This window comes from Nocardia cerradoensis NBRC 101014, from assembly GCF_000308535.1.
Classification (GTDB): Bacteria; Actinomycetota; Actinomycetes; order Mycobacteriales; family Mycobacteriaceae; genus Nocardia; species Nocardia cerradoensis.
This window is the reverse complement of the sequence record NZ_BAFW01000173.1, coordinates 1-56,291: the sequence shown is the minus strand read 5'-3', so window position 1 is coordinate 56,291 and position 56,291 is coordinate 1. Positions and strand designations below refer to the sequence as shown.

Here is a 56,291-nt window from a genome sequence, read left to right as displayed (position 1 = left end):
AGGTCGGCGACCGGGCGATCGACGAATGCGTCGGCAGCGGAGACGGAGACGGCCAGATACTGCGCGCCGGCGGGAAGCGGGCCCGCTGCTCCCGCCGCGCCGGGGCCGTCGGTCGCAGCCGCGCCGCGGGGGCCTGCCTCGGTGCGCAACCCGGAGGCATCGGTCCGGTCGAACACCCACTGCACGACCGTGCCGACACCGGCTCGCAGCGGTTCGTCCATCACCGGCCGGTCGTAGACCACATGAATGTTGACGATCGGCGAACTACCCAGGGCCGCAGCCCAATTCGCGGGCAGGCCCACCGCGTCGGGAGGCAGGAGTGCCTGTGCCGCCGGCGGGGGCACCGCCGAGACGACCACGTCGGCGGCGAATTCGCTGTCGCCGGTGTGCACCGACCAGCCGGCCTCGGAACGCCGGACGGCCGTGACCTTCTCGTGGCTCACCGTCGCGCCCGCCGCGGTGAGTGCCGCCTGCCCGGCATCGCCGTGCAACTGCCGCAACGGAATACGCGACCAGCCGATATCCGCCGCGTCCGAGTCGGTGAGCAGGCCGATCTGGAATACGGTGGCGGCCAGTGCCAGCGATACGTCGTCGGCGCGGGCGTTGAGGGTGGCGATGCCGACCAGATCCCACAGACTGTCGACGGCGTCGCGATCCTGGCCGTGCGCACGCAACCAGTCGCCGAAACTGGTTGCGTCCGTGCGGGGATCGGTGGTGTCGACGGCTCGCAGCGCCAGCGCGGTCCGGACGAACCGCACCCGCGCGCCCGGCGACAACCAGGGATAGCGCAGCAGTGCCCAGCTCAGATGCAGCGGCGCCGGCAGCGGCAACCGCCGCAACCTGCCCACCCGGCCGGCGCCGGATACCGGGATGTCGAGTCGTGGTTGCAGCCGCACCGACTCGCGCATGCCGAGCCGATCCAGCAGCGCGAGATAGCGGTCGCAGCAGCGCAGGAAGACGTGCTGGCCGTTGTCGATCCACAGCGCACCACGGGGAAACGAATGCGTCAGCCCGCCCAGCCAGGGCCGGGATTCGAACAGCCGCACCGCATATCCGGCGTCCGCGCACCGCAGGGCCGCGGTGATCCCCGCGAGCCCGCCGCCCACCACGGCCACCCGCGCCGTCATCGCGGGCCCCATCCGAATGCCGTCATCGAATACTGCAGCAGCGCGCCGGAGGCGACGCGCGTCTTCTCCCGTGCGCTCAACGACAGCCGCCGGTCGTAGACGGCCACCGGATTGGCGCGGATGCGCTCGTTGAGCCGCCGGTAGATACCCGCCATCGCCGCGCAGCAGGCGGCACTGCGGCCGTCCAGATGCGGAATCAGGCGCAGCCCCAGGCAGTACCAGTTCTCGGCGCGTTCGGCGCCGCTGCGGATCAGCGCGGCCAGTCCGCCGTTGGGATCGTCGAGCGCCCCACCGGCGTCGAGTTCCAGCCGGACGCCGAAACGCAGCAGTTCGTCCCGGGGCAGATAGACGCGGCCGTTGCCGAGATCCTCGCGGATATCGCGCAGAATGTTGGTCTGCTGCAACGCGATCCCGAGCTGATCGGCGTACATCGGGGCGCACGGATCGCCGCCGGAGCCGAAGATCGACAGGCACAAGCGGCCCACCGCCCCGGCCACGCAGCGACAGTAATGGGTCAGCTCGTCGAAATCGGTGTAGGTGACGCCGTCGACATCGGCTCGCACCCCGTCGATCAGTTCGCCGAACGCGCCCAGTGGCACCGGATAGCGCCGAGCGGTGTCGGCGACGGCGTACAGCACCGGATCGTCGGTTCCGGCGCCGCCGGTGACCTTGTCCAATTCCTTGCGCAACAGGGTCAGCGCCTCGGTTTTGGCGGCCGGTTCGCCCTGCTCGTCACCGATATCGTCGATGCGCCGCGCCAGCGCGTAGAGCGCGCACAGTGCCGAGCGCTTCTCCGGGGGCAGCAGCCGAATGCCGTAGTAGAAGTTCTTGGCCTCGGTGCGGGTGATCCGCTCACAGGTGTCGTAGGCCGCCGCCGTGGTCGGCCCGGTCGCGATACTGCTCACTGCGGCACCACCGTGGCCTTGCCGAGCAGCGTGACCATCGAGGCCACGGTGTCGACGTGCCGGGGCCGCACCGGCTGGCTCCAGACGTCGCCCTCGGCCACGCGCAGCGCCCGCGCGGTGGCGCAGCCGCCCGCGAGATATCCCGCGACCGCGAGCCGGGCCCATCCGGTGAGCCGGGCGACCAGCGGAGCGCCTTCGCCGAGCATCGATTCGCAGCGTTCGACCTGGGTGAGCACCACCGCCCGGCACGCCGGATCACCCGGTCCGCCGGTGGCCAGCGCCGCGTCCGCCACCCCGGCCGCGGCCAGATCGTCCTGCGGCAGATAGATGCGCCCGGCCGCGTAGTCCTCGGCCACGTCCTGGCAGTGCTCGAGCACCTGCAGGGCCGAACACACCCGATCCGACAGCGCCACCGTGTCCGGTGTGGACTGGTCGAAGACCGCCAGCACCAAGCGGCCCACCGGATTCGCCGACAGCCGGCAGTAGCCGAGCAGATCCTCGAAGCTGGCGTAGCGGCCGACGCGCTGATCGAGCAGATTCGCCTCGATCAGTTCCTGGAACGCCTCCTGCGGCAGATCGCACGCCGCCACGGTGGGAGCCAGCATCTGCAGCACCGGATCGTCGGGTGTGCGACCCTGGTACAGACCGGCGAGGTCGGCGCGCAGCGCCAGCAGGTGCGACACACGATCGCCGGGGGCTGCGTCGCCGACCTGGTCGATTAACCTGGTGGCTGCGTAGACCGCGTGCAGGTGCCGGCGTGGTTCGCGCGGCAACCACCGCAGCGCGACGGGAAAGTTCTCTTCCTTTTCACGGGCCCGCAGCCAGCGGGCCGGGGCTGTCGCTGCGTCCATGATTCGATGGTGAACGCAACACAGGGCTCAAATCTTCAACCGTTGAAGTGATTCCGGTTGGTGTTTTTGTATCCGGAAGATAATCGAGTCGGAGAGGACTCGAATGAGCGATTCCCATAATGAAATTCCGATAACACCGGAGGCATTGGAGCAGCTTTCGGAGGAACTCGACGCTAGGATGCCCGATCTCCTGGACGAGGTCCGTGATCTGCTCGCCGCCGAGTGGCCCGACTACGCGCGCTATCTCGACGACCATCGCCCCGAGGTGGCCGAGGTCGGAGTGCTGTTCGTCCATCGGTTGCTGGACCTGGCCGAACACGGCCCGCGCACAGGAGATTCCGCCGGTGAGGGCGTTCCGCCGCCGACACAGCTGGTCTTCGAACAGGTCGGCCGCCAGCAACTGCAGGACGGCGCGGACCTGTCCGATCTGCTCGGCGCGTACCAGGTCGGCGCCCGCGCGGCCTGGCATCACGTCGCGGAAACGGCGCTGAAACTCGACCTGGGACCGGAGGTGCTCGCGGTGCTGGCGGAGGCCGTTTTCGCCTTCGTCGACGAATTCTCCGCGGCCTCCGCGCACGGTTATGTGCTCGAACAATCCGCCTCCAGCGCGGCTCGGGAACGCCATCGCGAGGAATTGGCGGAAATGTTGCTTTCCGGGCGTTCCGACACCATCGGAATCCGGCTGGCCGCCGAGCGCGCGGGCTGGCAGCTGCCCCCCGAGGTCGCGGTGGTACTCGCCGATCCGGCCGATGCGCGCTCCTGCGGGGTGGTGGAACATCTCGGCGGTCACTGCCTGCCGATCCGGCGTGACGACGCGGTCGGGGCGATCGTGCCCAGTCCGATGCTGGGCGGGCGGATCACCCGGCTCATCGCCGCGCTGCGGGGCTGCGACGCGGTGATCGGTCATCCGCTCACGCTGGACCTGCTGCCGACCGGTATGCGGATCGCTCGCACCGCGCTGCGGTTGCGCAAGGCCGGGGTGCTGTCCGGATCGCCGGTGGTGGTCGCCGACGAACTCGACACCATCATCGCCAATCGCGACGAATGGCTGCTGGAAACGCTGCGAGCCCAAGTGCTGCAACCACTTCGGGAGCTGCCCGACGGTAAGCGCGACCGGCTGGTCGAAACGCTGCGCAGCTGGCTGTGGAACATGGGCGACCGGCACGCGGTCGCCGACGATCTGCACATCCACCCGCAGACCGTGCGCTACCGCATGGACCGGCTGCACGATCTGCTCGGAGAGCGCCTGGATTCGCCGCGCGAGCGGGCCCGCATGTATCTGGCGCTGGTCTGGGACCAGCCGCACGGACGAGCCGGGTGACCGGAGTCCGCGGGACTCAGCCGACCACCGCGTGTGTGACGGCGTAGCCGAGCAGCGCGGCGCCCAGTCCGGCGATCACGCTGATCACCACGTTCATCGCGGCGTAGAACACGGAGCGCTGTTCGAGCAGCCGGACCGTCTCGTAGCCGAAGGTGCTGTAGGTGGTGAGTGCCCCGCAGAATCCGGTGCCGGCGAACGCCAGCACCGGACTGCCGGCCGCACCACCGGTGAGCGCGCCCAGAATGAGGCAGCCGACGATGTTGACCGTGAGCGTGCCCCACGGAAACAGGCTGTCGTGGCGTGCCTGAACGAACCGATCGGTGAGATAGCGGGCCGGGGCGCCGAGCACCGCGCCGGCGAAGACCAGGACGACGGTCACCGTGGCTCCCCTCGAATCACCTTGCGAAGCACCGTCATTCGCGTCACCGTCACCCCGGCGAGCACCGCGAGCAGCGCGCTCAGCAGTGTCGCGGCCAGATAGACGAACGCCGTCACGGCCGAACCGGGTTGCAGCAGATTGCGGATCTCGACGGCGTAGGTGGAGAAGGTGGTGAACCCGCCCAGAAATCCGACCCCGAGGAACGGCCGCACCAGTCGATGCGCCGACCACACCTCGGTGATCAGCACCATGAGCACGCCGATGGCCAGGCAGCCGAGCACGTTCTCGGTGAAGGTGCCCCACGGGAACTGCCCGGGGCGGGTCGGCAGCAGCTGGGTCAGGCCGTAGCGGGCCAGACCGCCCAATCCACCACCCAGCCCGATCACCGCCAGCACGGCGCCGTGTTCGCGCAGCAACTCGCGGCGCTGGGACGGGACGTGCAGATCGATATCGGGATCGACCGGCCGGTCGGCGGATGCGCCCGGCCGGGGCTCCTCGCGGCGTAGTTCGGTCAACGACGGACTCCTACTCGAACACGAACATGGCGGTACCTCGAGTAGGGACTGTTGGCGATCATCGGATCACGGTTGCTCCGGCCGCTGTGCCGAAGTGGCGAGCCCCACCGCCACGTCCGACAGAATAGCGAATCCGGCCGGCCTCGCTCACACCCGCGATACCGGCGTACTTCCGGCATCGGCGACCAGCGGCGCCAGCGCGGAGGACCGCATCCGCGTCACCACCGCGGTGGCCGGGCGGGCCAGCAGCAGACTGACGGCCGCGGCGACCGGAATGGCCAGGATCGCCGAGGCCACGACGTCGTGCGGATAATGACCGCCGACGTAGACCCGGCTGAAGGCCAGGACGATCGCGAAGACCGCCGTGATCCAGCCCAGCCGCCGATTCAGCAGATACAGCGCCGCGACGCTCGCCGCGGCGGTGGTGGTGTGGCCGCTGGGGAACGAGTAGTCGCTCGGCACCGGACACGCCTCGATGATGTAGGCGGTCGGCATGCCCCGGCACGGGCGCGGTTCGGCGACGATCACCTTCACCACCTCGGCGACCAGATAGGCGATCACCACGCTCACCGGAGCCAGCAGCGCCAGCGCCATCGACCGGTCGTCGCGGCGGCGGGCCTGCCACCAGCCGATCACCATCAGCACCGCGAACACCGCCAGACCGGCATCGGTCAACCACAGCATCGTGTCGTTGAGCCACCGGGTGTGGTCGGCGAAATCGGTGATGGTGGTGAACAACGGCCGATCGAATCCGGGGCCGCCGGATGCCATCGGGGCCGGGGAGGGGGTCGTCAACGCATATCCGATCTGGTCTGCCCGGAACGCCGGGGGAGGATGGGAAACGTACTGCGATCATTTCTACCGTGTTCGCCCCGTGGGCACGGTTTCGACCACTGCCGTCGACCTCCGCGTCACCTCGATCGCGTATCGGGCCGCTGTGGTTCGCGGCGGATGCCGGACCGTCCCGCCCGGTGCCATACGCTGGCCGCATGACCGAGTCTGCTCCCACCGCGCTGCGCATCGGCTACGTCCCGGGCGTCACCGTCGCCAAGTGGGCGCGGGTGTGGGCCGAACGCTTCCCCGACGTCCCACTCGACGTGATCGCGGTGCCGCAGGCTCAGCAGCACGAGGCCCTGGCGCAAGGACGGGTCGACATGTGCTTCGTCCGGTTGCCGATCGAACGCGAAGGGCTGCACGCGATTCCGCTCTACCACGAGGTCGCCGTGGCGGTGGTGCCCAAGGATCATCCGATCGGATTGTTCGACGAGGTGAGCCTGGCCGATCTGGACGGCGAGCGGATGCAGGACGCGAGCGATCTCGACGCCGTGGGCGGCACCGTCGAGTTGGTGGCCGCGGTCGGCGGGGCGGCGGTGATGCCGCAGTCGCTGGCGCGGCTGCATCATCGCCGCGACCTGATCTATCGTCCGCTCACCGATGTCGATCCCACGCAGATCGCCCTGTCCTGGCCGATCGAGGACGCGGTCGAACTCGCCGAGGAATTCATCGGCGTCGTGCGGGGCCGTACGGCGCGCAGTTCCCGGACCACCGGCGAACGGGATCGGCGCGGCCGGCAGGATTCCGGCACGCGCGCCGAAGGCGGTGCGGCACAGCGCGGCAGGGGCCGGGGTGAGAGTGGTGCGAAACCGGCCGCGCGACGGGGTGGAGCGGCGAAACCGGGGCGGGCGGGCAAGGCCGGCGGCCCCCGGAAACGCCGCGGCCGCTGAGGCGGAACCTCAGCGGCCGGTCGAACCAGTCTGTGCGCGAAGCGGATTCAGCGCGGCTTGCGCTGGATGATCGAATCGCGGATCAGGATGGCCGCCAGCGCGACGGCGAAGCCGATCAGGAAGATGTATCCGGTGTAACCGGTGCCGGAGGTGTGGCCCTGCTGGTTCTCGAACAGCATGGCCAGCAGGATCACGACGACGACCCATCCGGCGATACGGAAGGTGCGCCGCGATTCACCACTCCAGCCCCAGGCGGCGGAGGGAACCTCGGCGGGATCGACCTTGGTGACGACGCCGGCGCTCTTGGCGGGTTCCAGTTCCGTGGCGGCCACGTTCGCTCCCATCATTTCCGTGTGCGCTGCGGCTCGCGTGCGCGGAGTGCGCCGTGAGGTCCGCAGGTCGTGAAGGTGTCTGTCGAGAATATGTTTGCATACGACCGGCCGTCGTAGCCAGCGGGGTGACGTCCGCGGCGATTCACCGTGGACAATGAGTGCGTGTCCGACATCGTGAAAGTTCTGCTGCTGGGCAGCACCGGCTCCATCGGCACCCAGGCATTGGAGGTCGTCGCCGCCAATCCGGACCGATTCCAGGTGGTCGGACTGGCCGCGCGCGGCGGCAATACCGACCTGCTGGCCGAGCAGATCCGCGCCACCGGCACCGACAACGTGGCCGTCGCCGATCCGGCCGCGGCCGCGAAACTCGGTGTGGCCCTGGCCGGTCCGGACGCGGTGACCGAACTCGTACGCCGCACCGACGCCGACGTGGTGCTCAACGCCCTGGTCGGCGCGCTGGGACTGCGGCCGACGCTCGCGACCCTGGAATCGGGACGGCGCCTGGCACTGGCCAACAAGGAATCGCTGGTCGCCGGCGGCAGCCTGGTGACGCGGGCCGCTACTCCCGGGCAGATCGTCCCGGTCGACTCCGAACACTCCGCGATGGCGCAGTGCCTGCGCGGCGGCCGCGCCGACGAGGTCGCGCGGCTGGTGCTCACCGCCTCCGGCGGCCCGTTCCGGGGCTGGACCACCGAGATGCTGGAATCGGTGCGCCCCGAGGAGGCCAAGGCCCATCCCACCTGGTCGATGGGTCTGATGAACACCCTCAATTCGGCCACCCTCGTGAACAAGGGCCTCGAACTGATCGAGGCGCACATGCTGTTCGGCATCGACTACGACAAGATCGACGTCACGGTGCATCCGCAGTCGATCGTGCACTCGATGGCGACCTTCACCGACGGCTCCACCCTCGCCCAGGCCAGCCCGCCGGATATGAAACTGCCGATCGCGCTGGCGCTGGGCTGGCCGGACCGGGTCCCCGGCACCCTCGCCCCGATCGACTTCGGCACGGCGTTCACCTGGGAATTCGAACCGGTCGACACCGAGGTCTTCCCCGCCGTCGAACTGGCTCGTGCGGCGGGTAAGGCCGGCGGCAGCGTCACCGCGGTCTACAACGCCGCCAACGAGATCGCGGTGCAGGCGTTCCTCGACGGTGCGCTCCGATTCCCGGATATCGTGCGCACGGTCGCGCGGGTGGTCGAGTCGGCCGACCGCTGGGCCGCGGAACCCAGTACCTTGGACGAGGTGCTCGCGGCGGATGCGTGGGCGCGACAGCGTGCGCGCACGCTCGTGAGCAACTGATTCAGGAGGGTTCCATACCGCATGGGCTTCGCGATCGGATTCGTGCTGTTCGCCCTCGGCATCACGGTATCGGTGGCGCTACACGAATGTGGCCACATGTGGGCGGCGCAGGCCACCGGCATGCAGGTGCGCCGCTACTTCGTCGGCTTCGGGCCGAAGGTGTTCTCGTTCCGCCGCGGTGAGACCGAATACGGCCTCAAGGCGCTGCCGCTGGGCGGTTTCTGCGATATCGCGGGCATGACCGCGCTGGACGAGGTACCACCGGAGGACCTGCATCGCGCGATGTACCGGCAGGCCACCTGGAAGCGCCTGGTGGTGATGTTCGGCGGCATCGCGATGAACTTCCTCCTGGGCTTCCTGCTGATCATGCTGCTCGCCGTCGCGTGGGGACTGCCGCGGCTGGATTCGCCGCCGGCCACCCAGATCTACCCGGCCGGTTGCGTGCCCGCGCAGAACCCCGACGGGTCGATGCAGAAATGCACCGGTCCCGGCCCGGCCGAACGCGCCGGACTGCAGCGCGGCGACCTGGTGACCGCGATCGACGGCAAGCCCGTCAAGACCTGGGACGACTTCCGCTCGATCACCGAAAAGGCGAACGGCCCGGTCGTCTACACGGTGAAGCGCGACGATCAGACGCTGCAGATTCCGGTGACTCCGGAGCGTGTGGCGACCTATCCACTGAAGTCCACGGGCAGTTCCGAGCGGGTCACCACGCCGGTGTACGTCAGCAAAGTCGGTGTGGCGCAGGACTTCTACCTGCCGGTCAAACACAACATCGTCTCCGCGGTGCCGGCCTCGGTGACCTTCACCGGAGATATGTTCGGCCGCACCTTCGCCTCGCTGGCGCAGATGCCGAGCAAGGTGGTCAGCCTGTGGCACGCCGTCACCGGCGGCCAGCGCGATGCCGACACTCCGGTCAGCGTCTACGGCGCCAGCAAGATCGGCGGCGAAACCGCCGAACACGGGCTGTGGGGTGCGTTCGTGCTGGTACTGGCCAGCCTGAACTTCTTCCTCGGCGCGTTCAACCTGCTGCCGCTGCTGCCGCTGGACGGCGGCCATATCGCGGTGGTGATCTTCGAGAAGCTGCGCAACATGTGGCGCAACCGCAAGGGCCTGCCCAACGGCGCTCCGGTCGACTACATGAAACTGCTGCCCGCCACCTACATCGTGGTGGTGATCGGCGGTGCGTACATGATCCTCACCCTGGTCGCCGACATCGTGAACCCGATCAAGCTGTTCCCGTAGCGAATTCGGCGTGCGCGCGGCCGATCGCCAGATCGCGCAGGCGCTTCCAGTCCAGAGCCGGTGCGGCAGGGCGTGTTCCGGGGCGATTCCGCGGAACACGCACGCGTAGGGCGCCCGGTTCGACGACGCATCGCACCGGTGTGTCGAGCAGCAGCGATTCTCCGTCGACGCCCACGGGGATCGATGCGCCACCGGCCTCCACGACGACCGCGGCCGCGGTCTGCTGCGTCAGGCCGCGACTGTGCGTGCGGCGGATCAGCCCCACGGCCGCGCGGGTATCGGAGACCGAGACCGTGACCGCCCCGAGCACGCCGCGGTCGAGGCGGTCGCGGCGACTCAGCCCGGCGAGATCGCTGGTGCCGTAGGGGTTGTTGCTCACCAGCACCGCCTGCGGGCCGATCACCGTGGTGGCGCCGATATGAGCGATCAGCCGGGTCCCGCTGTGGGCGGCGAGCAGATCGGGGAGCAGACGCAGGACGGTCGCGGTCTTGTCGTCGCGATAGGCGGGGCTGCGCACGATCTCGGCGTAGACGCCGAACGAGGCGTTGTTGACGAACGGCCGGCCGTTGATGCGGCCCAGGTCGACGCGCATCTCCACACCGTCGCGCAGGGCGTCGAGCCCGGTCGCCGGATCGGCGCGATCGAGTCCGAGGTCCAGTGCGAAATGGTTGCGGGTGCCCGCGCTCAGCACCAGGAACGGCAGGTCGTGGGCGGCCGCGACATCCGCCACCAGGGCCTGGGTGCCGTCGCCGCCCGCGACGCCCAGCAGATCCGAGCCGCGTTCGACGGCCGCGCGGGCCAGGGCGGCCACATCGGCGCTGCCTTCCAGCAGGACGACCTCCGCGCCGAGTTCCTCGGCCCGGCGCCGGAGATCGAATTTCGCGACCTTGCCACCGCCGGAACGCGGATTCATGATCAGGAACGGCCGCCGCGGTGGCGGCGCGGCGTAGTCGACGGCGGTCGTGTGCGTGACGACGGGGCGCAGCGCACGGCGGGCGGACACCACGGCGGCCAGCGCTGCCGCGCCCGTCAGCAGCACCACCCACAGCAGGCCGGCGCGCACGAACAACACGAGCACCACGATCGGCGCCGCGACCGCCACCGCCGCCGACAACCACCGCAGAACGCCCCGCCCGCTCACGAACCAGTACAGCGCCGCCACCGTCACCACCACGCCGCCGGCGCCGACGATCAGCAGCACGAGAGTGCCCAGGAGTCCGGCGAACGCCACCGGCATCACGACCGTCACCGCAGCGAAGACGAATGCCGTTCGCGCCCAGCGGGTTCGGCCGCGCAGGCCGTGACGACCGTTCGCTGCGCCGGTCGCTGCCGGGTGGGTTTCCGGCCGGTCGGGGGTCTGATCCATGGCGTGCCTCGTCCCGGAGCTCAGGTGTCGGTCGGGTGGCCGGACCGGTGCCGGAAGGCGTCGACCGCGGCGTCGAGAGTGGGGTGGAAGTGCGTCGCGTCGAACCGGTCGCCGACGCCGAAGCGGATGAGTTTGTCCTTGATCGGCCCTTTCATCTCCGCGAACGCCAGCCGGATTCCGCGGCCTTCCAGGAAACCGTCCAGATCGACGAGTTCGTCGACGGCCGTGGTGTCCAGGCCGGTGATCGGTTCGGCGGCGACGACCACCCATTCGACCGGATCGGGGGCACGGGCGACGGTGGCGGCGGATCGGTCAGCCGGTTCGGGAGCCGGCGGACCCGCCGCCGGAGGCTTTCACCCACTCCTGCAGCGCGACCAGGTCGGCCTTCAGCGGCCGCAGCAGGCGACGGTATTCCTTGCCGTGGCGGGACTTCTTTCCCAACGGCTCGTCTCCTCAGATGACCGTCACCGGGTGGGTGCCGCGCGGACGGATGCGAGGCGAGGGCGCCGCTGTTCCCGACGGCCGGATGCTGATCGCTTGCCGCGCCGCCTTCTCGACCAGAAGAGGGACGAAGTCGTGTACTCGCGCATCGGAGAACCGCTTGTGGATGCCGCGCACGATGAGTTCTATGTCCTCGGGCGGGACGCGGGGGTGGCCGGCGATCAGCCGCTCGATGACTTGTTCGACCTGAATCAATTCCTCATCGCCGGTCATCGATCTATCGTCTGCCCGTCGGCGAAGCTCGTCAAGGTACGAATTGGGCGCGAATTTCGACCGCGGCTTGCCATTTCGCGATTCGTCATATCCATCGCCGGCATCCGATCCGCGGATACACCGCCTGATCGGCCGTATTCATGTGTGATACCCGGTGGCGTCAGTGATCGGCCGCCGTCGTCTCGGCTCGCGGAAACGAATCGGATCGCACGGGTGCAGGGCGAATTGTTTGTGATTTCCGGCAGCTTCGATGGTGTTCGAACTGCCGATAAATCGAGTCGGTTGCGAAATAGTTCGACACCGATATCCGGAACGAGGTGACATTCGACTCCGGCGCCGTGCGAACGGTGATGGTCCACCGCCTCGGGTGCTGTTGGCGCTCGGCGGATATCACCGCCGCCCGCATCGGGAACGCTCATTAGCGATGAGATTGCCGAAGCTCGTCTCCGAGATCGTTTCGATGGTGCCGCGCGTCGCCGGTCGCCGGATTCGCGCTAGCCGCGAGCGACGGTGTCGCGCAGCAGGGTCCGGCACAGATGATCGGCGCGACGGGTGGTTTCGGGCTGGCGGTACTTCGGCGCCAGCGCGAGAACCTGGGCGCAGGCGGTGTCGAGGGAGATGCGATGGCCCACCGACACGTACACCGGTTTGATTCCGGGCTGGGTGCGCAGCGCCCGCCCGACCACCTCGCCGTCCACAGTGACGTCGGCGACCGAACCTCGCGCGGCATCGGGCTCGCCGCACTCACCCCACACCGTCTTGGCGACGCCGATCGACGGCAGGCCGGTCAGCACGCCCAGGTGGCATGCCAGCCCGAAGCGCCGCGGGTGGGCGATGCCCTGGCCGTCGCACACCAGCAGGTCGGGCGTGGTGCCGAGGCGTTCCAGCGCGGCCAAAGTGGTCGGCAGCTCCCGGAACGCGAGCAGGCCGGGGACGTACGGAAAGCTCGCCGTGCCGTGGGCGACGGCGGTGTCGACGGTCTCCATCGTGGCGATATCGAGGACCACGACGGCGGCGACGACCGCGCCGGACTCGTCGTAGGCCGAATCCAGGCCCGCGACGGTGCGAGATCGCGGCGGCCGCGGGTCATGGGTGAGCACCGACTCGCGCAATCGTTCCTGCAGTGCCGCAGCCGCTTCCGGGTCGGCGGGCAGTTCCGGAGCCATCGCCAGGCGCACGGTCAGCGCCGCCCGACACGGGTTCGCGGGATGTACATCCGGTGAATCCTCCTGAACGTGACGGTGGGTGCCGGCCTTCGGCTGATCCACGGTAACCACATCGGCATCCGAGCGGAAAACCCCGGATGACCGGGCCTCGCAGGGCGCTGCGGGCGGCCCGGCCGGGCAGCGGTGCGGTCCTGGTCACAAGTCGTTCCCGGCGGTGGACAACCGCGAGCTCGCCGGTCACCGGCCGGGGTGTCGGTGCTCTCACAGGTCGCTCCCATACCGCCCGCACTAGACTCGGCAGCGAACGGGTGCACCAGACGCAGACGAAAGTAGGCAGCCGAACGTGAGCACAGCCATCACCCTGGGGATGCCGGCCGCACCGGCGGCGGTCCTCGCACCGCGGCGTAAGACGCGCCAGCTGATGGTGGGCACGGTGGGAGTGGGCAGTGATCACCCCATCTCCGTCCAGTCGATGACCACGACCAAGACCCACGACGTGAACGCCACGCTGCAGCAGATCGCGGAGTTGACCGCATCGGGCTGTGACATCGTGCGCGTGGCCTGCCCGCGGCAGGAGGATGCCGACGCGCTGCCGATGATCGCGAAGAAGTCGCAGATCCCGGTGATCGCGGATATCCACTTCCAGCCGCGCTACATCTTCGCCGCGATCGATGCCGGCTGCGCCGCCGTGCGCGTCAATCCGGGCAACATCAAGGAGTTCGACGGCCGGGTCAAGGAAGTCGCCAAGGCCGCCGGTGCGGCCGGGATCCCGATCCGGATCGGCGTGAACGCCGGCTCCCTGGACAAGCGCATGCTCGAGAAGTACGGCAAGGCCACCCCCGAGGCGCTGGTGGAGTCGGCGCTGTGGGAGGCGAGCCTGTTCGAGGAGCACGGCTTCGGCGATATCAAGATCTCGGTCAAGCACAACGATCCGGTGGTCATGGTCGAGGCCTACCGGCAGCTGGCCGCACAGTGCGACTATCCACTGCACCTGGGCGTCACCGAGGCCGGACCGGCCTTCCAGGGCACGATCAAATCGGCGGTGGCCTTCGGCGCCCTGCTCAGCGAGGGCATCGGCGACACCATCCGGGTCTCGCTGTCCGCGCCGCCCGCCGAGGAGGTCAAGGTCGGTGGGCAGATCCTGCAGTCGCTGAATCTGCGGCCGCGCAAACTCGAGATCGTGTCCTGCCCCTCCTGCGGACGTGCGCAGGTCGACGTCTACACCCTCGCCAACGAGGTCACCGCGGGTCTGGAGGGTCTCGAGGTGCCGCTGCGGGTGGCCGTGATGGGTTGTGTGGTCAACGGTCCGGGTGAGGCGCGCGAGGCCGATCTGGGTGTCGCCTCCGGCAACGGCAAGGGCCAGATCTTCGTGAAGGGCGAGGTCGTCAAGACCGTGCCCGAACATCAGATCGTGGAGACGCTGATCGAAGAGGCCATGCGCATCGCCGACGAGATGGGTACCGACGCCGAAACCGGCGAGCCCGTCGTCACCGTCGGATGATCGCCGGACGCGGATAGGGGATGGGCGTGTCGCGCGCCGGCCGCATTCTGTCGCTGGAGCCGAGCAAAGCCCCCGCACGCAGGCGGCGTTCATGGCAGGCTGGGAGCGTGCGGAGTGTGCTGGAACCGTCGCGCCGGTCACGGATTTCCGGTGCTCGTCAGCTCGCGGATCGCGATCTGGCGCAGGTGCTGGAAGTGCTGGACACCGATCCGGTGGCCGGGTGCATGGTCGCCGCGCGCCTGCAGGAATACGGCCTGGACAATCGCGGCGGCGGAGAACTGTGGACGCGGGGCACCCCGGCGGATTCGCTGTGTTTCTCGGGCGCCAATCTGGTGCCGCTGCGCGGGACGACCGACGATATGCGGGCCTTCGCCGACCGCGCGGCGCGCTGGCCGCGGGTGTGCTCTTCGGTGGTGGGCCGCCAGGAATTGGCGTTGCCGCTGTGGGAGACCCTGGAACATCGGTGGGGTCCGCCGCGCGAGATCCGCGCCGATCAGCCGCTGCTGGCCCTGGACGGCCGCGCCCAGGCCGTTCCCGATCCGAAGGTGCGCCGCGTACGCGGTGACGAGCTGGAACGGTATCTGGTCGCCGCGGTGGCCATGTTCACCGAGGAGATCGGCGTCGATCCGCGGGCCGGTGACGGCGGTCGCGGATACCGGCGTCGCGTCGCGAGCCTCATCGAAGCCGGCCGCGCCTGGGCGCGCTTCGAGGACGGTGAGGTCGTCTACAAGGCCGAGGTGGGAGCCATGTCCCGGCGGACCGGCCAGATCCAGGGCGTCTGGGTGCATCCGCAGTGGCGCGGGCGCGGCCTGGGCACCGCCGGGACGGCCGCGGTCGCCGATGCGGTGGTCGCGGCGGGGCGGACGGCGAGCCTGTATGTGAACTCCTACAACGAGGTCGCCCGGCGCGCCTACGCCAAGGTGGGCTTCCATCAGGTCGCGACATTCGCGACGGTCCTCGTGGACTGAACGCCCGGTTCCGCCGCGCACCGGGCAAAGCCAGTGTGTCGCAACGTTTACCAGCGACCGGCTGGCTACCATCGGTGGCGATGTCGAAGTCGAGATGTGCGCCGCGCGCGTGGGCGCCCCGCGCGCTGGTGCTGAGTGCGGCCGCCGCCGTGGTGATGACGGCGGGCGCGTGTTCGTCCGGACCGCAGGGGCCGGTCGCCGCCGCCGACTCGTTCCTGGCCGCCTTCGCCCGGCAGGATCCGGCGGACGCCGCCGATCTGACCACGCAACCCGAGAAGGCCTCGGCGGCACTGGCTTCGGCGTGGCGGAACCTGCAGGCGCAGCACCTGACCGCACACACCGGATCCGCGCGCGTCACCGGCGACACCGCCACCGTCGACTACACCTACGAGTGGACGCTGCCGAAGGACCGTGTCTGGACCTACTCCGGGCAGTTGCAGATGGGCCGCAGCGGCGGGCAGTGGAAGGTGCGCTGGAGCGCTTCCGACATCCACCCGAAACTGGGCGACACCCAGAGTCTGCACCTGCGCACCACCCCGGCACCGCGTGCCCGGGTCAACGAACGATCCGGCAGCGACGTCCTGATTCCGGGTGTCGTGCACCGGATCTCGTTCACGGTGTCCGACGCCCCGGACCCGGGATATGTGGCCGGTGCGCTCTCGGCCGGGCTGAAGCAGTTCGACGACAGCCTGACCAGCGACGCGATCCTGGCCGCCGCCCGCAAACAACACGGTCCGGCACTCGTCCTCGGCCTGAGCGACTGGGAATTCGATCAGGTCAGCGGACAGCTGCTGGGCCTGCCCGGGGTGACCACCGACCGGCAGTGGGACCTCATTCCCACCGACCGCCATTTCGCGCCCGATCTGATGACCCAGATCCGCAAGACCGTCATCGACGAGGTCGACGGCAAGGCCGGCTGGAGCGTGGTCACCGTGAATGCCGACGGCGTCGATACCGATGTGCTGAAAGAGGTTGCGCCGCAACCGGCGCCGTCGTTCTCGCTGAGTATCGACCGCACCGTGCAGAACGCCGCCCAGCGTGCCGTCGACCCGCGCCGCGAGCAGACCATGATGGTGGTGATCCAGCCCTCCACCGGAGCGATCCTCGCGGTGGCGCAGAACGAGGCCGCCGACACCGACGGTCCGGTCGCGACCACCGGGCTGTATCCGCCCGGCTCCACCTTCAAAACCGTCACCGCCGCCGCCGCGATGACCGCCGACATCGCGAACCCGGATACCGTCGTCCCGTGCCCGAGCCGGATCGTGGTGGGGGAGCGCACGATTCCGAACTACGACGAGTTCTCCCTCGGCGATGTGCCGATGTCGACGGCCTACGAGCGTTCCTGCAATACCGCCTTCGCGAAATTGGCCAGCGAACTGCCGGGGACGGCACTGACCGACGCGGCGGCGCGGCTGGGAGTGGGCCCGGACTACACCGTGGCAGGGTTGCCGACGGTATCGGGTTCGGTGCCGCGCGCCGACGACGAGGTGGTCCGCACCGAGGACGGGATCGGCCAGGGCAAGGTGGTGGTCAGCCCCTTCGGCATGGCGCTGGTGGCGGCGACGGTCGCACACGGATCGGCGCCGACGCCGTATCTGATCTCCGGACACGAGACGGCCGTGCACGGTGATCGGCCGAGCCTGTCGCCGCAGGTGGTGCAGGGGCTGCAGGCGATGATGCGCAAGGTGGTCACCGGCGGTACGGCGGAGCGGATCGCCGACCAGGGCGAGGTGTTCGGCAAGACCGGTGAGGCGGAGGTCGACGGCGGATCGCATTCGTGGTTCATCGGCTACCGCGGCGATCTGGCGTGGGCCACCCTGCTGGTGCGGGGCGGAAGTTCCGACAACGCGGTCGCGGTGACCAGGGATATGCTGGCGGCTCTGCCGCCGGGGAGTGCCTGAAACAATCGTGACCGGACGCTCGGTGCGTCCGGTCACGGGGGTGAAAGCTGTGTAGTTCGGGTGCCGTTTATTGTCCCTGCACCTCCGTTCCACCGACGGTGGCCGAGGTGGCGTGCTCGGTCGGGGGTGAGGCCCCGGCCGAACCGTCTCCCAGAATCTCCACGGCCCCGGTCCCGGCGAGGATCATCCCCGCGGTGATCAGCGTGAGCGTCGAACGCTTCATGGTCTTCTCCCTTGTCGGTGAGTGAGAGCCACTGGCATCGAACCATCGGGTTCGCCGACTATTAGCCGACCTGGAAAACCGTAAACCGGCGAACCGCGCGCCGACAACCCCCTGTGCCGGATTGCGCAGCGGAAAAGGTCATGAAAGGCCTGGTTAGACGTTCAATTTCTCATTCTGTTCAGCTCGGTGCAAGCTGGCCGACAGATGGTGTTGCTTCGGTTGCCCGACGGCCGCCATTCGCAGCTTGTAGTCGATCGTGTCCCCGGACAGATGAATCGAGCGGCCCAGGGCGGTGACCGTTTTCGCCGTACTGGAGGTGCCGATATGCGTGGAATCGAGTTCGAGCCGCAGCCCGTCCTCGGCGACGGCGATCCGCCCTTCGCAGATCTCGGTGATACCGGTGGGGTGAGCCAGGATGAGCTCGACCCGGTCCGCGCCGGTCGAGCGCAGATAACCGGTCTCGGCGTGCAGCGAGCGGCCGTCGGCGGCGTGGCGAGTGCGCTGCCGATAGGTGAGGAACGGCCGGCCGACGTGGCCGAAGCGGATTTCCTCGTGATAGTCGAACGGCTCGATGGTCGGGTACTCCCCGTGACCGGAGCCCCGCCAGGTGCCCAGCAGCGGAGCCAGGTGGGCGATATCCGGATGGGGGGCGACGGCGGGCTGGGGTTCGAGCACGGCGCACAGCTTAGTTCCCCGCGCCGCCGATGGTGGGAGGACCACGCTCCCTGGTCCGGTTCGTCCGGGACGAGGGCCGGTAGGTCGCGACATACATCGCGAATCGGACCTCGCTTTGCGCGGAGATCGCGCCGCGGCGGCCGCTGGTCTGGTGTGATGGACGGATGCCGACCGGGCGCGAACGGAGCAGGCGATGACCGTGCGAATCCAGGCGATGCCGCGGCGGGGCGCACATGCCGTGCTGCGCGGCTGGTGGCTGCCGTGCTGGGTGCTCACCCGGCGCCAGATCCGGCCGTCACTGCGCAACGGCGAGGTGCTCACGGCGGTGCTGGCGCCGACGGTGTTCACCCTGGGGTTCTACGTACCGCTGAACCGGGTGATGAGTTTCGCCGGGCACGGGGCGAGCAGTTACGCCCAGTTCCTGATGCCGATGATCGTCATGCAGGCGGTGTCGTTCTGCGCGTCCGCGGCCGCGCTCCGGGCGGCGGTCGATGCTCGCGACGGTCTCGATGCCCGGCTGGCGACCATGCCCATTCCCTCGATCGCACCGTTGACGGCCCGCACCGCCGCCACCGGATACCGCGTCGTCATCGCGTTGGCGGCGGCGCTGCTGGCCGCGCACGTGATCGGCTTTCGATTCGGCGGAAGTAACTGGGAGACACTGGGTTTCCTCTTGTTCTCGGTGTCGGTCGGGGTGATGCTGGGACTGTTCGGTGATCTGCTGGGCGCGCTGTCGAAGTCGCCGGAGGCCACCACCCAGGTGCTGATGCTGCCGCAATTGATTCTCGGCATGGTGTCCACCGGGTTCGCGCCGGCCTCTCAATTCCCGCCGTGGATTCAGGGTTTCGCGCGGAATCAGCCGGTGTCGCAGTTCGTCGACGCGATGCGGGCGCTCGCGGGTGACAAGCCGGGTTTCGCGACGGCGGTGGACCGGTCGACGATCGGGCCGGGTGTGATGTGGACGGTGGCCGGGCTGCTGGTCTTCGGCGCCGGGTCGGTGGCGCTGGCGGTACGGAGGCAGCGATGACAGGGGCGGGCACCGCGGTGCGCGAATTGGCGACCGTGCAGGTGGATACCGAGCGCTGGCGGTATCTGCTGCCGCAGACCCTGGTGCAGACCGGCCGGCTGTTGCGGCGCTGGCGCCGCGATCCGCTCACCACGGCACAGATCCTGGTCTTCCCGGCGCTGCTGCTGATAATGCTGAATACGGTGCTCGGCCGGCAGATCTCGTCGTTCTCCGGCGTCGACGCGCTCTACGGTTCGGTGCCGATGGTGACGGTGGTGTCGGTGATGTCGGGATCGCTGGCCGGGGCGGTGACGCTGGGCCGCGAACGCGATGCGGGCCTGCTGGGCCGCTTCTGGGCGCTGCCGGTCCACCGCGCCTCGGGGTTGCTGTCCCGGCTGCTCGCCGAAATCGCCCGGATCGTGCTCTGCACGGTGGTCCTGTTCGCGGTGGGTATGGCGCTCGGTTTCCGGTTCCACCGTCCCGCCGCCGCGGTCGCGGTGCTCGGGGTGCCGCTGCTCTACGGAATCGGATTCGCCACCATGGTGACGGCGGTGGCGGTGTATTCGGCGAAAACGTTCGTGGTGGAGGCCATTTCGCTCGGATCCTCGCTGCTGATGTTCTTCAGCACCGGATTCGTCCCGCTGCCCGCCTATCCCGGCTGGGCGCAGCCGATCGTGGCCCATCAGCCGCTGTCCACGGCGATCGACTCGATGAGCGCGCTGGCGCTCGGCGAGTCGGCCCGCGGGCCGCTGTGGGCGACGGTGGGATGGTCGGTCGGTGCGATGGTCCTGTTCGCGGTGCCGGCGGCGGTCGGATTCCGGCGCGCCAGCCGGCAGTGAGCGGGGCCGGCGTCGCTCAGCGCAGGCCGTCGGCGATCTCGTTGATCATCTCCGCGGAATCACGCGGGCTCAACGCCATCGCCCGCAGCTGGTCGAACATCACGCCGAAACGCCGAATCTCGTTGTGGCCCTCGACGATATCGTCGCCGGCGATCCCTTCGACGTAGACCAGTTCGGGGTCGGCCGGATCGGGGAAGTCGAGGACGACGAAGGAGCCGACCATCGCCGGATGCGCACCCGCGCCGAACGGCAGCACCTGCAGGATGACATTGCGCTTGTCGGTGTCCTCGGTGAGGCGCAGCAACTGTTCGCGCATCACCTCCGGCCCGCCGACCACCCGGCGGATGGCGGCCTCGTCGAGGACCACCCACAACTCCAGCGGATTCCCGTCGCGGGTCAGCACCTTGGAGCGCTCCACCCGGGCCCGCAGGCGCTGTTCGATCACCGAGGTCTCGACCTTGGGCATCGCGGTGTCCAGCACGGCCCACGCATAGCGCTCGGTCTGCAGCAGGCCGGGGATGAACGAGGTCTGGAACAGTCGGGCCGACAGCGCCTCGGTCTCGAAGTTGATGTAGGCGGCGTAGACCTCCGAGACGGCCGCCTCGAACGGGCGCGACATGCCCGGCTTCTGCGCCTCCATCAGCAACTGCACCGCGTCGGAGCGTTGTGGTTCGCCGATGCCGTACAGGTCGAGCATCGCGGTGAGGGTGCGTCGCTGCGGGCGCGCCTGCGCGGTTTCGATCCGGTAGAGCGTGGTGACGTTGATGCCGGTGCGGGCGCTGACCACCTCCTTGCTGATCCCCGCCTGCTCACGCATCTCCGACAGCAGTGCGGCGAGCCGCCGCAGCTGAACCGTCAGCACCGTGCGTTTACCTGCCATCGCGCGCGTACTCCTTGTGAGTTTCGGGACGCTGGAGCACGTTCCACGGATTCGGGAACGGTCGGGCGAGCATACCGCCCGGCCCGCAGGTCCCGGCACGATCGTGCCCGCCCGGGAATATCCGCGATTGGCCGGGAATTGCAGCAGGGGACACGCGGTGGAACGGAGGTCGATCGCCATGGCGACGACGGCGGTGGAGGCGGTACGGATCGTCCGGGCCGGGCAGCGATACGGCTGGCGGAACGAATGGCTCGATTCCCGGCAGTCGTTTCCCGCGACCGGCAATTTCGATCTCGCCGCCAACGCGCACGGAATGTTGCTGGTGCACAACGAGGATGTCGTCGAGGCCGGTGCCGGTTTCGACACGCATCAGCATCTGAATACCGAGATCGTCACGTGGGTCCTGGAAGGCACTGTGGTGCATCAGGATTCGGCAGGCCACTCGGGCCTGATCCGCCCCGGTCTGGCGCAGCGCATGAGCGCCGGAACCGGCATCCTGCATTCCGAGCGCAACGGCGCGGTGTACGGCGAGCGCGCGAACCTGCACGTGGTGCAGATGTGGATTCCGCCGGACGAGGCCGGCCGCCCGCCGAGCTATCAGGAGTCCGATGTCGAGGCCGGCCTGTCGCACAACGAGTTGGTCACCGTCGCATCCGGCATGCCCCGGCATCGCGGCGAGACGGCGATCACCCTCGGCAACCGCTACGCGGCCTTCCATGTCGCACGGCTGGATCCGGGCCGTTCGGTTCTGGTGCCGGAGGCGCCGTTCGGCCACATCTTCCTCGCCCGCGGATCCGTCGTCTTCGAGGGCACGGCCGACGGGCAGACCACCCTGTCCGCCGGTGACGCGGTCCGTACCACGGCCACCGGCGGGCAACGCATCACGGCCGTGGCGCCGAGCGAGGTGTTGATCTGGGAGATGCACGCGAGCACCGCCTGAACAGTTCGACGGTCATCACGGGCGGAGTTCCGCTGCGTAGGAGAGCAATTCGTCGACCGACCACTGGTCGTCGGCGTGTGAGCCGTAAGAGGCGGCGGCGATGGAGCCGTCGGCGGCGATGAGGAAATCGGCGGGCAGTCCGAGGCGACCGCCCTGCGGTGTGCCGCGGGGTGTGGGTTGTTCGCCGCGCGCCATGGGGCCGACGGCGCTGCCGATCGCCAGTGCGATACCGGGCCACGCCCGCGGATGCAGCAGTGCGCGGTGTGCGGATTCCACACCGAATTCGCGATACAGCGTCTTGTCCGGATCGGCGATCAGGTCGAAGGGGAGATCGGCGGCATAGCCGGTCAATTCGGCTGCCGCGGAATGGAAGACGGCGACCTCGCGGATTCCGGCGGCGGCGATCTCGGCATGCCGGGTGACGAAGGTGCGCAGATGGCGATGACAGATGGGACATCCCGCGAACCGGCGGAATTGCAGATGAATCAGGCGATCGGGATCCGGGACGGGAATCGGTTCGCCGGTGACCGCGGTCAGGGTGCGGCTCGCGATGGTGGTGGGTGCCGACATGCATGCTCCTCGATAGGTAGGTGTACCTCGTACGCCTACAAACCAGTATGCGCGTATCTTGTACGCTGTCAATCCGTGCCCCGCCCTCGCTCGCTGACCACCGCGGACCTGTCGACGGCGGCCCTCGCCGTGATCGACCGCGCGGGCCTGCCCGGTCTGACCATGCGCGCGGTGGCCGCCGAACTGGGGATGGCCACCATGGCGCTGTATCGCTACGTGGCCGACCGGGAGGCTCTCGAAGTGCTGATCGTCGACCGGCTGCTCGGTGACGTCGACGTGTCCACCCCCGTCGACGCCGAGTGGCGGACGGCGATCGTGTTACTGCTCGAGCGCATGCGGGCGGCGGTCGCGGCGCATCCGGCGGCGGCGCCGCTGGTGCCGCGGCATCGGCACGCGAGTCCGGCCGCGCTGCGATGGATGGACGCCACCCTCGCCGCACTCACCGCGGGTGGTTTCACGGGGCGGGAGCGAGTGATAGCTCAGCGGACGCTGGTGGCCTTCCTGCTCGGCTGTCTGGAGAACGAACACCATGCCGCGATCGGCGGTGCGGGCACCGTGGCCATCACGACGCTGCCGCCGGCGGACTATCCCTACCTCATCGAAACCGCCAGCGAGGCCCGCGACATCTCGGCCGAAGAGGAATTTCGCGGCGGTATGGAGATCGTTTTGCGTGGTTTGTCGCCACAGTGAGCGCGTGGTGTGATCATCGCCGACGCGCCGTCGCGGGTTCCGGACGTCGACGGACGGGCCGTGAAATGATTACCAGCACAGTCGTTCTCGAGGCATCATCGCACGTCGCGGGCATATCCTGACGCCGGGAAGACTGTGACCACACCGTGATTCCAGCAATGCGGACGCAATCTTGCGTTCTTGCATATGCAAGAGCAGAATCCGATCTACCCTTGAATTCGCCACATTCGATCCGAACGACGGACGAGCGAAATCCGGAGATCAGTGATGACGGTGCGACGATGACGACTTCGATTGCCAGTGCGTTACCCGCAGCCCCGCAATTGTTGTGCGCCTTCCAAGGTCGGCGATTCCAGGACCGCGAGCTGTTGCGGTCGGCCCGGGCGCTGGCCGAACTGCACACCCGGCGTGCGCAGATCACCGACCCGATCCTCATCGCGGAAATCGACTGCCGCCGCGGTGAACTCATCGACGACATCAACGAATGGGTCGAACGCGAATTGCCGGGTTATCGCACCGGCGTCGCGCTGCGCACCGATGTCCTCGGGCCGATGGTGGACCGCATGGCCGGCAGCTGGGTCGCCGCCAACCGCGCCATCGACCGCGACGGCGCCCGCAGCGACACCACCCACAAGCACTGGTACCACCTCGCCGAACTGGTCGACGGCTATACCGACCTCGTCAGCGGCGTCACCGCGCCGCCCGCCCGGTAAGCGCAGCGCACAGCGGCGTCGCCGCCGTGGCCTCGCCCCGGGGCGGATAGTCTGAATACATGTCTGTGCGCACCCGCAAGCCGCTCGCCCCCGGAACGCTCTCGCCCGTGCGCGAGGTGCCGCGCTCGATCGAGCGGCCGGAGTACGCGTGGAAGAAGACCGTGAACGAGGGCCGCGAACCGTGGGTGCAGACGCCGGAGACCATCGAGAAGATGCGGCTGGCGAGCAAACTGGCCGCCCAGGCGCTGCAGGAGGCCGGTAAAGCCGTCGCTCCGGGCGTCACCACCGATCACCTCGACGCGGTCGTCCACGACTATCTGTGCGATCACGGGGCCTACCCGTCGACCCTCGGATACAAGGGCTTCCCCAAATCCTGCTGCACCTCGCTGAACGAGGTGATCTGCCACGGCATTCCGGACTCCACGGTGATCGAGGACGGTGACATCGTCAATATCGATGTCACGGCCTACATCAACGGCGTGCACGGCGATACCAACGCCACCTTCCTCGCCGGTGACGTCGACGAGGAGGCCCGGCTGCTGGTGGAGCGCACCCACGAGGCCACCATGCGGGCCATCAAGGCGGTCCGGCCCGGGCGGGCACTGAACGTGATCGGGCGCGTCATCGAGTCGTATGCGAATCGTTTCGGCTACGGGGTGGTCCGCGACTTCACCGGCCACGGTGTCGGCCCGACCTTCCACAGCGGCCTGGTGATCCTGCACTACGACCAGCCCGCCATCGAATCGGTCATCGAGCCGGGCATGACCTTCACCATCGAGCCGATGATCAATCTCGGCGGTATCGATTACGAGATCTGGGACGACGGCTGGACCGTGGTGACCAAGGACCGCAAGTGGACCGCGCAATTCGAGCACACGCTGGTCGTGACCGAGGAAGGCGCCGAAATCCTCACGCTCCCATGAGGTTCGCCGCTGCGGCCGGCGCGGTGAACGGCGCACTGCTGGTCGCCGGCACCACCTCCGACGCCGGTAAGAGCGTGGTGGTGGCCGGCATGTGCCGGATGCTGGCGCGGCGCGGCGTGCGGGTGGCGCCGTTCAAGGCGCAGAACATGTCCAACAATTCGGTCGTGACCCTCGACGGGGGCGAGATCGGCCGGGCACAGGCGTTGCAGGCGCGCGCCTGCGGCCTCGAACCCAGCGTGCGGTTCAATCCGGTACTGCTCAAACCCGGCAGCGACCGCCGTTCGCAGCTGGTGGTGCGCGGCGTCGCGGTCGACACCGTCGGCGCGCGCGACTATTTCCGGCACCGGCGGGGGTTGCGCGAGGTGGTGGCCGGTGAACTCGCCGCCCTGCGTGCCGAATTCGACGTGGTGATCTGCGAGGGCGCCGGCTCACCCGCCGAGATCAACCTGCGCGCGACCGATCTGGCGAATATGGGCCTCGCGCGGGCGGCGCAGTTGCCGGTCCTGCTGGTGGGCGATATCGATCGCGGCGGGGTACTGGCGCACCTGTTCGGCACCGTGGCGATTCTCGAACCCGAGGATCAGCGGCTGATCTCGGGCTACATCGTCAACAAGTTCCGCGGCGACGTGGAATTGCTGCGGCCGGGGCTGGACCGGCTGACCGCGCTCACCGGCCGCCCGACGCTCGGGGTCCTGCCCTACAGCGACGAACTGTGGATCGACGCGGAGGATTCCCTGGGCACCGTCGCCGACGCCCCGGTCGGCCGCCCGCGCCCGCCGGTGGGCACCGAATGGCTGAGCGTCGCCGCGATCCGGCTGCCACGCATCTCCAACTCCACCGATATCGAGGCGCTGGCGTGCGAGCCGGGAGTCGCGGTGCGCTGGGTGAGCGACCCGTCGCGGCTGGCCGGCGCCGACGTGATCGTCGTTCCGGGGAGCAAATCCACCGTCTCGGATCTGAACTGGTTGCGCCGCGCGGGAATCGCGGACGCGATCGCGGCCCACGCCGGCGCCGGAAAGCCGGTGCTGGGCATCTGCGGCGGCTACCAGATGCTCGGCCGCCGCATCCACGACGACGTCGAATCCGGGGCGGGCGAGGTCGACGGTCTCGGCCTGCTGGATCTCGAGATCGAATTCGCCGATCCGAAGGTGCTGCGGCGCAGTGCCGGCCACGGCGCGGCGAGCGGGGCAGCTGTCGCGGGAATCTCGTTGTCCGGCTATGAGATTCACCACGGCCGGGTGCGACGCAGCGGCGATCCGGCCTGGGTCGAGATCAGCGGTGTCGAGACGGACAGCCGCGAAGGCAGCGTGCGCGGGGCCGTTCGCGGCACACATCTGCACGGGCTGCTGGAATCCGACGAGTTCCGCCGCGCCTGGCTGCGGGAGGCCGCGCGGCAGGCCGGTCGCACCGGCTTCGCGGTCGCCTCCGATACCTGTGTGGAGGCGGTGCGTACCGCTCAATTGGATCTGCTCGCCGACCTGATCGAGAAACACCTCGACGTCGCGGCGCTCGAGCGCCTGATCAGCGACGGTGCGCCCGCGGGACTGCCGACTCTCACCGTCGGCCGGTGAGTGCGGGGTCCGGTGCGCCGGGGCTCGGATCCGTTCGCGGCCCGATCTCGTCCTCGTTCGACGTGCCGCGGTCGAGTTTCCGGTGCCGAGGCCGCCCACCTCACAGCGCTGCGATCCGCGTCATCACCGGGCGATGAACGTGGCCGAGGACATGGCGTGCGCCCGTCCGCTGCCGTGTAGCGTTGATCGGCATGGAGACCCGGCGAATCGCGGTCGGTGACCGCGCCTGGACCGTACGAGTCGGCGGGCCGGAGTCCAGGCATACGGTGCTGCTGCTACCCGACGCCGGAGCTCCGGCCGACGTCTACGACCAGGTGTGCGAGCGACTGCACAATTCCGATCTGCGCACCATCACGGTGGAGTCGATCGACGGCCTGGACAAGGCCGCGGTCTACGCCATCCTCGACGACCTCGGCGTGGCCTGGGCCAACCTGGCCGGCTACGGCGCGGGCGCGGAACTGGCCTGGCAACTGGGCGCGCGCGGCTTCGGCCGGTTCGTCGGACTGGTGGTGGCCGGGCGCCCGCATCCGGCCGTGGCCGTGGACGGAACCGCCGCCGATGCCACCTGCCCGGCAGTGGAACTGCCGACCACCGTCATAGCCACCGAGGACCTGCCGCGCGCGGTCGCCGATTCCTGCGGTCGCCACGTCTTCGGCGAATTCCGCGTCACCCAGGTCGACACCGCCGAGGTGCCGATCAAGGCCGATCACGAATTCGCCACCGAGATCGTGCTGCGCTCGGGCCTGTGGTGAGCGCGGGCTCTCGGTAGAGCCCGCGAACACCTTGCGCGGCACCGTGATTCAGGCGCGGAAGTCGCGCAACCAGCTCAGCCACGCGTCCAGTTCGGTGAACGCGTGCGAGCGCACCTCCGGCGCCGAGAGGAACACGTCGTGGCGGGCCCCCTCGATCGGCACGATGTTGGTGCGCCCGCCCAGACATCCCGACCAGCGCTGAATCTGGCGCACGTCGAGCACCACATCCGACACATCGGCGGCCGGACCGTACTTGCGCATGAACTTCGTCACCTTGGACCGCAGGATCAGCGCCGGAACCCCGACGTCGAGGCCGCGATGCAGCTCCGCATGACCGCGGCGGATGGCGCGCAACCAGCCCAGATGCACCGGGAACCCACCCAGCGGCTTCCAATCGAGGTTGTAGTCCCATTCGCCGGAGACACTGGTGTGCAGGCTGTCGCCGTAGGTGCTCAGCTCCCCGCCGGGCAGGCGCGTCATCGCGCGCACCCGGCCCACACCGCCGATCACGGCGGTGCCGATGTGGCGGTAGTAGGCCGGGCCCTGCAGATCGAACCACGGGCTGTTGAGCACGAGTCCGGTGATGCCCTCGGCGGCGGCATCGCGGCGGTTCAGCCACAGCGGCAACACCAGACCGCCGGTGGAGTGCGCCATCAGCAGCACCGGCAATCCGGTCTCCTCGCGCACGATCTGCACCGCGCGATCCAGTTCCGCGTCGTAGAGCCGCAGATCGCTGACGTAGTGCGCGGTCTGGCCGGGACGGCGCGAGCGTCCGCACTTGCGCAGATCCAGAGCGTAGAAGCGATAGCCGCGCGCACTCATGTGCTCGGCGAGATGCTTCTGGAAGAAGTAATCGGTGAAGCCGTGCACGTACAGCACCGCCCCGGCGGCCGGCTCGGCGATATCGGGCTCGTGGCGGACCAGGGTGGCGTCGACGACGCCCTCACCGTCCGGATCGGGCCCGAGCGGAATGGTCAACTGCCGATATCCCTCGCCCAGAACATCGGGCTGCCAGGCGTGGGTGGTCGACGGGGCCAGCGGCGTCTCGTTCGTCACAGCTTCACGATATTCGACCCGCTCAGGGGCCTGCACGGCGAGCCGTGCCGAACGTGCATGTGTGACGGTTTCGGAAACGGGCATGGTGAGGGGCAGAATCAAGTTGAAGTGAACGGCGGGTAACCTCATTACCCGCCCACCAAGTGCCCGCGCTGGACAAGGAAGTCGATCACCCCGTGCCGAACGCTGCGATGACTGAAAAGACCGATGTAGTCCTCATCGGTGCCGGCATCATGAGTGCCACCCTGGGTGCACTGCTTCGCCAGTTGCAGCCCGACTGGTCGATCACCATGTTCGAGCGACTGGACGCGGCCGCGCCCGAGAGCAGCGACCCGTGGAACAACGCGGGCACCGGCCACTCGGCGCTGTGCGAGCTGAACTACACACCGCAGGCCGCCGACGGTTCGGTCGACATCACCAAGGCGATCGATATCAACGAGCGCTTCCAGGTGTCGCGCCAGTTCTGGGCCTACGGCGCCGAGAACGGCGTACTCGCCGACCCGTCGGGTTTCATCAATCCCATTCCGCACGTGAGCTTCTGCCACGGTGCCGACGGTGTGGACTATCTGCGCAAGCGCCACGCGGCGCTGTCGCGGCACCCGCTGTTCGAGGGTATGGAGTTCATCGACAGCCCGGACGAGTTCACCCGCCGCCTGCCGCTGATGGCCCGGGGCCGCGACTTCTCCGAGCCGGTCGCGCTGAACTGGACCCAGACCGGTACCGATATCGACTTCGGAGCGCTGACCAAGCAGCTGCTGGCCTACCTCGGCTCCTCGGGCGTGGAGATCGCCTTCGGCAACGAGGTGCGCAACCTGTCCAAGAAGTCCGACGGCAGCTGGACGGTCAAGGTCCGCAACACCCGCACCCGCACCACGCGCACGATCGACGCCAAATTCGTCTTCGTCGGCGCGGGCGGCTACGCGCTGCCGCTGCTGCAGAAGGCCGGCATCAAGGAGATCCAGGGCTTCGCCGGATTCCCCGTCAGCGGCCAGTTCCTGCGCTGCACCAACCCCGAGCTGATCGCCAAGCACGACGCCAAGGTCTACGGCAAGGCCGCCGTCGGCGCGCCGCCGATGTCGGTGCCGCACTTGGACACTCGCGTCATCAACGGCAAGCCGGGCCTGCTGTTCGGCCCCTACGCCGGCTGGACCCCGAAGTTCCTCAAGGACGGCAAGTTCAGCGACCTGCTCAAGTCCGTGCGGGCCGGCAACGTCACCCCGATGCTGGGAGTCGGCGTCACCGAACTCGGCCTGGTCAAGTACCTCGTCAGCGAGCTGCTGAAGTCGCCGGCGGGCAAGGTGAACACCATGGAGGAGTTCATCCCGCGCGCCGACGGCCACGACTGGGAGCTGATCACCGCCGGTCAGCGCGTGCAGATCATCCGGCGCAAGGGTGCGGGCGGCGTCCTGGAACTCGGCACCGCGGTGATCGCCGCCGGTGACGGCTCCATCGCCGGACTGCTCGGCGCCTCGCCCGGCGCCTCCACCTGTGTCAGCGCGATGATCGACGTGCTGCAGCGCTGCTTCCCGAGCGAATACGCCGATTGGACACCGAAACTCAAGGAAATGGTGCCGTCGCTGGGTGTGAAGCTCTCGGAGAATCAGGCGCTGTTCCACGAGGTGTGGGACTGGTCGACCAAGGCCCTCAATCTCAACGGCAGCGGCCGTGCCGACAACACGCCGATCGCCGCAGGGGTCGCGCACAGCTGAAACATGTGATAGCAAGACGCGATGATGTCAACGGTTGCGCTCAAACGGTCGTGGGCCGCGGATCTCGATACCGCGACGCTGTACAAGCTGTTGAAACTGCGCGTCGAAGTGTTCGTCGTGGAGCAGAAATGCGCTTATCCGGAACTGGACGGGCTCGATCTGCTCCCCGAGACACGCCACTTCTGGCTCGACGACGAGGGTGAGATCATCTGCACCCTGCGGCTGCTCGAGGAGCACCACAACGGGGTGAAGTCGTTCCGCATCGGCCGGTTGTGCACGACTCCGGAAGCGCGTGGTCACGGCTACACCACCCGCGTGCTGCAGGCGGCCATCGCCGAAGCCGGTTCGGCGACAGTGCGTTTGAACGCCCAGACCTATCTGGTCGACCTCTACACCAAGCACGGGTTCAAGCCCGACGGCGAGGAGTACGAGGAAGACGGGATAGCGCACATCCCCATGCGCAGAGGCTGAGTGGCGGGTCCACCACGGAGCTGTCGGCCCCGTATCCCGTTCCGGGGTGCGGGGCCCTCTCGTGCCGGGGCGAGTCGTCAGTCCCGCAACGGATTCGGCGCCGGATCGGTGTCCGCACCGCATAATTCGCGGGCGAGCATCGTCGCGCCGGCGACCGCACCCGGCATCAGGACGATCGCCACGAACGGCACGAGGAATGCGGCGGCCAGCGGAATACCGAAGCCCCACACCAGCATTCGATGCGAACGCAGCATCGTCAGATGTTCGCGCAACTCGATTCCACGGCGCAGCATCGCGACGGCGGTCAGTTCCTGCGCCAGGAAGAACCCGGCCACGCAGACCCCGAGCACCGGGACGGCGGTCTGCCCGACCAGCGGCAGGAATCCGGCGCAGAACAGCACCACGCCCCACACCGCCGCCCGGATCAGAATGCGCACCCCGTCGCGGACCCCGATCCAGACCTCCCGCCACGGCGGCAGTCCCGATTCCGGCGCACGCCCGTCGGCCGACAGCGACCGATCCACCCGTTCCGACACGGCCTCGTAGAACGGCTGGCCGATCACCAGCGTCACCGCGGTGAACGTGATCACCGCCAGGAACAGCCCCAGCAGGACCAGCAGCACGGCCAGGCCGCCGCGCAGCAGGCCTGGCCACGGCGACGACCAGTGCGCCGCGAACGGCGTCGCCCACGCGACCAGATCCCCCGCGAACCACACCAGCGCCACCAGCAGCCCCAGATACAGCACCATCGAGAGCACGCCCGGCAGCAATCCCAGCCCCAGCTCCCGCCGATGCGCCGCGGCCCACCGCTGCCCCCGCACCAGATACCCGAAGCCCCGCACCACATCCCGCACCCGCCCAGCGTATTCGGCAGGTGAGAAGCGCGCCGAATACCTCGTACAGCTGTGCGAAACTGCGCGGTTCCGGTGCTCGCGGACGACACCGTCGAAACCCTGGCCGCGCGGGTGCTGGAGGCCGAGCATGTGGTGTTGCCACTGGTGGTGCGGCGGATCGCGGCGGGGCAGCGGCTGTAGTGCGACAGGGCAGCCCGGTGCGGGGGCGGAACGGGGCGCGCATACAGTGGGTGCGTGTCCGATTTCCGAGATGAATCCGCATCGGCTGTGTCCGCGCACCACGACGGTGAGGCGGGGTTTCCGTTCTCGGCGGTGGTGGGGCAGGAGCAGTTGCAGCTGGCGCTGATTCTGTGTGCGGTGCATCCGGGGATCGGCGGAGTATTGGTGCGCGGGGAGAAGGGGACCGCGAAATCGACCGTGGTGCGGGCGCTTGCGCAGTTGTTGCCGCCGGTGGCCGACGAGAGTGGGCAGCGGCCCGCCCGGCTGGTGGAGCTGCCGGTCGGCGCCACCGAGGACCGGGTCGTGGGATCGCTGGATCTGGAGCGGGTGCTGCGCGACGGGGAACAGGCGTTCCGGCCGGGGCTGCTGGCGGCCGCCCATCACGGCGTGCTGTACGTCGACGAAGTGAATCTGCTGCACGACCACCTCGTCGACGTCCTGCTCGACGCGGCGGCCATGGGGCGGGTGCATATCGAACGCGACGGGGTGTCGCATTCGCATCCGGCTCGGTTCGTCCTGGTCGGCACCATGAACCCGGAGGAGGGTGAACTCCGCCCGCAGCTACTGGACCGCTTCGGCCTCACCGTCGACGTCGCGGCCTCCCGCGATGTGGACGTGCGCATGGCCGTGGTGCGCCGCCGCCTCGACTACGAGGCCGATCCCGCCGCCTTCGCGGCCGCCTACGCCGCGGCCGATCGCGACGTCGCCGAGCGCATTCTCGCCGCGCGGGAACGCCTCGCCGAGGTGGCGCTCGACGATATCGAACTGCGCCGGATCGCGGCGCTGTGCGCATCCTTCGACGTCGACGGCATGCGCGCGGATCTGGTGGTGGCGCGCACCGCGACGGCCCATGCGGCGTGGCGTGGAAGTGAGTGCGTCACTGCCGATGACGTGCGTATCGCCGCGGAACTGGCACTGCCGCACCGTCGCCGGCGCGATCCGTTCGACGAACCGGGCATCACCGACGAACAACTCGACGACGCCATGCGCGATGCCGAACAGGAGGCCGAACGGGCCCGCGCCGAGCAGCGTGCCGCGGAAGACGAAACCCCGAGCGACGCAGCGGAAACGGAGTCCGATCCGAAGCGCGAGTTCGATCGTGACCAGCGCGAGCCGGATACGGACGCCGAAGCTCCCGAGAACAAGGGCTCCGACGGCCCCGACGACAAGGGCCCTGACGACGACGGTCCCGGCTCACCGGGCGGCGGCCCGCGCGGCGGCGCCCGCGAGGGCAGCGCGGCGGCCCCGGCGAATTCCGTTGCCCGCCCGCCCCACTGGGAGATCCCGGGAGTCGGGGAGGGCGCTCCCGGACGCCGATCCCGCGCCCACACCCGGCACGGCCGGGTGGTGCGGTCGGTCACCGACACCTCCACCGGGCTCCATCTGCTGGGCACCCTGTTCGCCGCCGCACCCCATCAGCATGCCCGCGGCCGCGTCGACGGCCCGCTGGCATTGCATGCGGCCGACCTTCGCGGCGCGTATCGCGAAGGGCGCGAAGGCAATCTGGTGGTGTTCGTGGTCGACGCCTCCGGGTCGATGGCCGCCCGCGATCGTCTGTCGGCGGTCACCGGGGCGGTGGTGGCCCTGCTGCGCGACGCCTATCAGCGCCGCGACAAGGTCGCCGTGATCACCGTGCGCGGCAGCGAGGCCGAGCTGGTACTGCCGCCGACCTCCTCGGTGGATATCGCGGTGCGCCGCCTCACCGATCTGCGCACCGGCGGCAAAACCCCACTGGCACAGGGATTGCTGAAGGCCCGCGAGGTGGTGGCCCGCGAACACGTCCGCGACCCGCAGCGTCGCGCGATGGTCGTGCTGCTCACCGACGGCCGCGCCACCGGCGGTGCCGACCCGATCCCGCGTGCCCGCGCCGCCGCCCGCCTGCTCGCCCGCGACGGTGTGGCCGGCGTGGTCGTGGACTGCGAGCGCGGCATGGTCCGGCTGGGTCTGGCCGCCGAGTTCGCCCGCGAGCTGCGCGCCACCTACCTGCGCCTCGGCGAGCTCACCGGCGATTCGGTCGCCGCCGCCGTCAAGTCCGGGCTGCCGCATCATCTGGCGGCGTGAGCGCCACACCGCCCGCGATCGGTCGGACCGTACGACGGCCGGACCCGCGCGGCCGACCGGATGTGCGGATGTGGGAATGTGATGCGTAGGTGCTCGACCAGGAGGATGCAGCGATGCCGAAGGGCGTTCCGGAGACGATTCCCGACGACGGGCTGACCACTCGCCAGCGGCGTAATCAGCCGGTGCTCGCGGTGCACACCGGTCCCGGCAAGGGCAAGTCGACCGCGGCGTTCGGGATGGCGTTGCGGGCCTGGAATCAGGGATTCGACATCGCGGTCTTCCAATTCGTGAAGAGCGCGAAATGGAAGGTCGGCGAGGAAGCCGCTTTCCGCACCCTGGGCCGGCTGCACGAGGAGACCGGCACCGGCGGCCCGGTGGAATGGCACAAGATGGGCGAGGGCTGGTCGTGGACCCGCAAACAGGGCAGCGAGGACGATCACGCTGCCGCGGCCCTGGCCGGATGGCGGGAGATCGCGCGCCGGCTGACCGCCGAACAGCACCGCTTCTACGTCCTCGACGAGTTCACCTACCCGCTGAAATGGGGCTGGGTGGACGTCGACGAGGTGGTCGAGACGCTGCGGAACCGGCCCGGCAACCAGCATGTGGTGATCACCGGCCGCGACGCCCCGCAGGCACTGGTCGACGCGGCGGATCTGGTCACCGAGATGAGCAAGGTGAAACATCCGATGGACGCCGGGCGCAAGGGTCAGCGGGGTATCGAGTGGTGACGGCGGGCGGCCGATGACGACTCCGGCCGTGGTGATCGCCGCGCCCGCCTCGGGCAGCGGAAAGACCACGCTGGCAACCGGTTTGATCGGAGCGCTGCGCCGCGCCGGACATCGGGTCGCGCCGTTCAAGGTGGGACCCGACTACATCGATCCCGGGTATCACGGTCTGGCCGCCGGGCGGCCGGGACGCAATCTGGATCCGGTGCTGGTCGGCGCCGAGCGGGTGGTGCCGCTGTACCGGCACGGCAGCGCGGGCTGCGATGTGGCCGTGGTCGAGGGCGTGATGGGCCTGTTCGACGGCCGCATCGACGCCGCGAATCCCGCCCCGATCGCCGAGGGGTCGACCGCACAGGTCGCCGCGCTGCTCGGCGCCCCGGTGCTGCTGGTCGTCGACGCGCGCGGCCACAGTCAGAGCCTGGCCGCCCTGCTGCACGGGTTCGCGACCTTCGACAGCGGGATCCGGCTCGGCGGCGTGATCCTCAACCGTGTCGGCAGCCCGCGCCACGAACAGGTGCTGCGCGCCGCCTGCGCCCGGGTCGGTCTTCCGGTGCTCGGCGCGCTGCCGCGGATGGACGAACTGGCTGTTCCCGCACGGCATCTCGGCCTCGTTCCGGCGGTCGAGCACGGTTCCGCGGCGCATGCGGCGGTCGCGGCCATGACCGAACTCGTCGGCGCGCACGTCGATGTGGGTGCGGTCGCGCGACTGGCCTTCGCCGATGTGGACGGCCACGCGTGGGATCCGATGGGTGAAGTCGTGGCCCCGCATCGACAGGACCGGACCGCCCTCGACGGCCCGGAGCCGGGCGAGGACACCGGCTCGCCCGGAGCAGCGCTGCCCTCCGGCAGTACGGCGGCCGCGACGTCGCGGATCTCGTCGGAGAAGGCAGGGCCGCAACAGACCGGCGAGCCGGAGACGCCGGTACCGGCGTCCGCGTCGGGCAGTGTGGTGCGCGAGCCGGCGCCGATCGTCGCGATGGCGGGCGGGCCGGCGTTCACCTTCGGTTACGCCGAACATCGTGAACTGCTGGTGGCGGCCGGGGCGCAGGTGGCGGTGTTCGATCCGTTGCACGAGCAATTGCCCTCGGGCACAGCCGGTCTGGTGCTGCCCGGCGGTTTCCCGGAGGAGCATGCCGCCGATCTGGCCGCGAATACGCCACTGCTGACCGCGGTCGCCGAGTCTGCCGCCCGGGGCATGCCGATCCATGCCGAATGCGCGGGCCTGCTCTATCTGACCCGTTCGCTGGACGGGCACCGCATGGCCGGAGTCCTCGATGCCACCGCCGAATTCGGACCGCGCCTGACTCTCGGCTACCGCGATGCCGTGGCCCTGGCCGACTCGGTGCTGTGGCGCACCGGAGAACGTGTGCGCGGCCACGAATTCCACCGCACCCGCCTGGTCACCACGGGATCGAACCCACCCGCCTGGGGATGGCGCACCGACGAGGCCGCGGTCCGGGAAGGTGCGGTGGCGCACCGAGTGCATGCCTCCTATCTGCACACCCATCCCGCCGGAAATCCCACGGCCACAGTTCGTTTCGTCGCGGCGTGTGAAAAGTTCGCCGTGGCGCACGCCGGCGTGTGACGGCGATGCGCGAGCGATCCTCGAAACGACCCGCCGATCGGCCCGAGCAGCGCGAGCGCCTCCCTTTCGGCGGGCGGCGCGGGGGAGAGGCCACTCGTCGTCGCGGGCGGGAATTGCCCGCGGGCATCGGACGGCTGAACCGGGCAGCGGCGGACCTCGCCCGAAGACGACTCCCTGGCGGACGCCCATGCGAACCGACTCACTGCGCCGTGACCGAGGTGCCGGCATCACGCCCGTGCCCGATCGGAACAGTTCGTTGCGGCGCACCCGGCCGGCATTCGACCACCGGCCGGGCAAACGGGGACCGATGAGCGGGGCGGTGGTCGTAGGAATCGGGTCACGGCCCGATCCGGCGGCCGAAGCCATCGTGGCGGCCGTGCGGAAAGTGATGGGGCACACTGCGATCCGATGCCTGGCGACGATCGATCGGCGGGCGGAGGAGCCGGGAATCGTCGCTGCCGCGGCCGCGTTCGAGGTGCCGGTGATCGGATTCGGTGCGGACGAACTGGCTCATGTCGACGTTCCTCATCCGGGCGACCGTGCGGCCGTCGCGGTCGGCACGCCGAGCGTCGCCGAAGCGGCAGCGCTGCTCGCCTGGAGGCGCTGGGGTCGGCGCGGGCGGCTGATCGTGCCGAAGACCGTGTTCGGCACGATCACGATCGCCGTCGCGGAAGAGGAGTGAACGCGGGACACCCGCCGTACTCGCCGGCGCTGTTTCGCAGGCGGTGCCACGAACGCCCGTCTCCGATCGGATCGTGGTCCGGCCGTGACGAACCCGGCGGATAGGCGGCCCGAACGAAACCGGCCGAATCCACGGCGGTGCGGATTCGGCCGGGCGGCTAGGAAAGTTGCTGTCCCGCAACGCCTTAGACGCAGGCGCCGCCGAGGCTCGCGGTCGTCACGATGGTGTATCCGGCGACCGGTGAGAGTTCCGGGAGTCCGTCGTAGTACACCGCGCTGACGACGTGTTCGCCCGGCCGGTCGGGCATCCAGCCGATGCTGGCGACGCCGTTGACCACCGGGGCGGTGCCGACGATATTGCCGCTGATCCCCGAGAGGTGACTGAAGAAGTCGACGGTGCCGTGGGTGACGGGGCTGCCGTCGGGGTTGCGCACCGTCGCGACCGCGTTCTGGGCGCAACCGACCAGCGCCCCGCTGACCGGGCTCAGTGCCGACCCGGACATCGAGACCGCGATCGTGGGAGCCACCGTCGCTTCGGCCGGGGCCGCCCCCACGATCGGGAGCAGTGCGCCCGCCAGCGTCCCGGCCGCCAGGACGAACCCGGCCCGGGTGCGGGCGCGCCACGCCCGCCCGGACGACAGCGCCGGGCCGGGGAGAACCTGGGAGGTACCACGCGAAACACGGAAACCGCTCATCGTGCCTGCCTCTCGCTGTGCCGTCCCGGGCCGGCGGCCCGGCGTCGATCCGTCGCAGGGTACCTGAGATCCAGCTCACATCGGGCACGGCTCGCGGAGCGGCCTCGACAATGCGGCTCGCGGAGCGGCTCGGGTTACGGTGCGACCGAGGTCCAATCGGCGAAGCCGGTGGGGTCGTGCCGACCGAGGCTGCCGTGTTCGAACAGCCCCCAGCCTTCGGCGTCGCCGCACCGTGCCTGTCCGACGTGGTCGATCACACCCCACGGAATTCGCCCGGCCACCGCCGGATCCGTCAGGTCGTAGCGGCTGCTCGACGACCAGTCACGTCCCTTCCACTGCCCGTGCAGCCAATCCGGATCGCCGCCGTAACCGCAGCCGATATGCAGCGGAATGCAGGTGTGCGCACGCACCTCGACGGTCAGCGGCGAGCCGTCACCGGCGGTCATGTCCAGCCGCGCGGAGACGGGAATTCGCGTGCCGGAACGATATTCGAGGTGAATGCGCGGCCAGCCCAGCTGTTCGACGCGCCCGTCCGGCCACACCCGTACGGCGTCGTTGAGGGTGCGGAAGCCGTCCGGATTCTCCTGCACGATGACCACGATTGCGAAGTCGTCGAACCGCAGCGGCACGTAGAGCCACCAGAATCCGGCCGCCGGTTCGCTCGCGTCGCGGCCGGGTGGCTCGGTCTCGCCGACCGGCCGGATACCCCAGGACCGGTCGCGGGTCCCCATCCAGATCTCCGGATCGACGGCGATGTCGTCACCGTCGACGTGCAATGTCCCCGACCAGGAGCCGACCTGGGCGAACCGGGAGGCGTCGATGATCGGCCGGCTGCCGGTGTGGATGAGATGCGGCTGCTCCTGCACGGCGGGGAATGACCCGTCCCAGGTGAGGTCGAACGACAGGTCGTCGTGCTCGCAGATCACCCGGACGCGTCGCAGCGGTTCGATCACCTCGATGCGATAGCCGCCGACGCTCATGTTCAGATCGCGCGGTGGCAGGGCGTCCGAGAATCGGACCGTGCGCTGGATATCGCCGCGGCGGACCGCGGCGTAGGCGTCGATCACACCGAGATTCGGATAGACGCCGAAGCCGGTGACCAGCATCGTGCCGCCGCTGCGGTCGTGGGCGTTGAAGTAGCTGCGGTCGTAGAAGTTCCGGTCGGTGGTGGCCGCGCGCGCCAGCGACAGCGGCGTCTGGTGCACCGGATATTCGTCCAGCGGAACCGGTGCCTGGTGCGCCGGATGTCCGTCGATGCCTGCCATCAATCTCCTCAATCCCACTGGTAGGTGCCGTCGAGCAGGGCCTCGAGGGCCGCTCGGTGCATCACGTAGTCGTCGCGGTCGTCGGTGTCGGTGTCCTCGCCGAAGTGGATCATCCGCCGTTTGATGCGCGCCATCACGATGCCGTGGCGCAGCGCGGCGTAGACGAGATACCACTCCAGATCCCGCGGCCGATGGCCGGTGAGCTCTTCGTAGCGCGCGACCACGTCGTCGCGGCGCAGATAGTCCGGCAGTCCGGGCTGGTCGAAGCGGGTGGCGATGTCCTGGAAGAAGCGGTGGATGAAGATCAGCCACGCCACGTCGAGTTCGCGCGGGCCGAGGGTGGCCATCTCCCAGTCCAGGACCGCGACCGGGTCGAATTCGTCGAAGATGATGTTGCCGGGCCGGGCGTCGCCCCAGTTCAGCACGTCCGGTCCCGGATCGGCGGGCCAATGTTGTTCGAGCCAGTCGAAACCGCGCTCCAGCAACGGGATTCGGTAACCGTCGTCGGCGAGTGCCCAGCGGTACCAGTGGCGCTGGGCGTCGAAGTGGCGGCGCAGCGACGATCCTTCCCCGGCCAGGGCGGGGAATGTCGCCGCCGGATCGGCGATGGCGTGGACTCTCGCGATGATGTCCACCGTGGCGCGGGTGATCCGCATGCGCTGCTGCGGTGTGGCGTCGAAGACCCAGCCGACGAAGACGTACGGCGGATTGTCCTCCGGGATCCGGCCGTTGACCCGTTCCATCACGAAAAACGGTGTGCCGAGTACGGATTCGTCCGGTTCGAACCAGCACAGCCGCGGCACCGGCACATCGCTGTGCGCGCCGACGCCGGCCATCACCGCGTACTGGGTATCGAGATCGTAGTTCTCGAAGACGGGGAACGAGCCCTCCTCGGGAGGCATGCGTGCCACGTACGAGCCGCCTTCGGTGCGGCCGTCGCGCTCCCAGCTCGCCTCGAACATCACCGAGGAACTGGACATACCGCCCGCCTGTGGCCGCGACAGCCCCGTGATCACCGGCCCGGTGGTGCCGGTGAGCTTGCCGGCCAGCCACTGGGTGAGTCGCTCGGCGAGTTCGTCGAGATCGCGAGCGCTGGTGGTCAGTTGCCGCCGCTGCCCGGGGTCGGTATCGGATTCGCCCGACATATCGGACCTCCTGACGGGATGAAAACGTCTGTGCGCCAACTCATTACGTGCGGGCACGGCCGAATCTGGCCCGGCGCGGGTGGCGTGTGGATGAAATGTAACGCGTTCTAGTGCGCGGTGGCGCGGAATCGGCGGCGAATTTTCCGCCGTTCCGCTCACCGGGATCCGGTTTGCCCGCGGTGCGCACGAACGGGTGCGGGGGCCACCCCTGAGGTTCGTGCTGCCACGTACGCCGCGCGGAGTAGCGCGGAATCGGGGTCCGGCCCTGAGGACTTTCGCCGCGGGCCCTCGTAACGTCGTGCACCGATCCGCGCACCCGTTCGCTACGGCGTTCGTCGAGGCAGCCGTGCGCCGGGGTCCGTCGGGGAGAGGAGTGGGTAGTGAGTGTCATGGTGGCGCAGGCCGAAACGCCGCGGCGGGAACTCGAATCCGAGACGGCGGTGGGCTGGACACCGCTCACCCGGGTGGCCTTCCGGTTCGCGTTCCTGTATTTCGGATTGTTCTGTCTGATCTATCCGCAGATCGTGTTCGCCTTCACCGGCTGGTTCGGCCGCTGGCTCGACGCCGACGCCGTGCTGTGGCAACCGCGGTTGCTGCGCCCGGTGCTGGAGTGGGTCGGGCGCACGGTCTTCGGCGTGCATCCGGTGCTGAGTCCCAACGGCAGCGGCGATCAGACGATTCTGTGGGTGCTGGTGTTCTGCGTCCTGGTCGTCGCCGTCGCCGGCACACTGATCTGGACGCTGCTGGACCGCCGTCGCGCCGATTACCGGCGGCTGGCCGGCTGGTTTCTGCTGTTGCTCCGGCTGTGTGTGGCCGGTCAGATGCTCAACTACGGTTTCGCCAAGGTCATCCCCACCCAGATGCCCGAACCGATGCTGTCGACGCTGCTGGAGCCGTACGGCAACCTCACGCCGATGGGGGTGCTGTGGAATCAGGTCGGCGCGAGCCCGACGTACGAGATCCTGCTCGGCGCCGCGGAACTGCTGGCCGGGATCCTGCTGTTCGTTCCGCGCACGGCGACGGTGGGCGCGATGCTGACGCTGGTGAGCATGGCGCAGGTCTTCGTGCTGAACATGACCTTCGACGTGCCGGTCAAGATCCTGTCCGGACATCTGATGCTGATGTCGATGGTGCTGCTCGCTCCGCAGGCGCGGCGGCTGCTGGACGTGCTGGTGCTCGATCGCCCGGTCGGCCGCTCGACGGCGCCCTATCCGTTCCGCACCCGCCGGGCCCGCTGGTTCGCGGCGCTGGCGCAGATCGGGATCGGGATCTGGGTGGCGGTGGCTCTGACCCACGTGAGCCTGCAGTTGTGGGACGAGGGCCCGGGCCGCACGAAACCGCCGCTGTACGGGATCTGGCGGGTCGACGAATTCAGCCGCGACGGGCAGCCGGTTGCGCCGCTGCTCACCGACCCGGACCGGTGGCAGCGCGCGGTATTCGACGTCGACGGGGTCATGCAGTATCAGCGGATGGACGGGACGTTCGTGCCGGTACAGGTGCGGGTCGACACCGGCGCTCGTCATCTGGACCTGCATGCCGTGCCCGGTGCCGAGCAGCAGTCCGTGACCTCCGGCGGCTTCGCCTACGAACAGCAGGGACCGGACCGGCTGCGGTTCACCGGCGACCTGGACGGTCATCCGGTGACGGTGACCTTCCGGCGCCAGGACCCGGACGCCTTCCCACAACGCAGCCGCGGCTTCCACTGGATCCAGGACGCACCGCAGGGGTGAGGTCAGCGGGCCGTCGCGCCGATCTGGTTGCCCCAGTGCGGATTCGGGGCATAGAACTCCCCGGTGCCGGGGGCGAAGGCGGCCGCCGCCCCGGCACATCCCCACAGCCGGGCCGCCAGCCACGCGGTCGGATAGCCGAGGTAGCCGTACACGCCGTCGGTGCACGGCGACGAGGCCCGGGTGCAGTCGGGCTGACCTTGGACGTCGTTGTGGTTGGGGCCGACCAGTGTGCCCCACGCCTTCGTCACCGAAGCCGGCGTGGCCTCGTAGTAGTCCTGGTTGGACTGCAGACCCGGCAGTGCCCACAGCTTCTGCGAGGGGGAGATGAGCGCGTCGTCGGAGCCGTTGACGAAGAACACCGAACCACCCGCCAGGCGACGAGTGTCCGTGCAGCTCAACCGGTTCGAGCAGAACGACTGGGCGGGCAACTCGATCGGCACGGCGGTGCGAATCAGCCCGCCCGAGTCGATCATCGCGTTGAGCACCCCGGTGGCGCCTTGGGAATGACCGACGGCGCCGATCGCCGAGGTGTCGAGCCGATCGTGGAACACGCTCGCCGGATCGGCGGCCCGATCGATGAGATATCGCGCCGCTCCGGCGATGTCGACGCCGGAGCCGGTACTGCGATTCTCGGTCGCGATCACCACGAAGCCCCAGGACGCCAGATGCCGCAACAGATGGGCATACTGCCGAGGTTGCGCGTTCGTGCCGTCGCCCCAGGTGATGATCGGATGACGAGGGCCGCGCGCGGCAACATCGACCGGATACCAGATGTCGTAGGCGGCGCCGGTGCTGTCGCAGCAGCCGAATCCGTAGTGCTCGGTGACCTGCCACGGCCCCGGCTCCGAGTAGCGGGCCTCGGTCGGGCCGCTCGCACGATAGGGGTCGGCCGCATACGCGGTGGCGGCCACCGCGGCGGCGACCGCGACCGTCACCAGCACGGTCAGAACCTGCAGCACCGCTCGTCGCATGTTCGCAGCATAGAACCGCGCCGAACGCACCGGGACGAAAAAGACGGCCGGCGGGAATGACCGTGTGCGGCATCCGGTTGTGCCGTGGCATGGGTGCTGAACTCTCCGACGACCTGAAGAAGATCCTCGACGACACAAAGGTTTTCGCCACGCTCGCGACGATCGGCCGCGACGGGCAGCCGCATCTGACCGTCACCTGGCTGCTGCGCGACGGGGAGGACCTGCTGTACTCCACCACCGTCTCGCGCCAGCAGTACAAGAACGTGGTGCGCGACCCGCGGGTGACGATCATGATCAACCCGCCGGACAATCCGTACGTCTACGCCGAGATCCGCGGTACCGCCACCATCACGCCCGACCCGGACAAGGCGCTGCCCGACCGGCTGTCGGCGAAATACACCGGCCTGCCGTACGTGGAATTCAATCCCGCCTCCGTCGACGACGCCGAGCGAGTGATCGTGCGGGTGACCCCGGAACGGGTCAACGGCCGCCTCTGAGGCGACCTCCGATGCGACCGAATTCACCTCGTGTAATTCTGTGAGATGAGTCTCGACTGTGATACGGCGAGCGTTGCAGAGCCGGTGTAACCCCTGCAGGATGGCGGGAGCGGCCGCTTCCGCCGCACCAACTTCGCAGGTAGAGGGAGTTTCACGTGGCTTCGTCAGGTCGCAGACAGAGTAGACGCAGCGCGCGCCGGGCCGGGCTGCGCACGGCAGCCGCGGCCGCCGCCGCCTTGGCGGCGCTCACCGGCACGGGCGCCGGTCTCGCCGCCGCCCGGCCGGTCGGCGCGTTCGACGTGGGCGGGGCGATCGAGAAGGAATACGACCGTGCCGGCGGGACCGCGATTCTCGGCAACCCGATCGGACCGGAATCCGACGCGAACGGCGGCAAATTCCAGGTCTTCGACCGCGGCTGCTCGATCTACTGGTCCGTGGGCACCGACGCCCATGCGATCTGCGGCCTGATCCGCGACAAGTGGGGCTCGATGGGCTGGGAGAACAGCCCGCTCGGCTTCCCGCTCACCGACGAGGCCAAGGCCGGCAAGGACGGCAAGGGCCGCTTCACCCGATTCCCCGGCGGCGTCATCGTGTGGTCGGCGAATACCGGCGCGCACCCGGTGTGGGGATCGATCCTCGGCATGTGGGAAGGCAGCAACGCCGACGGCGGCCGCTACGGGCTGCCCACCAGCGACGAATACGACTACAACGGCGGTAAGGCTCAGGATTTCCAGGGCGGCCGGATCACCTGGAAACCCTGACGATCCCCGCCTGCGGCGTCGCGACGGGTGATTGCGGAGTTCGCCCGGCCACGCCGTAGGCTGAAACCTTGTGCCGAATACGACAGACGACCAGCAATCCGGTGACCCGAACTATGTCGTCGGGCTCGATCTGGCCGGCCGCCGCGTCGTCGTCGTGGGTGGCGGCTCGGTAGCCCAGCGCCGGCTCGGACTGCTCATCGCGAGCGGGGCCGAGATCGAGGTGATCAGCCGGACCGTCACCCCCGCGGTGGAGGGTATGGCCACCTCCGGTCAACTGCGCATCACCCAGCGGGCCTACGCCGACGGTGATCTCGACGGCGCCTGGTACGCGATCGCCTGCACCGACGAGCCCGAGACCAATGCCGCCGTGGTCGAGGAGGCCACCCGCCGCCGCATCTTCTGCGTGCGCGCCGACAACGCTCGCCTCGGCACGGCCGTCACTCCCGCCAGCGCCCGCTACGACGGGCTGACCCTCGCGGTGCTGGCCAGTGGACGGCACCGCCGATCGGCCGCGGTGCGCACCGCCCTGCTGGAGGCGCTGCAATCGGGTGTGGTCACCGACGACTCCGAACCCGTGGCGCCCGGTGTCGCGCTGGTCGGCGGCGGGCCGGGTGACCCCGATCTGATCACCGTGCGGGGCCGCCGCCTGCTCGCCCGCGCCGATCTGGTCGTCGCCGACCGGCTGGCGCCGCCGGAACTGCTCGCCGAACTCGGACCGCATGTGGAGGTCGTCGACGCGGCGAAGATCCCGTACGGCCGCGCGATGGCGCAGGAGGCGATCAATACCGCCCTCATCGAGGGTGCCAAGGCCGGTAAATTCGTGGTCCGGCTCAAGGGCGGCGATCCGTATGTCTTCGGCCGCGGCTACGAGGAACTCGAGGCGTGCGTGGACGCCGGAGTACCGGTGACCGTGGTTCCCGGCGTCACCTCCGCGATCTCGGTGCCCGCGCTGGCCGGTATTCCGGTGACCCACCGCGGCGTCACCCACGAATTCGTGGTGGTGAGCGGGCACATCCCGCCCGATCACCCGGATTCGCTGGTGGACTGGCCCGCGCTGGCGCGGCTGCGCGGCACCCTCGTCCTGCTGATGGGAGTGGAACGCGTCGAGAAGTTCGCCGCCGCGCTGGTCGACGGTGGTCGCGCCGCCGATACGCCCGTCACCGTCGTGCAGGAAGGCAGTTTGCGCACCCAGCGGATCGTGCGCGCGGATCTGTCCACGGTCGCCGAACGGGTGCGCGCCGAGGGCATCCGGCCCCCGGCGATCATCGTCATCGGCCCGACCGCCGGTTTCACCGCGGGCGCGCCGGATGTCGACGAGCAGGCCGGTTAGGGCCGCGGTGCGTGCCCGGAACGGGGGTACAGCCGGGTCGAGTGTCGCGTGGACAGCGCGAGTACGCATTAGGCTGGCCGGTGCCGATATCCGTTACAGTGAGTCACTGTGCTCGATAACCCCGCTGCGACGATGCAATATCCGGTGACGAAGCGGGCCTTCGGGTTGCCGATCCTGGTCCTGTCCGGCCTGCAGTTGATGGTCGTGCTGGACGGCACGGTCGTGATCCTGGCGCTGCCCGCCCTGCAACGTCATCTGGGCCTGACCAGTTCGGGCAGTGCGTGGACCGTGACCGCCTACGGTCTCACCTACGGCGGGCTGATGCTGCTGGGCGGGCGCCTCGGCGACTCGTTCGGGCGCAAAAAGATGCTGCTGCTGGGTGTTTCGTTCTTCACCCTGGCCTCACTGCTGTGCGGGCTGGCGCAGAACGAGGCCATGTTGATCGGCGCGCGGGCCCTGCAGGGCACCGGCGCCGCCATCGCCGCACCCGTGGCGATGGCGCTGGTGGTCAGCACCTTCGCACCCGGACCGCCGCGCAACCAGGCGATCGCCATCTTCGGTTCGATGATGGGTGTCGGCTCGGTCGGCGGACTCGTCGTCGGTGGCGCTCTGGCCGAATGGAATTGGCGGCTGATCTTCCTGATCAACGTTCCGATCGGGCTCCTGATCATCCTCGGCGCGGCCTTCCAGCTGCACGATTCGGCGCACCACCGGCTGCCGCTGGACGTGCGTGGCGCCTTCCTCGGCACCTTCGGCTGCGTCGGGGTGGTGTTCGGTGCGACCGAAGGCCCCGATCTCGGCTGGACCAGCCCGTACGTCATCGGCGCGCTGATCGCCGGACTGCTACTGCTGGTGGCGTTCGTGCTGGCCGAACGGTCCGCGGTCAATCCGCTGCTGCCGCTCACCCTCTTTCGCGATCGGGACCGCTCGATCACGTTCATCGCGCTGCTGCTGGGCTCCGGCGTTCTCGGTGCGATGACCTACTTCGTCGCGCAGTTCCTGCAGAACGTCGTCGGCTACAGCCCGCTCGTCGCGGGTTTGGCCTCGATTCCGTTCACGATCGGCGCCGGCATCGGCACCGGCGTGGCATCCAAGGCCGCGCTGATGATCCGGCCGCGCTGGTTGCTCGCGGGTGCCGCTGCCGTCCTGGCGGCGGCGCTGTTCTTCGGCTCCACCCTGGACCGCTCCGTCGAATATCTGCCGACCCTGCTGGTGTTGCTGGCGGTGGTCGGTATGGCGATCGGTTTCGTGATCGTGGTCGGGCCGCTGTGCCTGCTGGTGGGCGTGCCGGTGAACGAGGTGGGCCCGCTGTCGGCGATCGGCCAGATGATCCTCACCCTCGGCACCCCTTTCGCGGTCGGCCTGCTGACCCCGCTGGCGGCCTCGCGCACGCTCTCGCTCGGCGGCCGCACCGACCGGACGTCGAATCTGACACCCACCGAGGTCGCGGCGCTGTCCAGCGGTTACACGTTCGTCTTGCTCATCTGCGCGATCGGCGCCGTGATCATCGGACTGCTGGTGCTCACGCTGCGCTACACACCGCAGCAGCTCGCTCAGGCCCAGCACGCGCAGGAGGAAGCGCAGCAGGTGTAACGCCTGCGGCGATCGAGCGACTCAGCGGCGATCGAACAGTTCCAGCAGTTCGGTTCTGCCGAAGACGGTCGCCGATTCCCGAGCCGACGGGGTGCCGGCGTCCGGGTCGGCCCCGGCCGCCAGCAGGGCCTTCAGAATGTCGTCCTCACCCTTGAATACCGCTCCCGCGGCCGGTGTCTGGCCGCGGTCGTTGGCGCGATCGGGATCGGCGCCGCGTTCCAGCAGCGCGGTCACGGCCGCCTGATGACCGTGGTAGGCGGCCAGCATCAGCAGGGTGTCGCCGTTGTCGTTGGTCAGATTCACCGGAACGCCCGCGTCGATATACGCCGCGAGCGTCGCGGCCTCGCCCGTGCGGGCCAGCTCGAAGACCTTGGTCGCCAGTTCGACCAGGTCCGGATCCACGCCGTCGGTAGCCACGGGCCATTACTACCACGGCGGGGCGACGATCCGGGGAACCGGCGACCTGTCCGTCGAGCGGCGCTCGCTCAGTTGTAGTCGAGCGGCGCTCGCTCAGTTGTAGGAGCGTGCGACCCCGTCGAGCAGGTGTTCCAGGGTGTCGTAGGTCGGCGGGTCGACGACGTCGACCACATCCGGGGCGACCGGAATGTGGTGTTCGGCGGTCACCGCGGTGAACTGGGCCGGATCGGCGGTGCGGAAGCCGTGCTCGGCGGCCAGCCGCTGCAATTCCGGATCGGTGCTCAGCAACTGCCCGACCCGGTCGCCGGTGGCGGTCAGCGGGACCAGCGTGTGCCGGGACAGCACCGTCGGGGACGGGTACAGCATCACCGCGTCGGCGGGCAGCTTGCCGGCGACGGCGGCCTCCACGAACTGCGATTCGTATCCCCACACCATCGGCGTGGGACCCATGCCGGCGGCGAGATATTCGCCGAACGGTCCCGCGCTGGAGTTCTCGGTGTATCCCTGTTTGGTGAACAGGCGCGACACCTTCGAGAGGACGAAATTCTCGGCGGCCGGGCCCTGCACGATCGCGTCGTCGTTGGCGACATAGGCGGCCACCGCCAGATACATCGCCGCCGAATTGGAGGTCCGGGGGTCGGTGGTCGAGATCAACACGTTCTTGCGCACCGGATACGCGGTGTTGCCCTCCAGCTGATCCCACTGCGTGCCCTGCTGCGTGAGATCGAGATACCGCCGCATATCGAAGGCCGGCACCGGCCCCTGGCGGACGATGCCCGCGCGGGCGAGCAGATCCACGATCGGCCGGAAACTCGCGACCACCATCGGCGAGGAGAACGGCGTGTATTTCGCGGTGATCCCGCGTTCGCGCTGAATCCGCTCGGCGGCGAGGCTGCTCGACGGGAAGGCGAAGTCGTCACCGTCCAGCTTTACCGACGTCGCGATCTGCCGCGATCCGGCCGGGTCGACCTCCAGTCGGATTCCCTTGCGCGCCAGGGCGTCCACTACGCGCTGGTCGGTGAAGAAGCCCATCTTCTCCGATCCGACCACGCCGTGCGCGGTGGTCAGCGCGGGAGCCGGGGCCGGGGCGGCGCTGTCGCCGCCGCGGAAGCCGAAGGCCACCACCAGCGCGACGACCACGACGACCACCGCGGCGGCGACGGCCAGGATCCGAGGGTGTCGCAACGTGGTCACGAGGCTCGGTGCGGACGTACTCGCGGAGGCCGGGCTCGTCGCGGTCTCGTTATCCGGTTCCAGCGGAGCGTCACTCGCGGGCGATGTCGCCGCTACGGTCTCCGGCGTCGTCGGTTCGACGGGGGATTGGCCCGATGCGACCGCGCCGGTGGATGCCGCGGAAACCGCCGGCGATCCGAGGTGCTTCCGCTCGTCCGCCGTGGTCCCGGCCGGAGCGTCTGCGGCTGATTCGGGCACCGAAATATGTTGCGGTGCAGCACTTTCAGAGGCTTTGGTACCAGACTGGCCGGCGCTCGCGTCGCCGCTGTCGGCGGATCCGGTGCGGTCGGCGGGCGGGGCGGGCTCCGAGACGGCCGCGTCGGAGGGTGAGGGCTCGGTACCGGCTTCGGCCGAAGTGTCGCCGGTGTGCGTAGCGTCGCCGGAGTCCGGCGAATCCGCTTCGCCGGGTGCAGGTTTCGCAACGGCGGCCGCTTTCTCGCCGGCATCGTTCGCAGATGTCACATCGACATCGGTCGCGGATGCCTCGGCGGTATCGGCCGCAGGTTCCGCGACGGCGCCCGGCGCGTGATCGGCGGACTCGGGCGCGGCGTCGGCGGTGTCCTCCTCGATCGAGGGTGCCGAGACCCGTTCCGGAACAACCAGCGCGGCAGCGTATTCGAGCTCGTGCGAGGGATCCTCGCTCTTGGGCTGCGGTGGGGTGTGCTGCAATTCGCGGCGCACGATGCGTTCCACCAGAATCGGCACGAAATCGCGCACCGCGTGGCCGTCGAAGCGACGGCGCACCTGTCCGACCAATTCCTGTACCAATTCCGGGGAATGGCTGCTGCCGTAATGGCCGACCAGTCGATCGGTCAACTGACGCAGTGCCTTTTCTTCACGGTCGGTGGCGTCACCCACGCCGAACTCCTCGCCCAATCGCATCCCAACGGCAGCGGTCGGCCGGCCGCGCCGAAGTTACGATAGCGAGCCGGAATGCCCGTTCCGTGCGGCCGTGTTTCGGCCCCGATACCCTGAAATGTGCTGGTGGAGAGGTATTTTTCGGCGAGTGTTCCCGTGGTTGGGCAGGTCGCATTCGGCTCGAATTACGTCGGCGGTCACCGAGAATTCACTCACGTGAGGACCAGCAGTTCGCTCGACGACGCGATTTCCACACGCAGCCCGGCCTTTTCGGCTATCCGCGCCAGCGCCCGGATATCGCCGGGTTCGGCACGGGTCGACACCAGCGCTCGCGCCAGCAGCCCCTTGTGGTGTTTGTTGAAATGGCTCACCACGGTGCGGCTGCCGTCCGGGCGTTCGGTCAGGACGGTCGCGGTCACCGCCCCGGGTAACCGCCCCAACTGCTGATAGGTCCCCGAACGCAGGTCGACGACCAGCCGACCGGCCGTCGCTTCCCGCAAGGCCGGGGCCAGCACCGGTTTCCACAGCGAAGCCAGCGTCGGCAGGCCCGGCAGTTTCGAACCCCCCGAGAGCCGATAACCCGGAATCGCGTCACCGGCGCGAACGACCCCGAACAGTGCCGAACCGATCGCCAGCCGCTCCTCGGCGCGGGCGCGCTGCGTCTTGGTCAGTGAACCGGCGTCGAGTGCGTCGTAGAGCACTCCGGTGTAGCGCCGTAGCGCGGGTGCGGTCGCGGCGGTCCGCAGCGACGCGTTGCGGGTCAGCGCGGTCTGCAAACCCTCCGCGCCCGCGCCGGTCGCCTTCCCCAGCCCCAATGCCACCCGCGCCGCCTCCGGGTCCGCGGACAATTCGATCAGCTCGGTGATCAGCTTGTCCCGCACGGCGGTGAGCTGCGGTAACCACAGGGAATCCAGATCGAGCGGACCGAGAGTTCCGCCGTCGGACTTGGTTTCGGAAGGAGGCAGAATCACCAGCACGAGCCGATACGGTAATGCCCTGCAAGCATCCACGCAGCAGCGGCTAGTCTGTGCATCCGTGATCACCCGTCTCTCGCACCTGTTCCTGCGCACCCTGCGCGACGATCCCGCCGACGCCGAGGTGCCCAGCCACAAACTTCTGGTCCGCGCCGGATATGTGCGCCGGATCGCGCCGGGCGTCTATTCGTGGTTGCCGCTGGGTTTGAAGGTGCTGCGCAAGGTCGAGGACGTGGTGCGCCAGGAGATGGACGCGATCGGCGGCCAGGAGATTTCGCTGCCGGCGCTGCTGCCGCGCGAGCCGTACGAAACCACCAATCGCTGGACCGAATACGGCGACAGCCTTTTCCGCCTGCAGGACCGCAAGGGCGCCGACATGCTGCTCGGACCCACCCACGAGGAATTGTTCGCCCTGACGGTCAAGGGCGAATACAACTCCTACAAGGATCTGCCGGTCACGCTCTACCAGATTCAGACCAAGTACCGTGACGAGGAACGGCCGCGCGCCGGAATTCTGCGGGGGCGCGAATTCGTCATGAAGGACTCCTATTCCTTCGATCTCGACGAGGACGGCCTGAAGGCCAGCTACGCCGCCCACCGGCAGGCGTATCAGCGCATCTTCGCCCGGCTCGGGGTCGAATACGTGATCGTCGCCGCCACCTCCGGCGCGATGGGCGGCAGCGCCTCCGAGGAATTCCTGGCCAGCAGCCCGATCGGCGAGGACACCTACGTGACCTGCCGCGAATCGGGATACGCGGCCAATGTGGAGGCCGTGGTCACGCCCGCGCCGCCGGAGATCCCGATCGAGGGACAGCCGGCCGCCGTCGTCCACGACACCCCGGGCACACCGACCATCGCGTCGCTCGTCGACTGGGCCAACGACGCCGGTATCGCCGAACAGTTCGGCCGTCCGGTGACCGCCGCCGACACGTTGAAGAACGTCATGGTGAAGTTGCGCCACCCCGACGGCAAGTCCGAGATCGTCGGCATCGGCGTGCCCGGTGATCGCGAGGTCGACGCCAAGCGGCTCGGCGCGAGCCTCGAGCCCGCCGAGGTGGAGTTGCTCACCGACGAGGACTTCGCCGCCAACCCGTTCCTGGTGAAGGGGTACATCGGTCCGAAGGCGCTGCTGGACAACGGCGTTCGCTATCTGGTCGACCCGCGCGTGGTGACCGGCACGGCGTGGATCACCGGCGCCGACGCCTCCGGCAAGCATGTCGTCGGACTCGTCGCGGGCCGCGATTTCACCCCGGACGGCACGATCGAGGCCGCCGAGGTCCGCGACGGTGACCCCTCGCCCGACGGCCGCGGTGTGCTGCACTTGGCGCGCGGTATCGAGATCGCCCACATCTTCCAGCTCGGTTACAAGTACACCGATGCGTTCGAGGTGGACGTGCTCGGTGAGAACGGCAAACCGGTCCGGCTCGTCCAGGGTTCCTATGGGGTCGGCGTCTCCCGGATGGTCGCGGTGATCGCCGAGCAGATGCACGACGAGAAGGGCCTGCGCTGGCCGGCCGAGGTCGCCCCCTTCGATGTGCACGTCGTCATCGCCAACAAGGACGAGGCGGCCCGCGCCGGGGCCGAGGAGGTCGTCGCCGGTCTGGACGCCCGGGGCCTGGAGGTGCTGTTCGACGACCGCACCGCCTCGCCCGGCGTCAAGTTCAAGGATGCCGAATTGCTCGGCATGCCTTGGGTTCTCGTCATCGGCCGGGGCTGGGCAGACGGCAAGGTGGAACTGCGCAACCGCTTCAGCGGGGAATCCGAGGACATCGCGGCGGCCGCGGCCGTCGACACCGTGCTCGCGAAGATTCGCGGCTGATCGCCCGCGTGCACCCGGTCGGCCGGACCGGGTGCACCCGCGAGGTCCCAGCGATGCGCCCTACGGCAGCGGAAGGCAGGAGCTGCCGGTGTTCAGGCCGCTGCCTGCCACGTCGACGGTGACGTAGCTGCTCGATGTGTAACTTCCGGGCTTGAACTGCTGTGCCGTGATGTTCTGCCGCCCGGCGTATTTCGGCGTCCACGCCATGGTCACCGTGCCGTTCTCGGAGTGATGGACCGGCGTGCCCGCGATGGGTTCGCCGTTACCCGGGACCGCCCCGCCACTGTTGATGAACGTCACCGTGCCGCCGTCCGGTACCGGGGTGTCGACCGTCGCGGTCAGCGTGACCGGACATCCGGTGCGCAGCCCGTCCGCCCCGGCGTCGACACGCACGCCCGTGACGTCGGCCCCCGCGACGCTCACGGCGAGCAGCGATCCGAGCGCCCCCGCGGCCGCCGCCGCACCGATCCGTCGCATCCCCACGGCCATTCCCGTTCTCCCTTCGACGAATCGCGCGCCATCCGCCGCGTATCGGAGCACGCTACCGGTGTTTCGGGTCCAGGAGGGCGCGGATACCGGACGCGATAGCCGAGGGGCCGCCCCGGGGCTCAGGGCTGGCCCGGAAACGGTGTGGTCGCGGGATTCACGCCGAGGATCGACTGCCAGGTGGCCAGGCGGATGGCGCATTCGGTGAGGGCCTCGATGCCGATGCGACGGCGATCCGGAGTGGTGGAGTGTTCCACGACCGCACGCCACGCGACCGCGGTATCGGTTTCCACGGTGACGGCGAGTTTGGCCGCGGGGATGGGATCGTCGACCGGGAAGGGCGGGGTGTAGGCCGCGGCGGGCGCCGGGACGCTCGCCCCGGCCGCCTTCAGCGCGTCGGCGGTGGCATCGCGGCGGGCGCGGTGGGTCGCGGTGAATTCGGCGACGACCTTCGCCCGCTCCGGGGACGCGTAGGCCGCGATGAGGCCGTAGGCGTAGACCGCGGTGTATTCGGCGTTGAGCGCGTCGAGCAGCGCCTGCTGATCGGTACTCACGCCAGCACCACCGTCACGTGGGTGCCGCAGCAGGCGCTGATCGAGGCGAGCAGGCCGGCCCGGTATCCGGTCTGGGTCGCGGCCAGTTCGGCCGCGGAGTGCTGGGAGTCGGTGAGCCGGGCCCGCAGCGCGGCGACGGTCGGCGGCGGGGTGGGAGCGGGCGGTTCGGCGACGGGTGGGGTCGCGGATTTGGGTTTCGTGCCGTCGCCGTACACGCCTACCGCACGGTCGATTTCGGCGCGCAGCGCATCGGCGTGCTGGGCGCGCTGTGCGGCGACGACGGTGAGCGCGGCGGTGTGCTCCGGTGCGGCGGCGATCGCCGCCTTCGCCCACACGGCGTCGGTGCGCGCCGATTCCTCCTGCGACACGAGCACATCCGGTGCGGACGGCTTGTCGTCCGAACAGGCCGCGACCGCGCTCACGGCGACGAGCGCGACCACGCCGCCGCCGGCCGAGCGCAACAGCGAGCGACGGTCGAGGCGCGGGGGAACGGTCCGATCCGGCGGCACCGGAATCACATCGAGACGGCTGGGCACGCCTACATCGTGCCAGTGATCATCACCGGCCCCCGCGCCCAGCCCGCCGGCATGCCTCGTTCGCGTCCGTTCGCGCCGGGGCCGCCGTCCGTCCGCCCAGCTGAGCCCGGGTGCCGTCGTCGGTATACGTCACGGTCTCTCCCCCCGGCCCCGCCGAGACATACTCCCGTCCGCAACGGGCGTAGACCGTCGGACGGTTCGTTCGGCGAGCCCGAGGCGGTCCGGCGGACCGCGGACGCGCAGCAGAACCCGACCCGGGCCGACTCAACCGGGTTGGCTGGTCCTTTACACTCTTGCAGCGCGTTACGCTAGACCTCCGGCGGAACAATCCGCGGGACATGCGCGCCGACCATGTCGTACCAGGACCAATACCGCGTCACAACTGAACCAGGAGCCGCCCCATATGCCGATGCCGACCGAGGAAAGGGTGAGCCAGCTCGTTGCTGGGCTCGTCGAACGCCGAGGGCTCGACCTCGAGGGCGTGCACATCACGGCCGCGGGCGGGCCGCAGGCGCGGGTGACGGTGACCGTCGACGGCGACGAGACCGTCGATCTGGACGCGATCGCGGAATTGAGCTCCGAGATCTCCGCAGTGCTCGACGATGCCGCCGATCTGGGCGAGACCCCCTACCTGCTGGAAGTCACCACGCCGGGTGTCGACCGCCCGCTGACCGCCCCGCGCCACTGGCGACGGGCGCGCGGTCGCAAGGTGCGGGTGCGGATGCGGCCGGGTGCGCAGTCCCCCGAGGGCGCATCCGGCTTCGACGCCCGGGTCGGCGCGAGCACCGACACCGAGGTGGCCCTGGTGCTCGGCGGCAAACGCGCGCCCCACCGGGTGAGCGTGCCGCTGGCCGACATCGAGTCCGCGGTCGTCCAGGTGGAGTTCTCCCCACCCGGTGCGGCGGAGATGGAACTCGCCGGCGGCGTGGCCGCGGGCCGCCCGGAACCGGGCGCCGCCGATCAGACCGTCGATCCGGCCGCACCCGCCGCCCGGGAAGAACACTCAGTAGTTGCGCCGACCGAAGGGATCGTGGAATGAACATCGAAATCGAAGCCCTGCGTGCGATCGTCGCCGATAAGGGAATCTCGATGGAGACAGTGCTCTCCGCGATCGAGTCGGCTCTGCTGACCGCCTATCGGCACACCGAGGGCCACGAGCCCAACGCACGCATCGACATCAATCAGAAGACCGGCGTGGTGCGCGTGATGGCCACCGAGACCGACGCCGACGGCAACGTCGTCTCCGAATGGGACGACACTCCCGAAGGCTTCGGCCGCATCGCCGCCACCACCGCGCGCCAAGTGGTGCTGCAACGGCTGCGCGACGCCGAGAACGAGAAATCCTTCGGTGAGTTCTCGACGCACGAGGGCGATATCGTCGGCGGCGTCGTCCAGCGCGACGCCCGGATGAACGCCCGCGGCACGGTCGTGGTGCGCATCGGCAGCGAGGCCAACGGCGCCGAAGGGCTGATCCCGCCGGCCGAGCAGGTCCCCGGCGAGACCTACGAGCACGGCGACCGCATCAAGTGCTACGTCTACGGCGTTTCCCGCGGCGCGCGCGGCCCGCAGATCACGCTGTCGCGCACGCACCCGAATCTGGTGCGCCGGCTGTTCGCGCTCGAGGTTCCCGAGATCGCCGACGGGTCGGTGGAGATCGTCGCCGTGGCCCGCGAGGCCGGCCACCGCTCCAAGATCGCGGTGCGCTCCACGGTGCCCGGCGTGAACGCCAAGGGCGCGTGTATCGGCCCCATGGGGCAGCGCGTGCGCAACGTGATGAGCGAGCTGGCGGGCGAGAAGATCGACATCATCGACTGGGCCGAGGATCCGGCCGCCTTCGTCGGGAATGCGCTGAGCCCGTCGAAGGTTGTCTCGGTCACGATCGTCGATCCGGAGGCCCGTGCCGCCCGGGTCGTGGTCCCCGATTTCCAGCTGTCGCTGGCGATCGGCAAGGAAGGTCAGAACGCCCGGTTGGCCGCGCGATTGACCGGTTGGCGCATCGATATTCGCTCCGACGCCGCTCCCGACGTGGCCGGATCGCCGCGACCGCACGCCCAGCAGGGGTAGGCCGCGCCGGGACGGCAGCGCGAGTGCGGAAGTCAACCAGGGGCTGGATGCGGAGATCGGGACATGGCAGCGGTACAGTGGACACAGGCTCAGCGCGAGTCTTCGGTATCCGCACTTTCCGCCCAGGTCGGTGCTCGGGTGAGAACCCGGACTCCCGGCCCGGTCCGGACCTGTGTCGGATGCCGGAAACGCGAGCTGGCCGCCGATCTGTTGCGGGTCGTGGCGCAATCGCCCGGCAGCGCTCCCGACAGGGACGCCGTCGTCGCGATCGTTCCCGATCCGCGGCGCAGACTTCCCGGGAGGGGTGCCTGGTTGCACCCCGTTTCGGCTTGTCTGAGCATGGCAGAGCGGCGCCGAGCGTTCGGCAGAGCGCTACGAGTGTCCGGAAAACTGGATATCTCAGCCCTGGAGCACTACGTCGAGAACAGGCACGAGCACTCATGAGCACACCGTGAAGTACCAACGATGAACGGCCATCGAAGATAACCCGAGGTCGTGCGGGCGTCCTGACCCCTGAACGGGGAGCAAGAGACTGTCGCGCTCGACCTCTCAGTGAGGAGAGCAGTGGCAGGCAAGGCCCGCGTGCACGAGTTGGCTAAAGAACTCGGTGTCACGAGCAAAGAACTACTCGCAACGCTCAAGGAGCAGGGCGAGTTCGTGAAGTCGGCATCGTCGACGGTGGAGGCACCCGTCGCGCGTCGGCTCCGGGAGTCGTTCGCGGCGAAGTCCGCCCCGTCCAACGGCTCCGCGAAATCCTCCGCGAAACCCGGTCCCGCCCAGGCACGTCCGGCCGCCAAGCCGGCCGCCGGCGCGACCCCGGGTCCGCGTCCCGGCCCGCGTCCGGCTCCGGCTCCGGCTGCGGCCCAGGCCGATTCGGCCCCCGCGGCCGAAACCCCCGCGGCG

General features: G+C 69.2%; 58 protein-coding genes and 2 pseudogenes. 32 read left to right on the top strand and 28 right to left on the bottom strand.

Features of this window, described 5'->3' with window-relative positions:
• From ON23_RS18230 to hpnC, 3 genes are all read right to left on the bottom strand, one after another.
• A partial coding sequence (locus ON23_RS18230; RefSeq protein ID WP_039779639.1) for a hydroxysqualene dehydroxylase occupies positions 1-1,127 on the bottom strand: 1,127 nt, incomplete at its 3' end.
• Positions 1,124-2,023, bottom strand: coding sequence for a presqualene diphosphate synthase HpnD (hpnD, locus tag ON23_RS18225; RefSeq protein WP_039779638.1), 900 nt, complete (start codon positions 2,021-2,023; stop codon positions 1,124-1,126). The genes ON23_RS18230 and hpnD, both read right to left, overlap by 4 nt.
• Before the next feature lie 5 nt (positions 2,024-2,028).
• A complete protein-coding gene (gene hpnC, locus ON23_RS18220) occupies positions 2,029-2,883 on the bottom strand; it encodes a squalene synthase HpnC (protein WP_039779615.1) in 855 nt (284 codons plus the stop codon).
• Positions 2,884-2,986: 103 nt separating this feature from the next.
• Between hpnC and ON23_RS18215 the strand changes: the two genes are divergently transcribed.
• Complete coding sequence (locus ON23_RS18215) at positions 2,987-4,204, top strand: PucR family transcriptional regulator (protein ID WP_063821290.1); 1,218 nt, start codon at positions 2,987-2,989, stop codon at positions 4,202-4,204.
• Between the two features lie 16 nt (positions 4,205-4,220).
• Here the strand turns inward: ON23_RS18215 and crcB (ON23_RS18210) are convergent, their stop codons facing one another.
• From crcB (ON23_RS18210) to ON23_RS18200, 3 genes are all read right to left on the bottom strand, one after another.
• Positions 4,221-4,583 (bottom strand): fluoride efflux transporter CrcB, encoded by a 363-nt coding sequence (crcB, locus tag ON23_RS18210; protein ID WP_039779614.1) that lies wholly within the window; start codon positions 4,581-4,583, stop codon positions 4,221-4,223.
• A complete protein-coding gene (gene crcB, locus ON23_RS18205; protein ID WP_051042832.1) occupies positions 4,580-5,098 on the bottom strand; it encodes a fluoride efflux transporter CrcB in 519 nt (172 codons plus the stop codon). Before crcB (ON23_RS18205) ends, crcB (ON23_RS18210) begins: the two co-directional genes overlap by 4 nt.
• Before the next feature lie 147 nt (positions 5,099-5,245).
• A complete protein-coding gene (locus ON23_RS18200; RefSeq protein WP_051042831.1) occupies positions 5,246-5,893 on the bottom strand; it encodes a phosphatase PAP2 family protein in 648 nt (215 codons plus the stop codon).
• Between the two features lie 194 nt (positions 5,894-6,087).
• Between ON23_RS18200 and ON23_RS18195 the strand changes: the two genes are divergently transcribed.
• Entirely contained in the window at positions 6,088-6,822 is a 735-nt protein-coding gene (locus ON23_RS18195; RefSeq protein ID WP_039779612.1) for a LysR family substrate-binding domain-containing protein, read from the top strand.
• A gap of 47 nt (positions 6,823-6,869) precedes the next feature.
• Here ON23_RS18195 and ON23_RS18190 read toward each other — a convergent pair whose 3' ends face one another.
• The gene (locus ON23_RS18190) at positions 6,870-7,154 is read right to left on the bottom strand and encodes a DUF2631 domain-containing protein (protein ID WP_086006940.1); all 285 of its coding nucleotides are present in this window, start codon (positions 7,152-7,154) and stop codon (positions 6,870-6,872) included.
• 162 nt (positions 7,155-7,316) lie between these two features.
• On the opposite strand from ON23_RS18190, the gene dxr reads away from it, so the two are divergent.
• Entirely contained in the window at positions 7,317-8,456 is a 1,140-nt protein-coding gene (gene dxr / locus ON23_RS18185; protein ID WP_039779634.1) for a 1-deoxy-D-xylulose-5-phosphate reductoisomerase, read from the top strand.
• Positions 8,457-8,477: 21 nt separating this feature from the next.
• Positions 8,478-9,701: a M50 family metallopeptidase gene (locus ON23_RS18180; protein ID WP_039779611.1), complete on the top strand. Its 1,224-nt coding sequence runs from the start codon at positions 8,478-8,480 to the stop codon at positions 9,699-9,701.
• Here the strand turns inward: ON23_RS18180 and ON23_RS18175 are convergent.
• The 5 genes and pseudogenes from ON23_RS18175 to nfi form a co-directional block, all read right to left on the bottom strand.
• Entirely contained in the window at positions 9,685-10,938 is a 1,254-nt protein-coding gene (locus ON23_RS18175) for a diacylglycerol/lipid kinase family protein (RefSeq protein ID WP_244969941.1), read from the bottom strand. The genes ON23_RS18180 and ON23_RS18175 overlap by 17 nt on opposite strands.
• A gap of 149 nt (positions 10,939-11,087) precedes the next feature.
• Positions 11,088-11,369: pseudogene (locus ON23_RS18170) on the bottom strand (sodium-independent anion transporter); the annotation flags it as partial.
• Positions 11,370-11,409: 40 nt separating this feature from the next.
• Positions 11,410-11,508 (bottom strand): annotated as a pseudogene (locus ON23_RS39600) (polyphosphate kinase 2); the annotation flags it as partial.
• Between the two features lie 12 nt (positions 11,509-11,520).
• Positions 11,521-11,781, bottom strand: a complete 261-nt coding sequence (locus tag ON23_RS18165; RefSeq protein WP_051042830.1) for a three-helix bundle dimerization domain-containing protein — start codon at positions 11,779-11,781, stop codon at positions 11,521-11,523.
• A gap of 494 nt (positions 11,782-12,275) precedes the next feature.
• A complete protein-coding gene (nfi, locus tag ON23_RS18155; RefSeq protein ID WP_245555997.1) occupies positions 12,276-13,058 on the bottom strand; it encodes a deoxyribonuclease V in 783 nt (260 codons plus the stop codon).
• A 256-nt stretch (positions 13,059-13,314) separates the two neighbouring features.
• Between nfi and ispG the strand changes: the two genes are divergently transcribed.
• The 3 genes from ispG to ON23_RS18140 all read left to right on the top strand — a co-directional run bounded on the left by ispG (position 13,315) and on the right by ON23_RS18140 (position 17,317).
• Positions 13,315-14,448 (top strand): flavodoxin-dependent (E)-4-hydroxy-3-methylbut-2-enyl-diphosphate synthase, encoded by a 1,134-nt coding sequence (gene ispG / locus ON23_RS18150; RefSeq protein WP_210743744.1) that lies wholly within the window; start codon positions 13,315-13,317, stop codon positions 14,446-14,448.
• A 107-nt stretch (positions 14,449-14,555) separates the two neighbouring features.
• Positions 14,556-15,416 carry a GNAT family N-acetyltransferase gene (locus tag ON23_RS18145; protein ID WP_223273211.1) on the top strand — a complete coding sequence of 287 codons (861 nt, stop codon included), beginning with the start codon at positions 14,556-14,558 and terminating at the stop codon, positions 15,414-15,416.
• Between the two features lie 80 nt (positions 15,417-15,496).
• A complete protein-coding gene (locus ON23_RS18140) occupies positions 15,497-17,317 on the top strand; it encodes a penicillin-binding transpeptidase domain-containing protein (RefSeq protein ID WP_083904061.1) in 1,821 nt (606 codons plus the stop codon).
• Positions 17,318-17,384: 67 nt separating this feature from the next.
• On the opposite strand, the gene ON23_RS37970 is transcribed toward ON23_RS18140, so the two are convergent.
• Positions 17,385-17,540 carry a hypothetical protein gene (locus ON23_RS37970; protein WP_156055460.1) on the bottom strand — a complete coding sequence of 52 codons (156 nt, stop codon included), beginning with the start codon at positions 17,538-17,540 and terminating at the stop codon, positions 17,385-17,387.
• A 153-nt stretch (positions 17,541-17,693) separates the two neighbouring features.
• Complete coding sequence (locus tag ON23_RS18135; RefSeq protein ID WP_244969940.1) at positions 17,694-18,224, bottom strand: peroxynitrite isomerase; 531 nt, start codon at positions 18,222-18,224, stop codon at positions 17,694-17,696.
• Between the two features lie 184 nt (positions 18,225-18,408).
• On the opposite strand from ON23_RS18135, the gene ON23_RS18130 reads away from it, so the two are divergent.
• Complete coding sequence (locus tag ON23_RS18130) at positions 18,409-19,242, top strand: ABC transporter permease (RefSeq protein WP_083904056.1); 834 nt, start codon at positions 18,409-18,411, stop codon at positions 19,240-19,242.
• Positions 19,239-20,060, top strand: coding sequence for an ABC transporter permease (locus ON23_RS18125; protein WP_083904055.1), 822 nt, complete (start codon positions 19,239-19,241; stop codon positions 20,058-20,060). Before ON23_RS18130 ends, ON23_RS18125 begins: the two co-directional genes overlap by 4 nt.
• 16 nt (positions 20,061-20,076) lie before the next feature.
• On the opposite strand, the gene ON23_RS18120 is transcribed toward ON23_RS18125, so the two are convergent.
• Positions 20,077-20,940 (bottom strand): helix-turn-helix domain-containing protein, encoded by an 864-nt coding sequence (locus ON23_RS18120; RefSeq protein ID WP_036503530.1) that lies wholly within the window; start codon positions 20,938-20,940, stop codon positions 20,077-20,079.
• Positions 20,941-21,118: 178 nt separating this feature from the next.
• Between ON23_RS18120 and ON23_RS18115 the strand changes: the two genes are divergently transcribed.
• Positions 21,119-21,880, top strand: coding sequence for a pirin family protein (locus ON23_RS18115; RefSeq protein ID WP_083904054.1), 762 nt, complete (start codon positions 21,119-21,121; stop codon positions 21,878-21,880).
• A 15-nt stretch (positions 21,881-21,895) separates the two neighbouring features.
• On the opposite strand, the gene ON23_RS18110 is transcribed toward ON23_RS18115, so the two are convergent.
• Entirely contained in the window at positions 21,896-22,450 is a 555-nt protein-coding gene (locus ON23_RS18110; RefSeq protein ID WP_039779605.1) for a peroxiredoxin-like family protein, read from the bottom strand.
• Between the two features lie 75 nt (positions 22,451-22,525).
• Here ON23_RS18110 and ON23_RS18105 point away from each other — a divergent pair, with 75 nt between their 5' ends.
• From ON23_RS18105 to ON23_RS18085, 5 genes are all read left to right on the top strand, one after another.
• Entirely contained in the window at positions 22,526-23,140 is a 615-nt protein-coding gene (locus tag ON23_RS18105; protein WP_039779604.1) for a TetR/AcrR family transcriptional regulator C-terminal domain-containing protein, read from the top strand.
• A gap of 281 nt (positions 23,141-23,421) precedes the next feature.
• Positions 23,422-23,853 (top strand): hypothetical protein, encoded by a 432-nt coding sequence (locus ON23_RS18100; protein WP_223273213.1) that lies wholly within the window; start codon positions 23,422-23,424, stop codon positions 23,851-23,853.
• Between the two features lie 59 nt (positions 23,854-23,912).
• Positions 23,913-24,776 (top strand): type I methionyl aminopeptidase, encoded by an 864-nt coding sequence (gene map / locus ON23_RS18095; protein ID WP_036503524.1) that lies wholly within the window; start codon positions 23,913-23,915, stop codon positions 24,774-24,776.
• A complete protein-coding gene (locus ON23_RS18090) occupies positions 24,773-26,347 on the top strand; it encodes a cobyric acid synthase (RefSeq protein ID WP_039779603.1) in 1,575 nt (524 codons plus the stop codon). The genes map and ON23_RS18090 overlap by 4 nt, the downstream gene beginning before the upstream one ends.
• 191 nt (positions 26,348-26,538) lie before the next feature.
• Positions 26,539-27,099 carry a hypothetical protein gene (locus tag ON23_RS18085; RefSeq protein ID WP_039779602.1) on the top strand — a complete coding sequence of 187 codons (561 nt, stop codon included), beginning with the start codon at positions 26,539-26,541 and terminating at the stop codon, positions 27,097-27,099.
• A gap of 48 nt (positions 27,100-27,147) precedes the next feature.
• On the opposite strand, the gene ON23_RS18080 is transcribed toward ON23_RS18085, so the two are convergent.
• Positions 27,148-28,155, bottom strand: a complete 1,008-nt coding sequence (locus ON23_RS18080) for an alpha/beta hydrolase (protein WP_051042829.1) — start codon at positions 28,153-28,155, stop codon at positions 27,148-27,150.
• A gap of 191 nt (positions 28,156-28,346) precedes the next feature.
• Between ON23_RS18080 and mqo the strand changes: the two genes are divergently transcribed.
• Together mqo and ON23_RS18070 are read left to right on the top strand one after the other, a co-directional pair.
• A complete protein-coding gene (mqo, locus tag ON23_RS18075; protein WP_039779601.1) occupies positions 28,347-29,864 on the top strand; it encodes a malate dehydrogenase (quinone) in 1,518 nt (505 codons plus the stop codon).
• Between the two features lie 21 nt (positions 29,865-29,885).
• Complete coding sequence (locus ON23_RS18070; RefSeq protein ID WP_039779600.1) at positions 29,886-30,335, top strand: GNAT family N-acetyltransferase; 450 nt, start codon at positions 29,886-29,888, stop codon at positions 30,333-30,335.
• A gap of 77 nt (positions 30,336-30,412) precedes the next feature.
• Here the strand turns inward: ON23_RS18070 and ON23_RS18065 are convergent, their stop codons facing one another.
• A complete protein-coding gene (locus tag ON23_RS18065; RefSeq protein ID WP_039779598.1) occupies positions 30,413-31,189 on the bottom strand; it encodes an EI24 domain-containing protein in 777 nt (258 codons plus the stop codon).
• A 51-nt stretch (positions 31,190-31,240) separates the two neighbouring features.
• Here ON23_RS18065 and ON23_RS39595 point away from each other — a divergent pair, with 51 nt between their 5' ends.
• The 5 genes from ON23_RS39595 (at position 31,241) to ON23_RS38820 (ending at position 36,461) form a co-directional block, all read left to right on the top strand.
• Positions 31,241-31,369: a hypothetical protein gene (locus tag ON23_RS39595; RefSeq protein ID WP_275942022.1), complete on the top strand. Its 129-nt coding sequence runs from the start codon at positions 31,241-31,243 to the stop codon at positions 31,367-31,369.
• Positions 31,370-31,423: 54 nt separating this feature from the next.
• A complete protein-coding gene (locus tag ON23_RS18060) occupies positions 31,424-33,469 on the top strand; it encodes a VWA domain-containing protein (protein WP_083904051.1) in 2,046 nt (681 codons plus the stop codon).
• A gap of 113 nt (positions 33,470-33,582) precedes the next feature.
• Complete coding sequence (cobO, locus tag ON23_RS18055) at positions 33,583-34,197, top strand: cob(I)yrinic acid a,c-diamide adenosyltransferase (RefSeq protein ID WP_036503569.1); 615 nt, start codon at positions 33,583-33,585, stop codon at positions 34,195-34,197.
• Positions 34,198-34,210: 13 nt separating this feature from the next.
• Positions 34,211-35,779, top strand: a complete 1,569-nt coding sequence (locus ON23_RS18050) for a cobyrinic acid a,c-diamide synthase CobB (protein WP_039779595.1) — start codon at positions 34,211-34,213, stop codon at positions 35,777-35,779.
• 319 nt (positions 35,780-36,098) lie between these two features.
• Positions 36,099-36,461 carry a cobalamin biosynthesis protein gene (locus ON23_RS38820; RefSeq protein WP_051042835.1) on the top strand — a complete coding sequence of 121 codons (363 nt, stop codon included), beginning with the start codon at positions 36,099-36,101 and terminating at the stop codon, positions 36,459-36,461.
• Between the two features lie 184 nt (positions 36,462-36,645).
• Here the strand turns inward: ON23_RS38820 and ON23_RS18040 are convergent, their stop codons facing one another.
• The 3 genes from ON23_RS18040 to ON23_RS18030 form a co-directional block, all read right to left on the bottom strand.
• On the bottom strand, positions 36,646-37,155 hold the full coding sequence (locus ON23_RS18040; protein ID WP_039779594.1) for a hypothetical protein: 510 nt from the start codon (positions 37,153-37,155) through the stop codon (positions 36,646-36,648).
• A gap of 134 nt (positions 37,156-37,289) precedes the next feature.
• The gene (locus ON23_RS18035; RefSeq protein ID WP_051042828.1) at positions 37,290-38,420 is read right to left on the bottom strand and encodes an Rv3169 family protein; all 1,131 of its coding nucleotides are present in this window, start codon (positions 38,418-38,420) and stop codon (positions 37,290-37,292) included.
• 8 nt (positions 38,421-38,428) lie between these two features.
• Positions 38,429-39,565, bottom strand: a complete 1,137-nt coding sequence (locus tag ON23_RS18030; RefSeq protein WP_039779593.1) for a phosphotransferase family protein — start codon at positions 39,563-39,565, stop codon at positions 38,429-38,431.
• Between the two features lie 389 nt (positions 39,566-39,954).
• Here ON23_RS18030 and ON23_RS18025 point away from each other — a divergent pair, with 389 nt between their 5' ends.
• Positions 39,955-41,295, top strand: a complete 1,341-nt coding sequence (locus ON23_RS18025; protein ID WP_039779592.1) for a hypothetical protein — start codon at positions 39,955-39,957, stop codon at positions 41,293-41,295.
• 2 nt (positions 41,296-41,297) lie between these two features.
• Here ON23_RS18025 and ON23_RS18020 read toward each other — a convergent pair whose 3' ends face one another.
• Positions 41,298-42,266 (bottom strand): poly(ethylene terephthalate) hydrolase family protein, encoded by a 969-nt coding sequence (locus tag ON23_RS18020; RefSeq protein WP_157170241.1) that lies wholly within the window; start codon positions 42,264-42,266, stop codon positions 41,298-41,300.
• An 89-nt stretch (positions 42,267-42,355) separates the two neighbouring features.
• On the opposite strand from ON23_RS18020, the gene ON23_RS18015 reads away from it, so the two are divergent.
• From ON23_RS18015 to ON23_RS18000, 4 genes are all read left to right on the top strand, one after another.
• Positions 42,356-42,763, top strand: coding sequence for a PPOX class F420-dependent oxidoreductase (locus ON23_RS18015; RefSeq protein WP_039779590.1), 408 nt, complete (start codon positions 42,356-42,358; stop codon positions 42,761-42,763).
• Between the two features lie 155 nt (positions 42,764-42,918).
• On the top strand, positions 42,919-43,524 hold the full coding sequence (locus ON23_RS18010; protein ID WP_245555994.1) for an LGFP repeat-containing protein: 606 nt from the start codon (positions 42,919-42,921) through the stop codon (positions 43,522-43,524).
• 70 nt (positions 43,525-43,594) lie between these two features.
• A complete protein-coding gene (gene cobA, locus ON23_RS18005) occupies positions 43,595-44,854 on the top strand; it encodes a uroporphyrinogen-III C-methyltransferase (protein WP_039779588.1) in 1,260 nt (419 codons plus the stop codon).
• Positions 44,855-44,986: 132 nt separating this feature from the next.
• Positions 44,987-46,447, top strand: coding sequence for an MFS transporter (locus ON23_RS18000; protein ID WP_039779587.1), 1,461 nt, complete (start codon positions 44,987-44,989; stop codon positions 46,445-46,447).
• A gap of 21 nt (positions 46,448-46,468) precedes the next feature.
• On the opposite strand, the gene ON23_RS17995 is transcribed toward ON23_RS18000, so the two are convergent.
• From ON23_RS17995 to yaaA, 3 genes are all read right to left on the bottom strand, one after another.
• Positions 46,469-46,864 (bottom strand): ankyrin repeat domain-containing protein, encoded by a 396-nt coding sequence (locus ON23_RS17995; protein WP_039779586.1) that lies wholly within the window; start codon positions 46,862-46,864, stop codon positions 46,469-46,471.
• Between the two features lie 93 nt (positions 46,865-46,957).
• The gene (locus ON23_RS38815) at positions 46,958-48,955 is read right to left on the bottom strand and encodes a three-helix bundle dimerization domain-containing protein (protein ID WP_210743702.1); all 1,998 of its coding nucleotides are present in this window, start codon (positions 48,953-48,955) and stop codon (positions 46,958-46,960) included.
• A gap of 212 nt (positions 48,956-49,167) precedes the next feature.
• Positions 49,168-49,932, bottom strand: coding sequence for a peroxide stress protein YaaA (gene yaaA, locus ON23_RS17985; protein ID WP_039779585.1), 765 nt, complete (start codon positions 49,930-49,932; stop codon positions 49,168-49,170).
• A gap of 58 nt (positions 49,933-49,990) precedes the next feature.
• Here yaaA and ON23_RS17980 point away from each other — a divergent pair, with 58 nt between their 5' ends.
• On the top strand, positions 49,991-51,748 hold the full coding sequence (locus ON23_RS17980) for a proline--tRNA ligase (RefSeq protein ID WP_039779584.1): 1,758 nt from the start codon (positions 49,991-49,993) through the stop codon (positions 51,746-51,748).
• A 60-nt stretch (positions 51,749-51,808) separates the two neighbouring features.
• On the opposite strand, the gene ON23_RS17975 is transcribed toward ON23_RS17980, so the two are convergent.
• The 3 genes from ON23_RS17975 to ON23_RS17965 all read right to left on the bottom strand — a co-directional run bounded on the left by ON23_RS17975 (position 51,809) and on the right by ON23_RS17965 (position 53,324).
• Positions 51,809-52,237, bottom strand: a complete 429-nt coding sequence (locus ON23_RS17975) for a hypothetical protein (protein ID WP_039779583.1) — start codon at positions 52,235-52,237, stop codon at positions 51,809-51,811.
• Between the two features lie 119 nt (positions 52,238-52,356).
• Entirely contained in the window at positions 52,357-52,788 is a 432-nt protein-coding gene (locus tag ON23_RS17970; RefSeq protein WP_039779582.1) for a ferritin-like domain-containing protein, read from the bottom strand.
• Positions 52,785-53,324 carry a hypothetical protein gene (locus ON23_RS17965; protein ID WP_245555993.1) on the bottom strand — a complete coding sequence of 180 codons (540 nt, stop codon included), beginning with the start codon at positions 53,322-53,324 and terminating at the stop codon, positions 52,785-52,787. The genes ON23_RS17970 and ON23_RS17965 overlap by 4 nt, the downstream gene beginning before the upstream one ends.
• Before the next feature lie 403 nt (positions 53,325-53,727).
• On the opposite strand from ON23_RS17965, the gene rimP reads away from it, so the two are divergent.
• The 4 genes from rimP to ON23_RS39295 all read left to right on the top strand — a co-directional run.
• Positions 53,728-54,363 (top strand): ribosome maturation factor RimP, encoded by a 636-nt coding sequence (gene rimP / locus ON23_RS17960; protein WP_039779581.1) that lies wholly within the window; start codon positions 53,728-53,730, stop codon positions 54,361-54,363.
• Positions 54,360-55,388, top strand: coding sequence for a transcription termination factor NusA (gene nusA, locus ON23_RS17955; protein ID WP_039779580.1), 1,029 nt, complete (start codon positions 54,360-54,362; stop codon positions 55,386-55,388). Before rimP ends, nusA begins: the two co-directional genes overlap by 4 nt.
• A 63-nt stretch (positions 55,389-55,451) precedes the next feature.
• The gene (locus tag ON23_RS36925; RefSeq protein ID WP_081879203.1) at positions 55,452-55,832 is read left to right on the top strand and encodes a YlxR family protein; all 381 of its coding nucleotides are present in this window, start codon (positions 55,452-55,454) and stop codon (positions 55,830-55,832) included.
• Between the two features lie 120 nt (positions 55,833-55,952).
• Positions 55,953-56,291 (top strand): translation initiation factor IF-2 N-terminal domain-containing protein (locus ON23_RS39295; RefSeq protein WP_039779578.1); only part of this gene is annotated, 339 nt, incomplete at its 3' end.

Coding starts and splice junctions, on each gene's coding strand:
- ON23_RS18115 (WP_083904054.1), top strand. CDS start 21,119: ATGGCGACGACGGCGGTGGAGGCGGTACGGATCGTCCGGGCCGGGCAG.
- ON23_RS18025 (WP_039779592.1), top strand. CDS start 39,955: ATGGTGGCGCAGGCCGAAACGCCGCGGCGGGAACTCGAATCCGAGACG.
- mqo (WP_039779601.1), top strand. CDS start 28,347: ATGACTGAAAAGACCGATGTAGTCCTCATCGGTGCCGGCATCATGAGT.
- ON23_RS18165 (WP_051042830.1), bottom strand. CDS start 11,781: ATGACCGGCGATGAGGAATTGATTCAGGTCGAACAAGTCATCGAGCGG.
- map (WP_036503524.1), top strand. CDS start 23,913: ATGTCTGTGCGCACCCGCAAGCCGCTCGCCCCCGGAACGCTCTCGCCC.
- ON23_RS18180 (WP_039779611.1), top strand. CDS start 8,478: ATGGGCTTCGCGATCGGATTCGTGCTGTTCGCCCTCGGCATCACGGTA.
- ON23_RS18030 (WP_039779593.1), bottom strand. CDS start 39,565: ATGTCGGGCGAATCCGATACCGACCCCGGGCAGCGGCGGCAACTGACC.
- ON23_RS18175 (WP_244969941.1), bottom strand. CDS start 10,938: ATGCCGGTGGCGTTCGCCGGACTCCTGGGCACTCTCGTGCTGCTGATC.
- ON23_RS37970 (WP_156055460.1), bottom strand. CDS start 17,540: ATGAAGCGTTCGACGCTCACGCTGATCACCGCGGGGATGATCCTCGCC.
- ON23_RS18130 (WP_083904056.1), top strand. CDS start 18,409: ATGACCGTGCGAATCCAGGCGATGCCGCGGCGGGGCGCACATGCCGTG.
- ON23_RS18000 (WP_039779587.1), top strand. CDS start 44,987: ATGCAATATCCGGTGACGAAGCGGGCCTTCGGGTTGCCGATCCTGGTC.
- cobO (WP_036503569.1), top strand. CDS start 33,583: ATGCCGAAGGGCGTTCCGGAGACGATTCCCGACGACGGGCTGACCACT.
- ON23_RS18050 (WP_039779595.1), top strand. CDS start 34,211: ATGACGACTCCGGCCGTGGTGATCGCCGCGCCCGCCTCGGGCAGCGGA.
- ON23_RS18015 (WP_039779590.1), top strand. CDS start 42,356: ATGGGTGCTGAACTCTCCGACGACCTGAAGAAGATCCTCGACGACACA.
- ON23_RS18215 (WP_063821290.1), top strand. CDS start 2,987: ATGAGCGATTCCCATAATGAAATTCCGATAACACCGGAGGCATTGGAG.
- ON23_RS17975 (WP_039779583.1), bottom strand. CDS start 52,237: ATGGCCGTGGGGATGCGACGGATCGGTGCGGCGGCGGCCGCGGGGGCG.
- ispG (WP_210743744.1), top strand. CDS start 13,315: ATGCCGGCCGCACCGGCGGCGGTCCTCGCACCGCGGCGTAAGACGCGC.
- ON23_RS18110 (WP_039779605.1), bottom strand. CDS start 22,450: ATGTCGGCACCCACCACCATCGCGAGCCGCACCCTGACCGCGGTCACC.
- ON23_RS18120 (WP_036503530.1), bottom strand. CDS start 20,940: ATGGCAGGTAAACGCACGGTGCTGACGGTTCAGCTGCGGCGGCTCGCC.
- hpnC (WP_039779615.1), bottom strand. CDS start 2,883: ATGGACGCAGCGACAGCCCCGGCCCGCTGGCTGCGGGCCCGTGAAAAG.
- ON23_RS18085 (WP_039779602.1), top strand. CDS start 26,539: ATGGAGACCCGGCGAATCGCGGTCGGTGACCGCGCCTGGACCGTACGA.
- ON23_RS18195 (WP_039779612.1), top strand. CDS start 6,088: ATGACCGAGTCTGCTCCCACCGCGCTGCGCATCGGCTACGTCCCGGGC.
- ON23_RS18125 (WP_083904055.1), top strand. CDS start 19,239: ATGACAGGGGCGGGCACCGCGGTGCGCGAATTGGCGACCGTGCAGGTG.
- nusA (WP_039779580.1), top strand. CDS start 54,360: ATGAACATCGAAATCGAAGCCCTGCGTGCGATCGTCGCCGATAAGGGA.
- ON23_RS18020 (WP_157170241.1), bottom strand. CDS start 42,266: ATGCGACGAGCGGTGCTGCAGGTTCTGACCGTGCTGGTGACGGTCGCG.
- ON23_RS18040 (WP_039779594.1), bottom strand. CDS start 37,155: ATGAGCGGTTTCCGTGTTTCGCGTGGTACCTCCCAGGTTCTCCCCGGC.
- ON23_RS18070 (WP_039779600.1), top strand. CDS start 29,886: ATGATGTCAACGGTTGCGCTCAAACGGTCGTGGGCCGCGGATCTCGAT.
- ON23_RS18140 (WP_083904061.1), top strand. CDS start 15,497: ATGTCGAAGTCGAGATGTGCGCCGCGCGCGTGGGCGCCCCGCGCGCTG.
- ON23_RS18090 (WP_039779603.1), top strand. CDS start 24,773: ATGAGGTTCGCCGCTGCGGCCGGCGCGGTGAACGGCGCACTGCTGGTC.
- ON23_RS18100 (WP_223273213.1), top strand. CDS start 23,422: ATGACGACTTCGATTGCCAGTGCGTTACCCGCAGCCCCGCAATTGTTG.
- rimP (WP_039779581.1), top strand. CDS start 53,728: ATGCCGATGCCGACCGAGGAAAGGGTGAGCCAGCTCGTTGCTGGGCTC.
- ON23_RS36925 (WP_081879203.1), top strand. CDS start 55,452: ATGGCAGCGGTACAGTGGACACAGGCTCAGCGCGAGTCTTCGGTATCC.
- ON23_RS18035 (WP_051042828.1), bottom strand. CDS start 38,420: ATGGCAGGCATCGACGGACATCCGGCGCACCAGGCACCGGTTCCGCTG.